Origin of the sequence: Streptococcus sp. HMSC065E03, assembly GCF_001815045.1 — a bacterium.
Lineage (GTDB): Bacteria > Bacillota > Bacilli > Lactobacillales > Streptococcaceae > Streptococcus > Streptococcus parasanguinis_AD.
Map to the genome: position 1 here is coordinate 1 of NZ_KV818841.1, position 40,878 is coordinate 40,878.

The 40,878-nt window shown below is 40.6% G+C and carries 39 protein-coding genes and 1 other RNA gene; 6 read left to right on the top strand and 34 right to left on the bottom strand.

Annotation, left to right across the window (positions count from 1 at the left end; all coding sequences use genetic code 11):
* Positions 1-123 precede the first annotated feature (123 nt).
* From hpf to HMPREF3002_RS00960, 3 genes are all read right to left on the bottom strand, one after another.
* Positions 124-666, bottom strand: coding sequence for a ribosome hibernation-promoting factor, HPF/YfiA family (gene hpf, locus HMPREF3002_RS00950; RefSeq protein WP_021154569.1), 543 nt, complete (start codon positions 664-666; stop codon positions 124-126).
* A gap of 81 nt (positions 667-747) precedes the next feature.
* Positions 748-1,413, bottom strand: coding sequence for a ComF family protein (locus HMPREF3002_RS00955; RefSeq protein WP_070594460.1), 666 nt, complete (start codon positions 1,411-1,413; stop codon positions 748-750).
* Positions 1,410-2,708, bottom strand: a complete 1,299-nt coding sequence (locus tag HMPREF3002_RS00960; protein ID WP_070664860.1) for an ATP-dependent helicase ComFA — start codon at positions 2,706-2,708, stop codon at positions 1,410-1,412. Before HMPREF3002_RS00960 ends, HMPREF3002_RS00955 begins: the two co-directional genes overlap by 4 nt.
* 55 nt (positions 2,709-2,763) lie before the next feature.
* Here HMPREF3002_RS00960 and HMPREF3002_RS00965 point away from each other — a divergent pair, with 55 nt between their 5' ends.
* A complete protein-coding gene (locus tag HMPREF3002_RS00965; protein ID WP_070664862.1) occupies positions 2,764-3,405 on the top strand; it encodes a YigZ family protein in 642 nt (213 codons plus the stop codon).
* 123 nt (positions 3,406-3,528) lie between these two features.
* Positions 3,529-4,452: a cysteine synthase A gene (gene cysK, locus HMPREF3002_RS00970; protein ID WP_003004014.1), complete on the top strand. Its 924-nt coding sequence runs from the start codon at positions 3,529-3,531 to the stop codon at positions 4,450-4,452.
* 50 nt (positions 4,453-4,502) lie between these two features.
* Here cysK and HMPREF3002_RS00975 read toward each other — a convergent pair whose 3' ends face one another.
* The 13 genes from HMPREF3002_RS00975 to HMPREF3002_RS01035 all read right to left on the bottom strand — a co-directional run bounded on the left by HMPREF3002_RS00975 (position 4,503) and on the right by HMPREF3002_RS01035 (position 18,807).
* Positions 4,503-4,868: a S1 RNA-binding domain-containing protein gene (locus HMPREF3002_RS00975; protein ID WP_023920312.1), complete on the bottom strand. Its 366-nt coding sequence runs from the start codon at positions 4,866-4,868 to the stop codon at positions 4,503-4,505.
* Between the two features lies 1 nt (position 4,869).
* The gene (locus HMPREF3002_RS00980) at positions 4,870-6,270 is read right to left on the bottom strand and encodes a bifunctional Cof-type HAD-IIB family hydrolase/peptidylprolyl isomerase (RefSeq protein ID WP_070664864.1); all 1,401 of its coding nucleotides are present in this window, start codon (positions 6,268-6,270) and stop codon (positions 4,870-4,872) included.
* 44 nt (positions 6,271-6,314) lie between these two features.
* Positions 6,315-6,947: a response regulator transcription factor gene (locus HMPREF3002_RS00985; RefSeq protein WP_021154562.1), complete on the bottom strand. Its 633-nt coding sequence runs from the start codon at positions 6,945-6,947 to the stop codon at positions 6,315-6,317.
* Complete coding sequence (locus tag HMPREF3002_RS00990) at positions 6,944-7,960, bottom strand: envelope stress sensor histidine kinase LiaS (protein ID WP_021154561.1); 1,017 nt, start codon at positions 7,958-7,960, stop codon at positions 6,944-6,946. Before HMPREF3002_RS00990 ends, HMPREF3002_RS00985 begins: the two co-directional genes overlap by 4 nt.
* Positions 7,957-8,652 (bottom strand): cell wall-active antibiotics response protein LiaF, encoded by a 696-nt coding sequence (liaF, locus tag HMPREF3002_RS00995; protein WP_021154560.1) that lies wholly within the window; start codon positions 8,650-8,652, stop codon positions 7,957-7,959. The genes HMPREF3002_RS00990 and liaF overlap by 4 nt, the downstream gene beginning before the upstream one ends.
* Before the next feature lie 119 nt (positions 8,653-8,771).
* Positions 8,772-10,640 (bottom strand): Stk1 family PASTA domain-containing Ser/Thr kinase, encoded by a 1,869-nt coding sequence (gene pknB / locus HMPREF3002_RS01000; RefSeq protein ID WP_021154559.1) that lies wholly within the window; start codon positions 10,638-10,640, stop codon positions 8,772-8,774.
* Positions 10,637-11,377: a Stp1/IreP family PP2C-type Ser/Thr phosphatase gene (locus HMPREF3002_RS01005; protein ID WP_021154558.1), complete on the bottom strand. Its 741-nt coding sequence runs from the start codon at positions 11,375-11,377 to the stop codon at positions 10,637-10,639. The genes pknB and HMPREF3002_RS01005 overlap by 4 nt, the downstream gene beginning before the upstream one ends.
* Positions 11,378-11,398: 21 nt before the next feature.
* The gene (rsmB, locus tag HMPREF3002_RS01010) at positions 11,399-12,712 is read right to left on the bottom strand and encodes a 16S rRNA (cytosine(967)-C(5))-methyltransferase RsmB (RefSeq protein ID WP_021154557.1); all 1,314 of its coding nucleotides are present in this window, start codon (positions 12,710-12,712) and stop codon (positions 11,399-11,401) included.
* Positions 12,702-13,637: a methionyl-tRNA formyltransferase gene (fmt, locus tag HMPREF3002_RS01015; RefSeq protein ID WP_070664866.1), complete on the bottom strand. Its 936-nt coding sequence runs from the start codon at positions 13,635-13,637 to the stop codon at positions 12,702-12,704. The genes rsmB and fmt overlap by 11 nt, the downstream gene beginning before the upstream one ends.
* An 11-nt stretch (positions 13,638-13,648) precedes the next feature.
* Positions 13,649-16,033 (bottom strand): primosomal protein N', encoded by a 2,385-nt coding sequence (locus HMPREF3002_RS01020; RefSeq protein ID WP_305366834.1) that lies wholly within the window; start codon positions 16,031-16,033, stop codon positions 13,649-13,651.
* Positions 16,034-16,120: 87 nt separating this feature from the next.
* Positions 16,121-16,435, bottom strand: coding sequence for a DNA-directed RNA polymerase subunit omega (rpoZ, locus tag HMPREF3002_RS01025; protein WP_003010339.1), 315 nt, complete (start codon positions 16,433-16,435; stop codon positions 16,121-16,123).
* A 25-nt stretch (positions 16,436-16,460) separates the two neighbouring features.
* Positions 16,461-17,093 (bottom strand): guanylate kinase, encoded by a 633-nt coding sequence (gmk, locus tag HMPREF3002_RS01030; protein ID WP_049486051.1) that lies wholly within the window; start codon positions 17,091-17,093, stop codon positions 16,461-16,463.
* 106 nt (positions 17,094-17,199) lie between these two features.
* The gene (locus HMPREF3002_RS01035) at positions 17,200-18,807 is read right to left on the bottom strand and encodes a ribonuclease Y (RefSeq protein ID WP_049492366.1); all 1,608 of its coding nucleotides are present in this window, start codon (positions 18,805-18,807) and stop codon (positions 17,200-17,202) included.
* A gap of 234 nt (positions 18,808-19,041) precedes the next feature.
* On the opposite strand from HMPREF3002_RS01035, the gene HMPREF3002_RS01040 reads away from it, so the two are divergent.
* Positions 19,042-19,524, top strand: coding sequence for an S-ribosylhomocysteine lyase (locus HMPREF3002_RS01040; RefSeq protein ID WP_061455957.1), 483 nt, complete (start codon positions 19,042-19,044; stop codon positions 19,522-19,524).
* A gap of 78 nt (positions 19,525-19,602) precedes the next feature.
* Here HMPREF3002_RS01040 and HMPREF3002_RS01045 read toward each other — a convergent pair whose 3' ends face one another.
* The 5 genes from HMPREF3002_RS01045 to HMPREF3002_RS01065 all read right to left on the bottom strand — a co-directional run bounded on the left by HMPREF3002_RS01045 (position 19,603) and on the right by HMPREF3002_RS01065 (position 23,586).
* Complete coding sequence (locus tag HMPREF3002_RS01045) at positions 19,603-21,030, bottom strand: cell division site-positioning protein MapZ family protein (RefSeq protein WP_070659673.1); 1,428 nt, start codon at positions 21,028-21,030, stop codon at positions 19,603-19,605.
* An 11-nt stretch (positions 21,031-21,041) separates the two neighbouring features.
* Complete coding sequence (locus HMPREF3002_RS01050) at positions 21,042-22,199, bottom strand: THUMP domain-containing class I SAM-dependent RNA methyltransferase (RefSeq protein WP_070664871.1); 1,158 nt, start codon at positions 22,197-22,199, stop codon at positions 21,042-21,044.
* Positions 22,200-22,265: 66 nt separating this feature from the next.
* Positions 22,266-22,631, bottom strand: an RNA gene (rnpB, locus tag HMPREF3002_RS01055) — RNase P RNA component class B.
* Between the two features lie 19 nt (positions 22,632-22,650).
* Positions 22,651-22,989: a cell division regulator GpsB gene (gene gpsB, locus HMPREF3002_RS01060; RefSeq protein WP_045760266.1), complete on the bottom strand. Its 339-nt coding sequence runs from the start codon at positions 22,987-22,989 to the stop codon at positions 22,651-22,653.
* Positions 22,990-23,058: 69 nt separating this feature from the next.
* Positions 23,059-23,586: an SLOG family protein gene (locus tag HMPREF3002_RS01065; RefSeq protein ID WP_070664873.1), complete on the bottom strand. Its 528-nt coding sequence runs from the start codon at positions 23,584-23,586 to the stop codon at positions 23,059-23,061.
* A gap of 64 nt (positions 23,587-23,650) precedes the next feature.
* On the opposite strand from HMPREF3002_RS01065, the gene recU reads away from it, so the two are divergent.
* Together recU and pbp1a are read left to right on the top strand one after the other, a co-directional pair.
* Positions 23,651-24,244 carry a Holliday junction resolvase RecU gene (gene recU, locus HMPREF3002_RS01070; RefSeq protein WP_003010355.1) on the top strand — a complete coding sequence of 198 codons (594 nt, stop codon included), beginning with the start codon at positions 23,651-23,653 and terminating at the stop codon, positions 24,242-24,244.
* Positions 24,245-26,359, top strand: coding sequence for a penicillin-binding protein PBP1A (gene pbp1a / locus HMPREF3002_RS01075; RefSeq protein WP_021154545.1), 2,115 nt, complete (start codon positions 24,245-24,247; stop codon positions 26,357-26,359). It begins immediately after the preceding gene.
* A 434-nt stretch (positions 26,360-26,793) separates the two neighbouring features.
* On the opposite strand, the gene pepC is transcribed toward pbp1a, so the two are convergent.
* The 13 genes from pepC to rsmH form a co-directional block, all read right to left on the bottom strand.
* Positions 26,794-28,128: an aminopeptidase C gene (pepC, locus tag HMPREF3002_RS01080; RefSeq protein WP_009732326.1), complete on the bottom strand. Its 1,335-nt coding sequence runs from the start codon at positions 28,126-28,128 to the stop codon at positions 26,794-26,796.
* Between the two features lie 67 nt (positions 28,129-28,195).
* Positions 28,196-28,747, bottom strand: coding sequence for a GNAT family N-acetyltransferase (locus tag HMPREF3002_RS01085; protein WP_031575284.1), 552 nt, complete (start codon positions 28,745-28,747; stop codon positions 28,196-28,198).
* Between the two features lie 209 nt (positions 28,748-28,956).
* Positions 28,957-29,781 (bottom strand): ammonia-dependent NAD(+) synthetase, encoded by an 825-nt coding sequence (gene nadE / locus HMPREF3002_RS01090; RefSeq protein ID WP_049498843.1) that lies wholly within the window; start codon positions 29,779-29,781, stop codon positions 28,957-28,959.
* Positions 29,778-31,238, bottom strand: coding sequence for a nicotinate phosphoribosyltransferase (locus HMPREF3002_RS01095; protein ID WP_009732324.1), 1,461 nt, complete (start codon positions 31,236-31,238; stop codon positions 29,778-29,780). Before HMPREF3002_RS01095 ends, nadE begins: the two co-directional genes overlap by 4 nt.
* Positions 31,239-31,376: 138 nt before the next feature.
* Positions 31,377-32,288, bottom strand: a complete 912-nt coding sequence (trxB, locus tag HMPREF3002_RS01100) for a thioredoxin-disulfide reductase (protein ID WP_003010366.1) — start codon at positions 32,286-32,288, stop codon at positions 31,377-31,379.
* Between the two features lie 58 nt (positions 32,289-32,346).
* Positions 32,347-32,574: a DUF4059 family protein gene (locus HMPREF3002_RS01105; RefSeq protein WP_003003995.1), complete on the bottom strand. Its 228-nt coding sequence runs from the start codon at positions 32,572-32,574 to the stop codon at positions 32,347-32,349.
* Positions 32,575-32,655: 81 nt separating this feature from the next.
* Positions 32,656-33,399: an amino acid ABC transporter ATP-binding protein gene (locus HMPREF3002_RS01110; RefSeq protein ID WP_070664876.1), complete on the bottom strand. Its 744-nt coding sequence runs from the start codon at positions 33,397-33,399 to the stop codon at positions 32,656-32,658.
* Positions 33,399-34,199 (bottom strand): amino acid ABC transporter permease, encoded by an 801-nt coding sequence (locus HMPREF3002_RS01115; RefSeq protein ID WP_024054761.1) that lies wholly within the window; start codon positions 34,197-34,199, stop codon positions 33,399-33,401. Before HMPREF3002_RS01115 ends, HMPREF3002_RS01110 begins: the two co-directional genes overlap by 1 nt.
* A gap of 196 nt (positions 34,200-34,395) precedes the next feature.
* Positions 34,396-35,739, bottom strand: a complete 1,344-nt coding sequence (locus tag HMPREF3002_RS01120) for a DEAD/DEAH box helicase (RefSeq protein WP_070664913.1) — start codon at positions 35,737-35,739, stop codon at positions 34,396-34,398.
* A gap of 134 nt (positions 35,740-35,873) precedes the next feature.
* On the bottom strand, positions 35,874-36,866 hold the full coding sequence (mraY, locus tag HMPREF3002_RS01125) for a phospho-N-acetylmuramoyl-pentapeptide-transferase (RefSeq protein WP_003014926.1): 993 nt from the start codon (positions 36,864-36,866) through the stop codon (positions 35,874-35,876).
* A 1-nt stretch (position 36,867) separates the two neighbouring features.
* Positions 36,868-39,150 carry a penicillin-binding protein PBP2X gene (gene pbp2X / locus HMPREF3002_RS01130; protein ID WP_070664878.1) on the bottom strand — a complete coding sequence of 761 codons (2,283 nt, stop codon included), beginning with the start codon at positions 39,148-39,150 and terminating at the stop codon, positions 36,868-36,870.
* Positions 39,143-39,478, bottom strand: a complete 336-nt coding sequence (gene ftsL / locus HMPREF3002_RS01135; RefSeq protein WP_070664880.1) for a cell division protein FtsL — start codon at positions 39,476-39,478, stop codon at positions 39,143-39,145. The genes pbp2X and ftsL overlap by 8 nt, the downstream gene beginning before the upstream one ends.
* A gap of 11 nt (positions 39,479-39,489) precedes the next feature.
* The gene (gene rsmH, locus HMPREF3002_RS01140) at positions 39,490-40,440 is read right to left on the bottom strand and encodes a 16S rRNA (cytosine(1402)-N(4))-methyltransferase RsmH (RefSeq protein ID WP_003010377.1); all 951 of its coding nucleotides are present in this window, start codon (positions 40,438-40,440) and stop codon (positions 39,490-39,492) included.
* Positions 40,441-40,590: 150 nt separating this feature from the next.
* Between rsmH and HMPREF3002_RS01145 the strand changes: the two genes are divergently transcribed.
* Positions 40,591-40,770: a hypothetical protein gene (locus HMPREF3002_RS01145; RefSeq protein WP_070664882.1), complete on the top strand. Its 180-nt coding sequence runs from the start codon at positions 40,591-40,593 to the stop codon at positions 40,768-40,770.
* Positions 40,771-40,878: the final 108 nt, after the last annotated feature.

Below are 40,878 nucleotides of genomic sequence, written 5' to 3' on the forward strand. Positions count from 1 at the left end.
TTCCAAAAAATTTTATTTTTTTGAAAGTTTTTTTACTTTTTTGGTTTATATAAAAATATCAGGAGCATAAATGCTCCTGATTTCTCTATAATTTAATTGATGTTTTCAATCTCTTTTTGATCTCTATTCTTTTACTTCCAATAGACCGATGTCTCCATCTTCTCTACGGTAGATCACATTTGTTGTGTTGTCTTCTGCATCACGATAAATGAAGAAGTCGTGTGCTAATAGATCCATTTGAAGGATCGCTTCATCTAAATCCATTGGCTCTAGATCAATTGTTTTTGAGCGAACAACTTTTTCTGTGGTTGCTGCTTCTTCTACAACCGCATCGGTAAACAATTTACCTGCACCAGATTTAACACGATTTTTCTTTTCGATTTTTGTTTTATTCTTACGAATTTGACGTTCAATTTTATCTACAACTAGATCAATTGAACCGTACATATCTTGAGAGACATCTTCTGCACGAAGTGTGATAGATCCAAGCGGAATGGTTACTTCTACTTTTGCGGTCTTTTCACGGTAAACTTTTAAGTTTACTCGAGCGTCTAGCTCTTGATCTGCCTGAAAATATTTTTCAATCTTTTCGAGTTTAGAAACGACATAGTCGCGAATGGCTTCTGTTACTTCTAGGTTTTCACCACGGATACTATATTTAATCATATTAGTACCTACTTTCTAAACATTATGTTTTTATTTATATGTATATTATAACGCTTTCATAAAGTTTTTGCAAATCTTTTTTTACCTTGCGATTGAAAATGTCTTTATTTCTTTCACACCTTTTTCAATTAGTAGGCGCTTCATTAATTCGATTGTTTTGCCCGTTGTGTAGATATCATCGATGATTAGATATTTCTGCTTTTCTGAAATTTCTCCTTTTAATTGAAAGTGCTGAGAGGTTTTTAATCTTTCTTCTCTTGTTTTTTTTGATTGGGCTAAAGTGTCTTCTTTTTGGAAGAGACTGTTGTACTTTATCTCTGCAAAATCTAGTATAGTCGATACTTGATTGAATCCTCTCTCCTGCTTTTTTTCATGGCTGATTGGAGTCGGTATTATCGTATAGCTTTTATATTTTTTCAAGGCTTTTTTGATTTCACATGCAAATACCATTCCTAATAAACGATCTCCTTCAAATTTATATCGCTTGAAATAGTCCTTCATTGCTGCATTATATCTATATAATGCTTCATGTTCGACCATATTCCCCTTTTGTATCCAGTATTCGCAATCTTTACATACTTTCTCCTCCTTATCTTTAAAACATCTAGGACAATGGATTTCGCCAATTTGTTCGAAGTCTTCTTTGCATTCTTTACAAATCCATTCTTCTTGTTGATTCATAAAAATAAGGTCTGTGAAATGTTCACCAGTTTTCAACTCTTTAGTACAAAGTAAACATTCTTTCAAAATCCAGCCTCCTGATTCATTTCCTTTATTTCTTTGATCGCTTTCTTCATTTCTCGTGTTATACCATCTGATAGAAAAAGTAGTTTACCTGTTGGTCTTTCTTTACTTCGACCGACCCTTCCTGAAATTTGTACGAGGGCACTTTTAGTAAATAATTTGTGATTACTTTCTAAAACAAAGACATCTACAAACGGAAAGGTCACTCCTCTTTCTAAAATTGTTGTCGAGACTAGCATGGTTATGGCTTTGTTTCTAAACTCTTCTACTATTCGTAGACGATCTGTAGTCTGTGAGGATACAAAACCTACTGTTTCTTTTGGAAAGTATTTTTTTAAGTTCTCAGTGAATTGTTGTCCTAATTCTATTTCAGATACAAAGATTAACAATGGGTAGTGAGTCTGTCTTTGTTTCTTGATCAGTTGCAATAGTTGGTAAGGGATTCTTCCTTTTTCTATTTTTTCTCTAATTTTCGGCACCCATTTTATTTCAGGGACCACTAGTGGGTTCCCATGAAATCTTCTTGGAAGACTATAACGAATGATTTCTTTTTTCTTGACCTTTTTATCTAACTCATCTGTAGAGGTTGCTGTTAAATATAGGGTATTTCCCTCTTTTTTTATTGCATTCTGAGTTGCTTTATATAAGATTGGATTGTCCACATAGGGAAACGCATCTACTTCATCTATAATAAGGAGATCAAAGGCCTGATAAAACTTTAGCAATTGATGGGTTGTAGCGATCACCAAGGGTGTTCTAAAATAGGGTTCCGATTCTCCATGAAGTAAAGAGATGGGGCAGGAAAAATCTTCCTTCATCCTTCCGTACAGTTCGATACAGACATCGATTCTTGGGGTAGCAATACAGACTGCTTTTCCTGCCTTGATCGCTGTTGCTACAACCTGATACATCATTTCCGTTTTTCCAGCTCCTGTCACAGCATGTACCAAGGCATGTTTTCCTGCTTTAACTGCTTGGATAAGTCCTTCAGATACCTCTTGTTGATAGGAAGTCAAGGTCCCTTTCCAGTTTAGCACCTCTTGACCTTCAAAGTCTCGCTGTGCAATAGTATAAAGTTTTTGATCACTCCGGATCCTTCCCAATTGGATACAGGCTCTACAATACAGCACCTCCTCACTCAACTTCCAAAGTTTCTGATCAATCAAACTGCCACATCGAAAGCAATGGTACCTTCCATTCTCTTTTTCTATAGCTGGAAGTTCTTGGGCAATTTCTTTTAGATCATTTGTCATTTGACTCTCTGTTAAGAGTCTTCCATAAGAATCTTCTATCTTCATACTTATTAATTCGCAAAAGTTGGAGAAAATCATTCTTTTTTTGTAAAATAAGAATATGGAATATGTTACATTTAAAGAGAACGGCACTGTTCAAGAAGAAATCAAAAAATCAAAATTCATTTGTCATGTCAAGCGAGTCTCCTCTGAAGAGGAAGCAAGAGATTTTATCAATGCCATCAAAAAGGAACACTATAAGGCTACACATAACTGCTCTGCTTTCATCATTGGAGAACAAAGTGATATCAAACGGACCAGTGATGATGGAGAGCCTAGTGGAACCGCTGGGGTACCGATGTTAGGAGTTTTGGAGAATCATCGCATCACTAATAGTTGTGTCGTGGTTACTCGCTATTTCGGAGGTATTAAATTAGGTGCTGGCGGTCTGATTCGTGCTTATGCTGGAAGTGTGGCACAAGCAGTTCGAGAGATTGGACTGGTAGAAATCAAAGAGCAAGTGGTTCTTGGGATCACACTTTCTTACTCCCAATACCAAGAATTTGCTAATTTCTTAAAAGACCATCAATTGGCGGAACAAGATCCGATGTTTACAGATCAGGTAATGACAACGATTTTTGTGGATAAAGAAAACACAAACTCTATCACAGCAGCTTTAGTCGAATTTTACAATGGCAAAGTCATTATTGAGGATCACGGAATTCGTGAGGTTGAAGTACCCCTACTTTCTGTAGAAAAATAATCAAAGAAGCTATCGGCAACGATAGTTTTTTTTTATCACACCCATAAAATTTCTATATTTTACATTCTTCTCGCAAGAGACTATACTTGTTAGTATCAAGAAAACCTAGAACTGAGGTATATTATGGCTATTTATGAAAATATTACAGAATTGATTGGGAACACTCCGATTGTCAAATTGAATCGTCTTGTTCCTGAAGGAGCTGCAGATGTCTATGTCAAACTCGAAGCCTTCAATCCTGGATCATCTGTCAAAGACCGGATTGCTTTGAGCATGATTGAAAAAGCTGAAGCGGATGGCTTGATCAAACCAGGTGATACCATTGTCGAAGCAACTAGTGGGAACACAGGGATTGGTTTGTCATGGGTTGGCGCAGCTAAAGGCTACAAAGTTGTGATTGTCATGCCTGAAACCATGAGTGTGGAACGTCGTAAAATCATCCAAGCCTATGGAGCTGAACTCGTTTTGACTCCTGGAAGTGAAGGAATGAAAGGCGCTATCGCTAAAGCTGAAGCAATCGCTGCAGAAAGAAATGGCTTCCTTCCTCTTCAATTTGAAAACCCTGCTAACCCAGAGGTACATGAAAGAACAACAGGACAAGAAATCGTTGATGCCTTTGGAAAAGATGGTTTAGATGCTTTTGTCGCAGGTGTTGGTACTGGTGGTACTGTTTCTGGTATTTCTCATACTTTGAAAAAGAATAATCCTGCTGTCAAAGTCTATGCCGTTGAGGCCAATGAATCTGCAGTCCTTTCTGGTGAAAAACCTGGACCACATAAAATCCAAGGGATTTCAGCAGGCTTTATCCCAAATACTTTAGACACTAATGCATATGATGGTGTTCGTCGCGTATCTTCAGAAGAAGCTTTCGAACTTGCACGCGCTATCGGTGGAGCTGAAGGATTCTTAGTCGGAATCTCAAGCGCAGCTGCTATCTATGCTGCTATTGAAGTCGCAAAAGAATTGGGTAGCGGTAAAAAAGTTCTTGCTCTTGCACCAGATAATGGAGAACGTTACCTTTCTACTACCCTTTACGAATTTGAATAATTCTCTATATTAAAAAAACTTCGGTAGGTTTCATCAACCTATCGAAGTTTTTATTTTTTTTCTTGTTTGCTAAAGAATACCTTTCCTTCTTTGACCCAGGTCGGCATCTGTTGAGCTAAGGGTGCAAAACCACTCTTGTGGCGGTCATTTGAAAAACGATGGTGTCGAATACTTCGTTGTGGTGTTTCTTCTAGTGTTCTCAGAGAGAGGCTAGCTTTCTTAGAATATTCATCAACATCGATGACTTGGACAAAGACTTTTTCTCCAATTGAAAGAATATCATGAATATTACTTACATAACCACTTCTAATCTCTGAGATATGAATCAAGCCTGTGACACCCGACTCTAGTTCGACAAAGGCACCATAAGGTTGAATGCCTGTAATGGTCCCTTCTAACTTATCTCCAATTTTCATATTAGTCCTCAATCTCGATGGTTTCAATCACGACATCTTCTACTGGCTTATCCATCATCCCGGTCTCAACAGCCGCGATCTCATCCAACACAGCAAAAGAAGCTTCATCCATCAATTGTCCAAATACGGTATGGCGTTGATCTAGGTGAGGAGTTCCCCCTTCTGTCGTATAGATTTCAGCAATTTTTTCAGGCCAGCCACCGCGGACCAATTCCTTTTTCGAATATGGAAGATGTTGATTTTGTACAATAAAGAATTGGCTGCCATTTGTGTTTGGTCCAGCATTTGCCATTGAAAGGGCTCCGCGAATATTGTACAATTCTTTTGAAAATTCGTCTTCGAAGCTCTCCCCATAGATGGATTCGCCACCCATACCTGTACCTGTTGGATCTCCCCCTTGGATCATAAAATCTTTAATAATCCGATGGAAAATGACACCATCATAATAGCCGGACTTAGCAAGAGCTACAAAGTTTGCAACTGTTTTTGGTGCTTGATCCGGGAACAATTGAATGTTCATCTCACCGTGATTGGTTTTGATCACAGCGACAGGACCGTCAACCGTAGCAAGTTCTAACTGTGGTAATATCAATTCTTTTTCAACCATATTTAACTCCTCTAAGGCATAGAATATGCCATCTTCTTCTAAATTCTTAGTGATATAATCAGCTTTTTCTTGTAACTCTGGAGCAGATTTTCCCATTGCGATACTAATTCCAGCATAATCAAACAGTTCTAGATCATTTAATCCATCCCCAAATACTAAAACATTCTCTGGCTTCAAGCCCAAATGATTTACAAGATGAGAAACTCCTGAAGCTTTTGAAGCTTCAAAGCGAACAACATCTGACGAATGGGGATGCCACGAAACTAGGCGCAAATCCTCTTGCAAAGAAGGGGGCAACTCTAGCTCACTATCCTGTTCATCAAAGGTCCACATTTGGAAAATAGGTTCTTTCAGATGCAGATCTGGATCTACAGGTAAGTTGGGATAAATGATGTCAATAGCATCACTGATCAAGGGTGTCCGATTAGACAGGGCAGCTTGATGACTAGCCACTAACCCATAATCAATCTCGGATTTTTTGGCCCAATCTACAAAAGAAGAAACGATTGCTTCATTGATTGGTGATTGGTAGATCACAGTTCCTTTTGTATCTTCTATATAGGCACCGTTTAAGGTTACCAGAAAATCCGGCTTTAAGTCCATGATTTCAGGAACAACCCCAAAAATCCCTCTGCCGGTTGCAATCCCTGTTCGGATTCCTTTTTCTTTCAACTGATGAAAGACTTCTTTGACAGATTCTGGGATCAATCCAGTTTCTTTTGCACGTAATGTATCATCAATATCAAAAAAGACGATTTTAACTTTTTTGGCTTTATAACGTAATTTTGCGTCCACTTGTCTCCCCCTTATGATCATGCTCTATTATAGCATGTTTCCCTTTAAAAATCTTCTTGATTCACCAGATGGTGTCGGAAGGCATAGACGACTGCTTGCGTCCGATCACTGACTTCTAATTTGGATAAGATGTTGGAGACATGGGTCTTCACTGTTTTTAAAGAAATGAAGAGTTCATCTGCTATTCGTTGATTTTCATATCCTTTCGTCAATAAAGCCAGAATATCTCGTTCTCTAGCTGTCAAATCATCATGCAATTCAGCATGGTTCTTTCGTGACTCAACTTTTTGACTAACTTCTGTCTCAATTGCAAATTCTCCCTTTGCAACCTTTCTGACAGCCTGTAAGATCTCAGTTGCTGACGAGGTCTTTAAAATATATCCTTTTGCACCGGCATCTAAGACAGGGTAAATCTTTTCGTTATCTAAATAAGACGTCAAAATGACAATTTTAGCTTCCGGCCACTCTTTTAGGATGGCTAGAGTCGCATCGATTCCATTTAGCTCTGGCATCACAATATCCATGATGATGACGTCTGGTCTTTCTTTCAGCGCCAACTCCACCCCTTCTTGCCCATTTTTCGCCTCTAAGACTTTCTCAATATCGGTTTGCATGGACAAAAAGCTTTTCAATCCCAATCGGACCATTTCATGATCATCTACTAATAATACTTTCATACAGTTTCCTTTTCATTTTTATCTTTTACAAGGAGGGGAACACGAATATCTACAGCCACTCCCTTTTGAGGACTCGTTCTTATTTTAATGGTCCCCGCCATGTCTTCTACACGTTCTTGAATATTTTTCAACCCATAACTCAATCGTTCCAATTTTTCCTGCTCAAAGCCGATTCCATCATCCACCATCCGTAAATGAAGTTGTTTTCCTTCCTGATGCAAAAAGACATCCATTTGTTGAGCTCTAGCATGTTTCAAGGTATTGCTGACAATTTCTTGGACGATTCGAAATAGATGTTCTTCCATATCTTTTGGAATGCTCACGTCATTATGATGGAAGACAACTGTTAGGTTACTCTTTTCCTTCAATTCTCTAAAAATCATCTCCATACCTTCTACCAAACTTTTTCCTTCCAATTCTGTAGGACGAAGATGTAAGAGCAAGACGCGTAAATCATTTTGGGCTGTCCCTAGAATATCTGACACACCATTTAGTTGCTGCTGGATCTGACTTTTCTCTAACTCAAGGGCCTGTGCTGCCACTCCAGATAAAATCATATTGGCTGCAAACAACTCTTGACTAACCGTGTCATGTAGATCACGCGCAATTCTCTTACGCTCGATTTCCACAATTTCTTCCTCATTTCGCATCACACGATTTTCACTTTTTTGTAAATTTTCTTCTAGTCGAAGCAATTTGCTGTCCAATAAATCTAACTGTTGATTCAATTCTTTGGGGGCAATTTCTTTTCGCTGTGAAGCAGTCAGGATCGCTTCTACCTTTTGTTGTACTGCATGAACCGTTACAAATTGCGTGATTTTAATAATTAAGATAACCAAAGCCGTCAATGCAAGCGTCAGACTAAAAATCAAAAATAGGAATGATTGAAGCAAGGAAAGATCTGAGAGAAGTTTGCCCCACTGAAAACCAACAAAATGGAAAATGGTATGACAAATGACCGCAACCACCATTAGGGAATAGAAATACAATAGGAGATAGTCTAATTTCTTCATGCGCGAAACACCTCAACATCCCCAACAATACCAACTAACACAATTTTTACAGAACGGTGCGATCTCCGATAATGTGCCGTTTCAATATCTATGGTTTCATTCCTCATTTTACGGACAGGAAGATCCAAAAACTTCAGATCTCCATACAAGGTGTTAATTTGTAAATGCAATTCCAAATCAATCGGTAAGATAATTTTTGTATTTCCAAACCCTTTCCGAATGATCACTACATTGTCCCAATTGCAAATGGCTACCTCCTCTAAATGGAGGGTGTCATTCCCAAAAACTCGGATCACATTCAGATCTCGATACCCTCGACTTTGCTTTGAAAAATGTTGTAAATCACCAATCCATCGAGTTTTTTCCTGACGAATTTTCGTATCCTCTTCAACATCAAACACAACTGCTTCATTTTCCTTATACATATAAGGGTAAGCAATCAATAAACCATAAACCACCGCAAATAAAATGGCTGCAATCACAAAAGGATTCAGCATCACGATAAAAAACAAGAGCACACTCAGCGCGATTAATAGAAAATTCGCTTTTTGTTTGCCAAAATAGTAATACAAAAGGAGCAAAAAGAGAACCATCAAGACAACAAATCTGGAAAAATCGATTGATAAAATGGTGATCGCTGCTAATGTTAACAAAACGGCTTCAACGAAAATAAAAATTTGTATTTTCCACATAGTCTACCTCATCTTTTCCTATTTTATCAAATTTTTCCTCATTTGACTTCCGTCTGTGGTTGGATAATAGCAGACAATCAAAAAGACCCAGAAATCCATCTGAGTCTTAGACTGATTTATTAATCTCCACTAGTTGCACTACTGCTTGAACTTTCTGTATCTGATCGTTCACCAGAGGATGAACTAGATGTATCAGAACTTGATGAGGCTTTCGTACTTGAAGAAGCTGTCACTTTAGGCTCATATACAGTCAAAACAATTCGTGTTCGGTTAATATCCACCGTACTCGAAACTTCTGGAGTTTGACTGACAATTTGACCGGCAGAAACAACTACCCCATCAGGGAGATGTTCTGTTTTTCTTAATTCGATATTGGCTTCTTTAATACCATAGATCTCAATCAAATTACTTCTAGCAAAATCATAAGTTGATCCAACATAGTTTGGCATTTCAATTGAAGTCGTTTCTTTCGCTACTTTCAAAACAATCTTAGTTTTTGAATTCAGAGAATATTGCTCTCCTGGAGCTGGAGTTTGTTCAAGAACTGTCCCTGCAGCATAATCGAAGGTCTCAACTTCTTCAATCGTGATCATTTTGCTTGATACTTTATAAGTATTTTTCAAATCTTCTTCTGCTTTTGCCCGTGTTTCACCCACGTAATTTGGCATTTCAAAGCTGTTTGGTCCTTTTGAAACAATCAAATCAATTCGACTTTGTTCTTTCTTTTGGGCCCCTGCATTTGGATTGGTTCGAATGACATAGCCTTCTGCAACCGAATCACTGTACTCTTCTTTCTCTTCACCGACTTGAAGGTCTTGTCCCTCAATAACCGCTCTAGCTTCGGCAATGGTTTTGCCGGAAACATCTGGAACGGTTTTATTGGCTGGGCTCATATACAACAAGAAAGTAAAGGCAGCAAGAACTAGGGCAATGGCAACAAACAAGACCTTGTAGCGCGCCCGCAAGCGTCTTCTTGGCTTTTTACTTGGTGCCATGGTCTGCTGGTCAGATAATGGTCGATTAGGATCTACCGAACTGATTTCACTGCGTACCTCAGAGATTGGAACAGGAGCCGTCTTTGGAGTTGGACTCACTTTTGGAAGAGTCTTTGTATCAGCTTTCGATTGATCTTCAAAAATCAGTTTTTTCTCATTTCTTCTCTCGTAGGACAAGCAACTTGAAAGGTCCACATACATCTCTGCCACTGATTTATAGCGATCCGTCAGTTTTTTAGCTGTCGCTTTGATCACCACATTTTCTAAAGCTTGTGGAACATTCTTATTTTCTTCACGAATAGAGGGGAGTGGCTTTTGAAAATGCTGCAAAGCAATCGTAACCGCACTATCTCCATCATAAGGAATGTGTCCTGTCAACATCTCATAGAAAATGATCCCCATCGCGTAGATGTCACTTTGCACCGTAGCTTTTGAACCGCGCGCCTGCTCAGGGGACAAATAATGAACCGACCCCAACATCGAGTTGGTCTGGGTCAAACTAGTCTCTGCAAAGGCCACTGCAATCCCAAAGTCTGAAACTTTTGCTGTTCCATCTGGTGTCAAGAGGACATTCTGTGGTTTTAAATCTCTATGGATAATGCCACGCGTATGGGCAAGACGCATAGCTAGAAGGATCTGCCCCATCAAACGAACAGCTTCTTCATTTGATAAAGGAGCATTTTCTTTGATATAGCGTTTCAAGTCTAAACCTGCAACATATTCCATTGCAAGGTATTGTTGTCCTTCTTCTTCGCCAATGTCTGTAATCCGAACGATATTTGGATGGTCCAGCTCTGCCATCGCCTTTGCTTCACGCTGAAAACGTGCAACTGCAATGGGATCCGTCTGGTAATTCGTACGCAGTACCTTGACTGCAACTTCTTCCCCATCTAAAATCAAATCACGCGCAAGATAAACATCTGCCATCCCGCCGCGTCCAATTTGTTGGATGATTTTATATCGCCCGGCAAAAATTTTGCCGATTTGAATCATGCTGCGTCCTCCTCAGTAAAGTGGAGCAGTACAACAGTGATATTATCCAAGCCTCCAGCATTATTGGCAAAACGAATCAAGGTTTGAGCTTTTTCTTCCAGTGAAACATCACTCAAGACAATATCTCTGATTTCATCCGGACCAATCATATTAGTTAAACCGTCACTATTGATCAAAATATAATCATCTGCTTCAACCGTCACCAAACCATAATCCGGCTCCAACTCATCTTTTTGGCCAATGGACTGAGTGATGATGTTACGTTGAGGATGATGGGCTGCTTCTTCCTCTGTGATTTGACCTGCTCGCAAAAGAGCATTTACAAGAGAATGATCACTGGTCAACTGCTGATATTCGCCCTGACGAATGAGGCCAATCCGCGAATCTCCAACATGGGCATAAATCACTTGCCCTTCTACAAAAGCCAAGGCTTCCAATGTCGTTCCCATTCCTTTGTGCTCATCATCTTGCCCAGCTAAATGGATCCGACGGTTCACAGCTTCTAAATGTTCTGCAAACCATTCCCGTACTTGATTAACCGTCTCGATCTCAGAAGAAACCCAAGCCGCACCTAGGTCTGTGACTGCCATTTCACTAGCAATATTTCCGGCACGGTGTCCTCCCATACCATCAGCAAGTAAAACCATAGATTTTCCTGCCTTGTTTTTATATTGATTTGCATAGTCTTGGTTATTTGTCCGTCTTTGACCTACATCGGTTAAGATCGTAATATCCATACTGTCAGTTTCCTCCTGATATTATGAGATTCTCTTAAAACGACTGATAAAGAAGCCGTCGCTTCCATATAATTCGGGTGTAATAAGGATACAATCATTTTTAAGAATATCTTTTCTTTCGTGATCCAATGGGACTTGTTCGAAATTTGGATGGTCTTTCAAAAATTGGTCCACTACTTCAAAATTCTCTTTGCCCATAATTGTACACGTACTGTACACTATTATACCACCTTTACGCACACTTTGACAAACACTATCCAGAATGGCCAATTGAATAGCTTGTAAAGATACAAAATCTGCACTCTCTTTATTGTACTTGATATCAGGCTTTCTCCGTATCAAACCAATCCCTGAACAAGGCGCATCCACCAAAATTTTATCGAAAGCATCAGGTCCAAATGTTTCAAAGACTTTTGTCGCATCTAACTTCTTTGTCAAAATTTTGTCCGCAACATGGAGCCGATTAGAATTTTCTTGAATCAATTTGAGCTTATGGTCATAGAGATCCAAGGCTGTGACTTTCCCAGTTGTGAGATAAGAAGCCAGGTGAGTCGTCTTTCCACCTGGCGCCGCACAGGCATCTAAAACCCACTCATCTCCTTGCAAATCCAAAGCCGGTGCCACCAATTGACTGGACTCGTCTTGAATAGTAATGCGCCCTTCTTTGAACAAGGAATGCGCTGCAAAATGTCCCTGTTCTTTCACGAGAGCGGACGGAGCAAGTAGAGAGGAGGTTGCTTCGAGTAGCTGAGCCAACTCTTCTTTTTCGTCTAGATCAATCACACGAATACTGGATTTATTACGCTGATAGAGACTCTTAAAAATAGCGCAAGCACGTTCCTCACCGTATTCTTCGATCAATGCTTTGACCAACCATACAGGTAGGGAATACTCTACCGAATAACGTTTGTTCTTTCGCTTGATCGTATCAATAGCTGGTAGCCCCTCGCGGAGGAGCTTTCTAAGAATAGCATTGACAAACTTCTCACTGCCTTCTTTTCGACGTTTTGCTATCCGAACAGCTTCATTGACGATGGCATGATCGGGAATGCGGTCTAAATAAACAAGTTGATACAAACTCATCATCAAAAGATAATAGAGCCAAGGATCCAATTTCGTCCGGTCTTCAATTACGTGGGCGAGATACCACTCGAGTGTTATCTTCCGTGCTACAGTACCGTATACAACTTCCGTAACAAAGCTTCTATCTTTATCTGAAAGTTGAGAGTGTTCTAGCGCTTGATTTAGGGCAATATTAGAATAAGCCCCCTGTTCAAAAACCTCTTCTAACACTCGAACGATCTGTTCACGCGCATTCATTTGTTTAACTTCCAAAGTGATCTCCTACTTTCAATTGACGGCCAGCGCCATTCAAAAAGTCTGTGATGGACATTTTTGGTTTTCCTGCCGGCTGCACAACTTTGAGGGACAATGCGCCTTCTCCTGCAGCGACCAGCAACTCTTTTTTGGTCAAAGCAATCACTTCTCCTGGATTTCCATTTCCTTCGCATAGCTCTGCTTCATAAACTTTAAAGCGCTGACCATTTAATAACGTATGAGCGACTGGCCAAGGATTCATCCCCCGGATCTGGTTAAAGACTTGGCGATTGGTTTTTGTCCAGTCCAAAACCTCTTCTTCCGGTAAAATATTCGGTGAAAATGTGACCAAACTTGGATCTTGTGGACTTGGCTTGATCTCCCCTGCCAGGTAAGCTGGCAAAGTATCTAGGAGTAAGTCACGTCCAAGGACAGCCAATTTTTCAAACAAAGTTCCCACATTGTCCTCATCTAAAATTGGGAGAGAACGAGCTGCAATCATGTCTCCGGCATCCATTTCCTTGACCATTTCCATAATTGTAACCCCAGCTTCTTCATCACCATTGATCAGGGCATAGTGAATGGGAGCTCCACCTCTATATTTAGGCAATAAAGACGCGTGGACATTCACCGCAAATTGGAAGTTCTCCAACAATTTTGTCGGTAAAAATTGTCCAAAAGCAGCGGTCACAATTCCATCTGCATCTAGTGATAAGAGAGTTTCCATTTCTGGACTACCCGATAATTTCTCCGGCTGAAGAACTGGTAGTTGATGTTCCAAAGCTACCTGCTTCACCGGGGTCATTCGAATCTCTTTTTTGCGACCTACTTTGCGGTCTGGTTGAGTCACAACCGCCAAAATTTCATAGTGCGAATCTGCTAACAATCCCTTTAAAACCGTCGCTGAAAAATCAGGCGTTCCCATAAAAATTAATTTTGTCATTTCTTTCTTCCTTACATAAAACTTTGAGGTTCATTATCAATACTGACACGTAGATCTTGGTTGCCTCTTTCTTGTGTAAATTCTAGGATTTGATTCAAGACCTGTGTCATGCCTTCTTCGAAACGATATTTGACAATGATTTGATAATGATACAAATTATGTGTGCGTGCAATTGGTTTAGGTGTTGGTCCTAAGATTTGGACCTGATCAGATAAGCCAGACCGGAGAATTTCCATGACCTGATGTGACTTCTCCATCACAATTTCCTCACTCTTATGGGATAGGGTTAACCCAACTGTGAAGTAATAAGGTGTATAGCCTAACTGCCGGCGAATCTGCATTTCATAGGCAAAAAAACCTTCATAATCTTGGTCTTTGGCAAATCGAATCGCATAATGATTGGGGTTGTAGCTCTGAATGATAACCTCTCCTTCTTTCTCTGCTCGTCCGGCCCTTCCTGCCACCTGAGTCAAGAGTTGAAAGGTTCTCTCTGAGGATCGATAATCCGGTAAATTTAAAGAAGTATCCGCATTCAAGACACCCACTAACGTCACATTTGGAAAATCCAAGCCCTTCGCAATCATTTGCGTCCCTAACAAAATATCCGCTTCTCCATTCCCAAAAGCATCTAATATCGCTGCGTGGCTCCCTTTTTTTCGAGTGGTATCCACATCCATGCGCAGAATTTTAGCTTCAGGAAAGATCTCTTGTAATTCATCATAAGCTTTTTGCGTTCCTGTCCCGTAATAACGAATGGAAGGACTTTGGCAATTTGGACAGTGTCGAGGAATCGCTTTGCTATAGCCACAATAATGACAGTTCATGGTTTTAGTATCCATGTGGAGGGTCAGTGAGATATCACAATTGGGACAAGTATCCACAGTTCCACACTCGCGACACATGACAAAGCTGGAATAACCACGGCGGTTCAACATCAAGACAACCTGCTCTTTTTTCTGCAAGCGATCAGCAATAGCTTCCACTAGAACCGGAGTGAAATTACCAGCTTCATTTTGGCCAATATAATCACGAAAATCAACAACTTTAACTTCTGGAATTTTGGCTGCCGGATTGGCCCGCTGGGTGAGACGAATTAATTCATAAACCCCTTTTGTTGCACGAGCCCGCGATTCTAGACTTGGAGTAGCAGATCCAAGAAGCAAGACTGCTTGATTGTACTGAGCCCTTAAGACTGCGACTTCCCTTGCGTGGTAGCGTGGATTACTATCTTGTTTGTAGGAAGCCTCGTGCTCCTCATCAATGATGATAGCTCCGATGTTTTTTAAAGGGGCAAAGATGGCTGAGCGCGCTCCAACGACTACCTTAGCCTCCCCACGTTCAACTTTTCGCCATTGATCATACTTCTCACCGTTTGATAAGCCCGAGTGTAGAATAGCTACTTCCTGGCCAAAACGAGAGATAAAGCGATCCGTCATCTGTGGCGTCAAGGAAATCTCAGGAACCAACATAATAGCCGTTTTCCCCTTATTTAGGACTTCCTGAATAATCTGCAGATAAACTTCCGTTTTTCCACTTCCAGTCACTCCTTCTAATAAAAAAGGCTTTGATGTTTTCCCAATTTGAGAAACTACTGTTTCGACAGCTTTTGCTTGCTCTGAATTTAAAAGCAGGGCCTGGGTCTGTTCTTTTCCTTCATAATATGCAGCCGCCCGATTCACTTCTCGTTCTGTAATTTCTAAAACACCCTGATCAATAAAATAAGCCACTACTTCTCGTGAAAAATCCTGATACAATCCTGCTAAGGGTTGCTCCCCTTGCTCTAGTAACAGGCGCTCTTTCAATGCTAGCCTTTTTTTAGCTCTCGCTGATGGTTGAAGTTCTTTTAATCCTTCCTGGTTAACGCGATACCATTTTTCTGTTTTAATTTGTTTCTTATCCTTGGCCTTGTATTCAAGTACCAAATCTCCTTTTCTGACCAACCGCATCACTTGGGCTTGATCGGCTGCATCTAGAGAAGAAAAAGAAACTTCATTTTTTGCACCAAAAAGTTTTATTTTGAGAGTGGGATCTAAAGAAGGTTGAGGATACAAAATCTTATCATAACTCGAATTGAGGAGAGAAGGAAGCATGGTTTTTAAAATCGTGATCTTATAAGAAAAAACACTTTTTCGTAATTGATCCGCCAACCAAAACTGCTCTTGATTTAAGACCGGAGTGTAATCCAAGATCTCCACAATCGCTTTCAATTCCTCGCTTGTGTCTGCCTCTTCTAAAACATCTACCACAATCCCTTGAATGAGGCGATTCCCTTTACCAAAGGGGACATGAACTCGCATACCTGCCTCCACCATATCCTCAAATTCTGATGGGATCTGATAAGAATAGGGTTTATCTGTCTGCATCAATGGGACATCTACGATGACTTTTGCTATCACTTTTTCACCTCCAGCCTCTATCATATGAGCTTTACTTTATCACGGAACCCTTTAAATAGCAAAAAATAAGATTGAGAAGCCCCAACCTTAAATTTTTTCACCATCTTCTTTTTCTTTGGCAATTTGTTCCTTAATTTTGCGCTCTTCTTCTTCTTTGCGAATCCGCTCTGCTTCAATCCGACGACGAAGCGCTTCACGTTTTGCTTCTGGATCCGGGTGAACAACTACGTTTCCAGACTCGATTTCTTCAAGCGCTTGTAATGTTGATTTAACTGATTGGAATTCTTGAGTTGGTACTGCACCACTTTCCAATTCGTGGGCCCGTTTTGCCTCAAGAATGACCAATGAATATTTTGATGGTACTTTGTCAAGCAATGTATCAATAGAAGGTTTTAACATCATATTCCTATACCTAATTTCTAATTATTTATCTCTTCACAATAGTTTGTGTTTTTGGTAACATATCCAGATAATGGCCAATGACACGGTCTACACGGAAATGCTCTGCTTCGATCACACGTTTGACACGCTCAGCAGCAAGAGGAACCTCGTCGTTCACAATGGCGTAGTCATATTCACGCATCATGGCGATTTCTTCTTTTGCTTTTTCAATCCGTTGCGCAATAACTTCTGCACTATCTGTCCCGCGACCCACTAATCGATCTTGCAATTCATCCAAATCAGGCGGAGTTAAGAAAATAAAAACTGCATCTGGAACTTTCTTCTTTACTTGAAGGGCACCCTGAACTTCAATTTCAAGGAATACATCGATTCCCTTGTCCAAGGTTTCATTCACATAGGTTAAAGGAGTCCCATAGTAATTTCCAACGTACTCAGCGTACTCCAACATTTGCCCTTGAAGGATCAAATCTTCAAATTCTTCACGTGTACGGAAAAAATAGTCGACACCATCCACTTCACCTGGACGTTGTGCACGCGTCGTCATCGATACAGAATACTGAAACTGATTGTCCGAATTTTCAAAAATTTCTCGTCTGACCGTTCCTTTTCCAACCCCCGAAGGGCCAGAAAATACGATTAATAAGCCACGATCCGCCATGATTTCTCCTTCAATGTCTTTCTATCTAGTGTAACAAAAATCGGCCTAATTTTCAACTGATTTTTTCATTCAAAAAGCTTGAGATGCTAGATCTCAAGCTTTTTGTTTATTTTGCGTAATCGACTGCACGCAATTCTCGAATCACGGTAACCTTAATGTTTCCAGGATACTCAAGATTAGACTCGATCTTCTCACGAATATCATGAGCCAAGATCGTCACTTTATCATCCTTGATTGCCTCAGGGCTAACCATAATACGGATTTCACGACCCGCTTGAAGGGCGAAACTTGTCTTAACTCCTTCAAAACTATTTGCAATTTCTTCAAGATCTTGCAAGCGTTTGATGTAGCTTTCAAGTGACTCACTTCGTGCTCCAGGTCGAGCTGCACTCAAGGCATCCGCTGCAGCGACAATGACTGCGATGACACTTTCTGGTTCCACGTCACCATGGTGGCTGGCAATAGTATTGACAACCACTGGATGTTCCTTGTACTTCCGTGCCAATTCAGTTCCAATCTCGACGTGACTTCCTTCCACTTCACGGTCAATCGCTTTTCCGATATCATGTAAGAATCCTGCACGTCGTGCCAAGGTAGCATTTTCACCCAACTCGCTAGCAATAATACCAGAAAGTTTGGCAACTTCAATGGAGTGACGCAAAACGTTTTGACCATAAGAAGTACGGAATTGCAACCGTCCCATGATTTTCATCAAATCTGGATGGAGGTTTGGCGCACCAATTTCATAGGCAGCCGCCTCACCGTATTCACGAATACGATTGTCAATTTCCTGACGGTTCTTCTCAACCAGCTCTTCGATACGGGCTGGATGGATCCGACCATCTTTGAGAAGGCTCTCCATTGTCATGCGGGCAATTTCACGACGAATCGGATCAAACCCTGACAAGGTCACCACTTCAGGCGTATCATCAATAATCACATCGACACCTGTCAAGCTCTCAAAGGTACGAATGTTGCGACCTTCACGACCAATAATCCGACCCTTCATACTATCGTCTGGCAAATGAACGGTTGAGTTTGTTTGCTCAGCAACAAAATCACCCGCCATTCGCTGCATAGCTTGCACGAGAATGTCTTTTGCGATTTTATCAGAACGTTCTTTCACTTCCAATTCAGCATCACGAATCCGTGAGGCAATTTCTTTTGAAAGTTGCTCTTCCGTCTGACTCAAAATAATGTCACGCGCTTCTCCTTGACTTAGAGCAGCGACACGTTCCAGTTCTTCTACTTTCTTGTGTTCAAGCTCTTCCAGCTGTTGTTCACGCGCATCAATGTGTTTAGTTCTATCTGTAAGACTTTGCTCTTTGTGTTCAAGAGACTGTTCTTTGCTTGTTAAAATGTCGTCTTTGCGATCAAGATTGCTAGCACGTTCTGCCAAACGGCTTTCTAATTGCTTCAATTCTTGTCGTTCTGACTTAAACTCAGCATCGACCTCTTCACGATATTTTCTGGCTTCTTCCTTTGCCTCCAAAAGTGCTTCTTTTTTAAGTGAACTTGACTCATGCTTTGCCTCTTTTAAAATCAAATCGGCTTCGCGTTCAGCCTGTCCACGTAAATTCGTTGCTTCTTGTTCAGCATTCAAAAGGGTGAGTTCCGCAGCCTCTTTTGAAGCTTTCATTTTAAGAGCAGTTCCCACATATCCAATGACTAAACCAATGACCGCGGCAAAAACACCTGTAATAACAAAATTCATGCTTTTACCCCAAATCTATTTAATTAGTTGAATTAAAAATTCTTTTACATTTTACCATAAATTACTAAAATTAACAATCTAAAAAAACAGGAAAAACCTTTTATATTTTTGCTTAACGCTTATTCTTTTATCGTCTTTTCTTTCATGGAACATCTGTGAGGAATTCATTTATTTCCACTTTGTTGAATCTGCTTTTTTATGCTATAATCAAGAAAAACAAAGAAGGATTTGAGTATGACAAAAGAAGTAATTGTTGAAAGTTTTGAATTGGACCACACGGCGGTGAAGGCTCCCTATGTACGCTTGATTGGGGAAGAAACTGGACCCAAAGGAGACATCATCTCTAACTTCGATATTCGTCTGGTGCAACCCAATGAAAATGCGATTCCAACTGCAGGGCTCCACACGATCGAGCACCTTCTTGCGATGCTTATTCGCAAACGCATCGATGGTATGATTGATTGTTCCCCATTTGGATGTCGCACCGGTTTTCATATGATCATGTGGGGACAGCATTCGAGTACGGAAATTGCTAAAGTGATTAAAGAATCTTTAGAAGAAATTTCATCAGTCAGCACTTGGGAGGATGTCCCAGGCACAACCATTGAGTCTTGTGGAAATTACAAGGACCACAGCCTCTTCTCAGCCAAAGAATGGTGTCGCTTGATTCTAGACCAAGGAATTTCTGACGATCCGTTTGAACGTCATCTTGTTTAAGACTAAAAAAAGGATGAACCTCTGGTTCATCCTTTTTTATTGTCATTTTTTCCCAGAAATGGTATGTCTGATCAAGCATTAATAATCCAGAGCATCTGAATGACCTTTTCCGTTTCCTACGAAATAACCCGTTTTGGCATTGATACTAAAGAGATAGGTTCCATCTGGTTTGAAGAGGTTGTAATAGCCATTACCGTTAATGATATTGACACGCTCTAAAATGTATTGATTGCCAGTGATATGTCCACGTTTACGAGCAATATTCAATACTTTTTCAAGGATCCCATCACCAAATACCCAAGCTGGGTTATTGACATCATTGATAGCTGCTTGGTTATATGGCACACGACTCAAGTTCCGCTGAAGTGGGACACCATCGCTTGGAAGACCGTACCCTGAATAACCTGGACTTGCCGTTCCTGCACCACCTGTAGCAGCATTGACGGCTGGGGCCGTAGGCGTTGCTACTTGAGCCGGGGCTGGAGTTGCATTAGAAGTATCTGTACCTCCTGTTCCAGTTACTGGTGCCGGTGTCGCAACTTGTTGTGAACGTCCTTGCGCAACCGCTTCATTCAATAAGCTATCTAATTTTTCATTGCCTGTCTTTGTTTCTGCAAAGGTCGCATCACTTTTTGCTTTGGCAGTTGCATCAAGAACTCCATCTTTGATGACTGGAGAACTAAATTGAGAATTCACTTTTTGAACAGCAGAAACTTGCTTCACAAGGTCTTCATATTTTGTTTTAGCCGCATTATAATCACTGCTTCCTTCTAATTTGTCCAGCAGTTTCTTCAGATTTTCCAAGTCTCCGAATTTATCATTCTTAAGTCCACTTTTCGATTCGTCTACAAAAAAGGCATCGTAGGCTTTAGTAAACTCTTCCAATTTTTGAGCTTGTGTTTCACTGCTACTTGATTTAGAAGTAGAAGATGACTTGCTAGATGAAGAAGATACAACTGTTGTACCACCAGATGTTCCACGACTGTGCATCCAGTTATAGGTCACAAAAATGGCCGAACCGACAATCGCAAGACCTAATGCAGAGTATAGAACCGCTTTGATTCGTTTACCCGCATTGCTTGGTGTTTCCTCAGGAAGTTCCTCAGCTTCTACAATTGGTTCAGTTGGTGTGGGACCAAATTTAATCTTAGCAGGTAATTCAGTTGAGATAGCATCCATTTCAAGCCTTTGTTCCAAGACCGTTTCCGTTACTACTTCCGGTGCCTCCACTGCTTCAGCTACTTCAGCAACTGTTTCTGTAGCTGCCAACTCTTCAGCTTTAGCCAATTCTTCTTTGGCCAAAATTTTTGTATCGTATTTTTCAGCTTCAATTTCTGCTCGGTGTTGTTTGATGTATTTGTCTAAGACATTATCACCTTCCGTTACACCTGCTTCGATTTCTTCTGCCTTTCGATTGGCCTGCCCAATCGTCATCTCTTTAGCATCTTCAAAATCTAAAATTGATTCTGTTTCTTGCTCTAATGGCTTATTATCCTTCTCTGTCATAAAAATCCTTTCTATGCCTTTATCTGCCGTTTTACTCGTTCCCCAAAATATTGGTAGAGATCAACTTTTAGGGTTCCGTTATAAAGTTTTCGTTTTTTATCTGCTTTACTACCGAATTTAGATTCAAAACCTTCATCACTGGTTAAGATAAATTTACTCCAGGTTTTGAGAGGTGCAAATACGTGCCCCATTTCAGTATACAATTTCGTCACACCCTCATCATCGGATAAGCGTTCTCCATATGGAGGGTTGGAGATAATCACCCCGTTGATCTTATCTGAGTGAAGATCTTGGACTCGCATCTGTTTGAAAGTAATGTCACTGCTAACGCCCACTTTCTGGGCATTTTCTTTGGCAATCTCAACCATCCGTGCATCGATATCGGTTCCCATAATATCCAATTCGATCTCGCGATTGATTTTTCTGCTTGCTTCTTGACGGACTTCATGAATCAAGCGATCATCCATCCAGTTCCATTCTTCAAAAGAAAAGGTCCGACGTAAACCAGGTGCCATATTTCTCGCAATCATCGCCGCCTCAATACAAAACGTTCCAGAACCACATGTCGGGTCAATCAAGGGCTTATCTGGATACCAGTTTGACAGCAGAAGAATTGCCGCTGCCATATTTTCCTTAATAGGGGCTCCCCCTTTTTCAGTCCGATAACCACGTTTGAAGAGGCTACTACCAGTGGTGTCAATCAAGACAGTGGCTTGGTCTTTAAGGATCGATACTTCGATCTTGAACTCTGCCCCATTTTCCATGAGAGGAACACCTTCTGGTCGGGCATAGTGTTTTTGTAACTTTTTAACCACTGCTTTTTTCGAAATGGCCTGAACGCTAGGTTCATTATGGAGTTTTGATTTGACACATTTAGCCTTAGAAATAGGAAAACGTGCTCCTAAAGGCAAATAGTTTTCCCAATCCAAAGCAAAGACACCTTGAAAGAGTTCTTCAAAGGTTTTGGCTGGAAAAGTCCCAACCACAATTTTCACTCGATCAGCCGCGCGCAACCAGAGATTGGTCTCTATGATTGCTCGATGGTCTCCTTGAAATCGAACCCGTCCATTTTCAACCTGGCAATCGTAGCCGAGATCGCGTAGTTCTCGACCAACAACAGCCTCTATACCAGCAGCGGCCGTTGCAATCAATTCAAATTGTTTTTTCATCTTATTCCTATCACTTTAAAAAAGGAGGTTGAGATCTCTCTCCACCTCATCAACCTATATGCAATTTTCTATAAGCCATGTTTTGTTCCAGAAATGACTAGGTACCATTTCTTTCGATAATCATCTGTCTACTGTTTCCAGTCAGAATGCTATGTTCGTTTCCACGCATTCCATGCCCCGACCAAAGTTTGGGTTGCTAGCTTGAGGGGTTTACCGCGTTCCACTTTTTAGGTTTCCCTAAAAACTACGTCACTGTGGCACTTTCAGAGTTACTAGAGCTTATCCTTAGACTTAGCTCCTTCACTCGCCGTAACTTGAATACCAAGTCCCTAGGCTTATGGATTCACCTAGCACAAACACTACAGGCATCACAGCCTGTGCTAGCATGGACTTTCCTCATGAGAGTATTTTCTCACGCGATTATCCAAAAATTGCACAATCTATGGGATTACTAATCGCGATCTACGATCTGTTTCCCAAAAACTTCTTTTTCCAAACGATTGAGACGTTTGAGTATATCAAAGTTCGTCGCTGTTGTCACTTGCGGAAATTCTTGCGTAGCGGTGCTAGCAATCGGAGATGTTTGTGGTGTTTCCTGTGCTTTTTGGGCAAGATCTTCACGAAGGCGGGCGTTTTCTTCACGCAATTCCTTCACCAAAGCAGCATAGGTTTCATAGTCTTTTATGACATCATCCAAAAATTCATTTACTTCATCTTTATTATAACCACGAACTTCTCGTTTGAAATCTTGATCAAAAATATCTTTCGCAGTAAAAATAATACTCGCCATTACTCTCTCCAATCTAGTTCATCATCTCAATTATATAAAAAAATGGTAAGAAAAATCAAGGTATAACACTTAGTTTTCGTAAAAATTTTCAGCAAGTTCATTTAAGTCATCAAAACTTAATTGTTTGACATAAAATGGTTCTTTTTCTACCATCATTTTGTAAAGATATTTTAAATTGGTTTCATTTTCTGGATCATAAAAAACATAAGCTCCATCCGCGTTATCTATCAAAAACTGATTGTATTCTTTTAGTTGACCCGGATTGCTATAGTGAGGATAGGCATATTTCACAAAATCCACCTGTTTGAAGCGTGCTAATAATTCCTGATTGCTTTCATTCCAATTTTTGCCAACATTCTCAAATAGGAAGATCGTCGCCATTTGAAAATCGTAATCTTTTTTTAATGCAAAGGCGACCTCTAGTACCCAAGCCTCAAATCCCAAATTACCAGAAAAGACCAGCCATTTCACTCCTTCTTCAAATAGACGACGAAGATCTCTTTCAATGGCTTTTTTGATAATGGTCAGTCGAGGGTCTTTATTGGAAAAGACTCCCACATCAAAACTCTTATAACCTGCAACAAGTATGGTATTCATTTTTTCCTCATTATTCTAATTTATGATATAATAGAGTGATGTAATTGTACCAATAAGGAGAACTATGGTCAACTATCCACATAAAGTAGCCAAAAAAACCTTGGTCTCTACACAAAGGAAACATCCAGTCGACTTTGCGAATCGTGGGATGACATTTGAAAAAATGATCAATGAAAGCAATCAATACTATCTTTCTCGAGGTCTAGCAGTCATCCATAAAAAACCAACACCGATTCAAATCGTGAAAGTGGATTATCCACGTCGCAGTCGGGCAAAGATTGTTGAAGCCTATTTCAGGCAAGCCTCAACGACGGACTATTCTGGAGTATACAAGGGACGCTATATCGATTTTGAAGCGAAGGAAACACAGCAAAAGCAATCCATGCCGATGAAAAATTTTCATCAACATCAAATCGATCATATGGAGGCAGTTGTTCAGCAAGGCGGTATCTGTTTCGTTCTCTTGCATTTTGCAAAGTTGAGTGAAACCTACTTACTTCCTGCTCCTGCATTAATTCACTATTACAACATCGATCATGGTAGTAAATCCATGCCCCTCTCCTATATTCAGGAGCACGGCTTTCTAGTAGATAAGAATCGTCTTCCAAGCGTTCCTTATCTTGATATTATCGAACAGAAACTTCTAGGCGGTATTTAAATGAATAAACAAACAGTCATTCAATGGTTGAAATATGTTGCCATCGCAGCCATTTCATTTTTCTTACTTTTATTTGTCCTCGGTGGACTGATATTTAGTTACTATGCTATGAAAGCACCAACCTTGTCTGAAAAAGATTTGGTTGCAACAACATCTAGTAAGATCTATGACAACCAAAATAACTTGATCGCGGATTTGGGAGCTGAGAAACGAATCAATGTCACAGCCAATGAAATCCCTACTGATTTGGTCAATGCTATCGTTGCGATTGAAGACCACCGTTTCTTCAATCACCGTGGGGTCGACATCATTCGGATCGGCGGTTCCTTCCTTCACAACTTACGAGGAGGAAGTCAAGGTGGGTCAACCTTGACGCAACAATTGATCAAGTTAACCTATTTCTCCACTTCAGCCTCTGACCGTACCCTCTCTCGTAAGATCCAAGAAGCTTGGTTAGCAACCCAACTAGAAAAGAAAGCAACCAAACAAGAAATCTTGACCTATTACGTCAATAAAGTATTTATGGCGAATGGGAACTACGGAATGCAGACAGCTGCGAAAAGTTATTACGGAAAAGATCTAAAAGATCTTTCGCTCCCTCAATTGGCACTCCTTGCGGGGATGCCCCAAGCACCAAACCAATACGATCCATACTCCCATCCTGAAGCAGCGCAACAGCGCCGAAACTTAGTATTAAAAGAAATGCTCGATATGAAGACCATTTCTAACAAACAATACGAAGCAGCGGTCAATACACCTGTTACAGATGGTCTGCAAAGTCTCAGTTCTTCAAGCAGTTACCCAGCCTATATGGATAATTACCTAAAAGAAGTGATCGAGCAAGTCGAAGAAGAAACGGGCTACAATTTGTTGACAACCGGAATGGATGTCTATACAAACGTGGATACAGAAGCTCAAAAGAAACTATGGGATATCTACAATACAGATGAATATGTCAATTACCCGGATGATGAAATGCAAGTAGCTTCTACCGTTATTGATGTCAATACTGGTAAAGTCATTGCTCAGCTGGGTTCTCGTCACCAATCCAGCAATGTTTCCTTTGGTACAAACCAAGCGGTTGAAACGAACCGTGACTGGGGTTCAACAATGAAACCAATCACAGATTACGCACCAGCTCTTGAACATGAGGAATATACCTCTACAGCAGCTACTACAACAGATGCGCCATACAACTTCCCTCATTCATCAACGCCTGTCTACAACTGGGACCGTTCATACTATGGTAGCATGTCCATTACCTACGCAATTCAACAATCTCGTAACGTGCCTGCGGTGAAGGCCCTGGAAAAAGTTGGTCTTAAACAAGCTAAGAAATTCCTCAATGGATTAGGGATCGATTACCCAGAAATGGTTTACGCCAACGCTATCTCGAGTAACACTAGCGATTCTAGCAACAAATACGGAGCCAGCAGTGAGAAAATGGCAGCTGCCTATGCTGCTTTTGCCAATGGCGGTACCTATTACAAACCATCCTATGTTAGTCGGGTTGTCTTTAGTGATGGCACAACCAAGGAATTTGAGTCCGAAGGAACTCGTGCAATGAAAGCAACAACTGCCTACATGATGACAGATATGATGAAGACAGTTCTCTTGTCTGGTACCGGTACAAATGCTGCCATTTCGGGAATCTACCAAGCTGGTAAGACAGGTACATCAAACTATGCTGATAACGAAATCGGTAAATTGACAAAAAATGCTTATTCAAATATTGTAACACCGGATGAATTGTTTGTAGGCTACACTCCTGAATATGCCATGGCAGTATGGACAGGTTATTCCAATCGCTTTACACCAGTATTGGATAATGGAATACAGGTCGCAACGGATGTCTACCGTCAAATGATGCTCTATCTTGCTAATAATAATAACTCTGGTCATACGGATTGGACGCAACCAAGTGGACTGTATCGAAGTGGTTCTTATCTCTACTTAAACAATGGTAAGAACAACTACAATAACTACTACTATGAGCCAAGTTATTCCACTGATCAGTATTCGTATGAAGAACCATCGTCTAGCTCTTCGAACGAAGAAAATCAATCTAAACCATCTGAGCCTTCTTCGCAAGACTCTAACAATCATAACGAATAATAGAATGGAGAAGTCGGGCTTTTGCCCGGCTTTTTTTAAAACAATGGTTAAAAAACCAGAACGAATAAAATCTGATTTATTTAGTTAGACTTCCCAGCTTTTTTATTTTTGAGTATATAAAAAAAAAAGAGCCTTTCGGCTCTTATTAGAATGTAGACAAACTATTTTAAAGCAAAATAAGTTAAGTGATTCTGCAAAAAACAAAATTGAGTTCCAATATTTAAATCGATTTAAGAAAATACTGAAACTTTCCGCTGTGAGAAAAGTGCTTGAAACGTTATTGTTTCAGGCACTCGGAATTATTGAGACCTTAGACTCAATAATTAGTCATGGAACTTTAAAGAAGTTCGCTGACGTCCGTACTCACCTAAGGAAAGTTTTTAAGATATTTTGTCTTCAATCTGAAAAGAGCCTTTCGGCTCTTTTCTATATCATTATTTTGCTAAAGCTCCCATTGGATCCCACGGTGCTAGGACAATTGGTTCTGCTTCATAGGCTGCTAATTCGTCTGCTGTTAGGAATTCTTTACGAACCACGATTTGATAGGTATATTCATCCATCCAAGCATCAGAAGCCACAAAGTAACCATCTGTACCGACCTTGTCTCCCCATGAATTTTCAACCTTCCATTTACGAGGCTGACCTGCTTCGTCTAAATCAACCCCTGTCAAGACCATAGCGTGTGTCATGAGACTTTCTGCATAGTCCAAGCGACCCGCCTTGTCTTGTGTCAAATGAATGTCCATGCCTGCTTCAAAATCGTAGACATCTGTTGCCAGGATTCCGGCTTTACGGTTGCTGACTTGGCCTACATCTGAACCAAACCAGACAGTTTCTCCTGCTTTCATTTGAGCAATAGCTAATTCTTTCAATCGATCCATTGGAACATTTAGGTAGCGGACTGGACGGCTACCAACCACATTGCCCAGCATATCTACGGTGTAAGATTTTCCATATGGCTTATCTGTAGTTGGGGCATTGATAATGGAGACGTAATCGTCTAATTGAAGGTCTACATATTTTTTGTAGAAGCTTTGTGGAGTTAAGCCACTTTCGGTATGGAATTGGTTGTCCTTATCACGGTATGAAAAGTCAAATTCACGCGGAGGCAATCCTAAAGACATAGCCAAGAAGTTAAAGATTTCTTGCAACAACGCTTGTTTCTTGCTCGCAACTGCCTCACTATCTGCGCCTGAGTGAATCAAGTCACGCAAGATTTGCGCATCTTGACGCAAGAGTTTATTGAGGTAGGTGTTCAATTCCCGGCTATTACTTGAAGAAATCGATTCCGGATAAACTGATTTTGGAACCACTCCGTATTTCTCAAAGAGGGATACCACCATATCCCATTGACCACCATCTTGTTGTGGGGTTTGTAGGAGAAAAGCCACCTTACGGCTGGTCAATTCTTGATCTGCTGTAGCAATCACTTGCTCCAAAAACCAGTTTGATTTTTCATACTTATCCCAAAAGAAAGTATGTGCTTGAGACAATTCAAAATCCTCCAATTGGAAGCTTGAAATCATCTTGTGACGGAAGGTATTTAAAGCCGCAAACATCCAACAACGTCCAGATGCTTTTTGGTTTGTCACCTTATCCTTGGTCAAATCAAGTGAAAAAACTGGTGTATTTTCTACTGCACTCTTGCGCGTTTCAAGCGATGCATGGATCCCATTGTGGGTAACAGCATTTTCAAGAGCCGCATATTTCACATTTGCTTCATAATTAGCATAGAGCTGGTCTGTAAATTCTTTCGTTAATTCTGACATAGCAATCTCCTTTTTTCATTATTTACTATTATAATCCTTTGAGCAGAATCTTCAAGTAAAAATCACCCTATAGAGAGGGATTCTGTTTAGAATAGATGATTTTATCCCCGCAATATCCTTTGCGTTGAATGGCATGAGGGATGGTTTCTACATACTGCATTCCTGCCTTTTCCATGACTTTCCCTGAAGCAGGATTTAAACTGACATAAGTGGCTTTGATTTCTTTAAATCCGACTTTGTTCAATAAGAAATCCAAAACAGCTATGACGGCTTCTGTCATGAATCCCCGCCCCCAGAATTTCTTGCCAAGGATATAACCTAGCTCGCATGATTGACTTTCCTGGTCTTGAGAAACCACACTAATATCTCCAATTACCTGATCCAGTGATGTTTTCAAACAAAGCGCCCATTTATAAGTATCTGGTTTACGATACTGTTCGATCCATCTTTTGATCGATTCTCTGGTTCTCTCAGTAGATGCATGGGCATCCCAAGTGACATATTTCAGGGTTTCAGGATCCGAAGCCCAATTTTCAAACATCGCTGGTGCATCTTCCAAAACGAAAGGCCTCAAGTATAAATGCTCTGTCTCTATGACAAGACTTCCAAGATGATTCATAGATTGTCTCCCTTCATTTTTTCATGCAACTTGAACGTTGCAAGTTGGTTACTTTAATCTAGAAGAAAAGGACGGATGAAATCGCCCTTCTTTTTGATGCTTTTCACAATATTGTATGGTGAGACTACGAAATCGAACTCTGCGAGTTACCGATTTCTGTCTCGTTTTCCTATTTTAAGACTCGGGCTAAAAAGGTCCAGTGGACCTTTTTACTCCCAGAAATGATCAAATACTGTGATTGGCAGGTGGCGTTTGTGTTGGCCTTTGTACCACCATTTTTCAATAGTGGCTTGAGCTTCTGGGCTCACTTGTTTGCCTTCTAGGTAATCATCGATTTCATTATAGGTGACACCCAGCGCTACTTCGTCTGCTATTCCTGGTTTTTCTTCTTCCAAATCTGCAGTTGGGATTTTCTCATAGAGAGCAGGATCAGCTCCCAAGGCTTTAAGCAATTGTTTTCCTTGGCGCTTGTTCAAACGGAAAAGGGGTAAAATATCTGCACCACCATCTCCAAATTTTGTGAAGAAACCTGTAATATTTTCCGCTGCATGGTCCGTCCCAATAACGGCTCCACTCCGCGCACCTGCTAAAACATACTGAGCAATCATGCGACTGCGAGCCTTGATATTGCCTTTGTTAAAATCAGAAACCTCTGTTCCAGTCGCTTCTACTGCTCGTACCATTTCGTCAGCAGACTCCTTGATATTCACAACCAGGCTAACATCCGGCTGGATAAAGGCCAATGCTTTTTGTGCATCTGCTTCATCTGCCTGTACCCCATAAGGAAGACGAACGGCAATAAATTGATAGGAGGCATCTCCTGTTTCTGCGCGCATTTCTTCCATGGCCAATTGAGCTAATCGTCCAGCAAGAGTTGAATCTTGCCCTCCTGAGATCCCTAATACAAATGTTTTCAAGAAGGGATGTTTTTTTAGATATCTTTTTAAGAAATCAACCGAGCGGCGAATCTCTTCCTGAGGATCAATGCTAGGCTTGACACCCAATTGTTGGATAATCTCTTCTTGCAAACTCATTTTGCTTCTCCTTCTCCATTGGCCTTGTTACGCATTTCCTCGATCAGGTCCATCTTATCCTGCCAAATATCTTTGGCCAAGTCAACTGGGTAATGCTGTGGATTGAGGACGCGCTTGTATTCATCCCATAATTGATCGTAATTTTTACGAGCATATTCTTGAATTTCTGATAATGTTGGCAGTTGATAAACCAATTGACCCTCTTTAAAAATATCCACTAAAAGAGGAATCGCCTCAAAGTTTCGGACTGTTTTATTAATGTAGGTATAAGTTGGATGGAACATTTTAAGTTCTGTCAGATGTGAAACATCTACTCCATCATAAGTGATGTAGTCCCCTTCTGACTTACCTTTTTCACGGCTCGTAATCCGCCAGACTTGCTTTTTACCTGGAGTAGAAACTTTCTCTGCATTATTGGAAAGCTTGATAGTATTGATCATCTCTCCTGCTTCGTTTTCAACAGAGACAATTTTGTATACCGCTCCAAGTGCTGGTTGATCGTAAGCTGTAATTAACTTGGTTCCTACACCCCAAACATCAATTTTTGCTTTTTGCATTTTTAAGTTGAGGATGGTATTTTCATCCAAGTCATTAGAAGCGTAGATTTTAGCATTTGTAAACCCAGCCTCATCTAATTGCTGGCGGACCTTTTTAGAAATATAGGCAATATCTCCTGAGTCAATCCGGACGCCTAGGAAATTGATTTTATCTCCCATTTCACGTGCTACCTGAATAGCTGCTGGTACCCCAATACGAAGGGTATCATAGGTATCGACGAGGAAGACACAATCTTTATGGGTTTCCGCATAAGCCCTAAAGGCCTGGTAGTCATTTCCATAAACCTGTACAAGAGAATGGGCATGAGTTCCTAAAACTGGGATTCCAAAGAGTTTTCCTGCACGAACATTACTAGTCCCATTGGCCCCTCCGATGACTGCCGCACGAGTGCCCCAAATGGCCGCATCCATTTCTTGCGCACGACGGGTTCCAAATTCCATCAAAGGCTCATCTTCAATGACTGAACGAATACGAGCAGCTTTTGTGGCTATCAAGGTTTGAAAGTTGACGATATTCAAAAGGGCTGTTTCCACCAATTGACACTGAGCCAGAGGGCCCTCTACCTGAACAATTGGTTCATTCGCAAAGACTAAGTCTCCTTCTTGAGCCGAGCGTACCGTCAATTCCAACTTGAGATCACGGAGATATTCCAAGAAGGCCCCATGATAACCAAGTGACTCTAAATAGGCAATATCACTCTCAGAAAAACTCAAGTTTTCCAAGTATTTCACAATTCTCTCTAAGCCAGCAAATACTGCGTAGCCGTTTTTAAAAGGCTGTTGACGAAAATAGACTTCAAATACGGCATGTTTATTGTGGATACCTTGATTAAAATAGACCTGCATCATATTGATTTGGTATAAATCAGTATGCAAGGTTAAACTGTCATCTGGATACATATGTATACCTCTTTTTTATAGATTTGTTCTATGAATTCCTACCATAAAATTAGTACCATTATAGCACATTTCAGTCCTATTGAATACTGAAAGGAAAGAATGAAAAAAATCTGAGACAGGAAGCTCAGATTTTTTGGATTAAAAGTTTTCTGTGATATATTTATAAACTTCTTGGCCAGCAATCGCACCGTCTCCGACGGCTGTCGTCACTTGACGCAAATCTTTTTGACGAACATCGCCAACTGCAAAAATACCTGGGACTGTGGTTCTCATATGATCATCCGTGACCACCCAGCCATTTTCATCTAAAATACCAAGTTCTGTCGCAAATTCACTGACAGGATCTAAACCGACATAGATAAAGACACCACCGAAGGCTTGCTCTCTAACCTCTCCTGTCTTCACATCTTTTAAAAGGACAGACGTTACTTTTTGTTCACCCTTAATTTCTTCAACAACTGTATTCCAAGCAAAGTGAATTTTATCATTGGCAAAGGCACGATCTTGAAGAACTTTTTGAGCACGCAATTGATCACGACGATGGGCAATGGTCACTGTTTTTGCAAACTGAGTCAAAAAAACAGCTTCTTCTACCGCAGAATCACCTCCACCAACGACCAAGAGATCCTCGTCTCTAAAGAAAGCTCCATCACAAACAGCACAGTAGGAAACCCCTCTACTATTTAGCTCCTCTTCACCAGGGACATTCAATGAACGGTGGTTAGACCCTGTTGCAATCACCACGGTTTTAGCTTCAAATTCCCCATCATCTGTGACAATCTTTTTGGTTGCTCCGTGGTCTTCGATGCGCTCTACCTGTCCAAACAAATGTTCCACACCAAGATTTTCTAAAGGCTCAAACATTTTTTCAGCCAAGTCTGGGCCACTAATATTCGCATAGCCAGGATAGTTTTCAATGTCAGACGTATTGTTCATTTGACCGCCTGGAATTCCTCTCTCAATCAATGCGACCTTTAAATTGCTTCGTGCTGCATAAAGGGCAGCAGTCATCCCTGCAGGACCCGCTCCAATAATCACTGTATCAAACATACTCAACCTCTTTCTGTTTTGTTGTAACCATTATAATTCTAACACGGTCTTTTTGCAATTATCGTGCTTGAAAGATAAACAAAATCCCTATGACCGCAAAGGTTAAAATAGGAATCGTCATGATATCAATTAAGAGGATATCATACAAATGGGCTTGTCGTTGCTTGGCTGTTTTATCTTTCTTCTTAAGGGCACGGTAGCCAATCCAAATACAAGAAGCGATCCCAACTAAAATCGTTGTCGTCACTAAACTTTGTAAATATAAGGACAATAATTTATTTAACATCACGACTCCAAATATTTTTACATTTTCAGAAAACAAACCCAGCTAGCATCGCCAGCTGAGTCTTACCTCTCCTCTATTATATCAAACATAGGTCCGTTTGTAACTAGCAAAGAATTCTTTTGTCCGTTCTTCTTTTGGATGTTGCATGATTTCCTCTGGTGTTCCAGATTCAATAATCCGTCCTTTATCCAAAAATAAGACCTTATCTGCTACTTGCGCTACAAAAGACATATCATGACTGACCAGTACCATGGTTTGTCCTGATTTTGCTGCATTGGCAATGGATTTTTCAACTTCTCCAACCAATTCTGGATCCAAGGCTGAAGTCGGTTCATCCAACAAAAGAACTTCTGGTTTCATAGCCAAGGCACGGGCCAAAGCCACCCGTTGTTTTTGTCCACCTGAGAGGTGACGAGGATAGTGATTTTCACGATCCGATAAACCGACTTTTGCCAGTTCTTCTCGAGCAATTTTCGTTGCTTCTTGATCGGATAAGCCCTTCACAACAACGAGCCCTTCTTTCACATTTTCAAGGGCTGTTTTTCTACCAAACAAATTAAACTGTTGGAACACCATGGCCAATTTTCTTCTTAAGGTTAAGATTTGATCTTGAGTAATGTGCTCAAAATCAACTTCGAAATCATCAATCTTAATTCTACCACTATCTGGTGCTTCCAAATAGTTTAAACTGCGTAAGAAGGTTGATTTACCAGCTCCCGAAGACCCGATTAGGGCCACGACTTCCCCTTTTTGAATTTCTAAACTTAGATTATTTAAAACCTTTTGACCTGAAAATGTCTTTGATAATTCTGAAATATAAATCATTAGATCCGGACCTCCTGATCTGGTAAATCAATTGCTACGGGAGTCTCAATATCCAGTCGACGTTCAATGTGACGGCCTAGTATTTCAATGAGAATGTTCACAATCCAGTAAACAATCGATACCGTGATAAAGCGTTCAAAGTACTTCAAATCGCTCCCCCCAATAATCCGTGCTTGGGCAAAAATTTCAACCACACTGGCACTAAAGGCTAGCGAAGTCCCCTTGGTCAATCCGATGAGAGAGTTGATTAAAGTAGGAGTTGCAACGACTGCTGCATTGGGAATAATAATCCGGCGATAAACTTGACGGTTGGTCATCCCAAGACTACGCGCTGCCTCAATTTCACCAGGATCCACTGATAAAATGGCTGCCCGGATGGTCTCACTCGCATAAGCCGCCTCATTAAAGGCAAGAGCAACAATTGCAAACAGCTCAGCCGGAATGGCATTAATATTAAAAGCTGTTCCATAAGACTGATTGATCGCTTTTAAAATAAGAGGAATCCCATAATAGGTCAACATCAACTGAACCAACAAAGGAGTCCCCCGTAAAAAACTGACAAAAACAGCTTGAATCGGGTAAAGAATTCGTACACGATTAATTTTGACCAGAGCAAAAATCATGGCAAAAATAATCCCAAAAAATGCACCTCCTAGGGCTAATAAAATCGTCACAGGCAATTTCCCTATGACTGCCGGAAATGCATCCAATACGGCTCTCAAACTAAACAGCTTACTATCTGGAACGTGTTTTAAAAAGTCAGCATACCAGTTGGCAGCTAAAAGATTAGTTGTAAACATTTTTGTTACTTCCTTTCTCGAACATAAACATTCTATCACATTCACTATCGGAATTCCAAAAATTGCTACAGAAATAGAAAAATGATAGACTACTCAAATTTAGTCTATCATAATTTTAGACAAGTTCCTAATAGTTTTTCTTTATGGAGTTCATAAAGAAAATCTATGTTTTCTTCTGAACATTTGAAAGAAGGGGTTAGAAAGTTTGACGTTTGGCCTTTCGTTCTGCCCGACCACGCGCACGGTTTTCAGCTCGCTTAGCTTTTCTCCTCTTTTCATCAACTGCCCATTTGATTTTTTTCTTGTAGCCTGGTTTGATTTTTTTCTTTTTCTTCTTCACCAGACCAATCATTTCAATGTCGAGTTTCTCTTGCTTTTTCTCACGATTCGCTCGTCTGTCCCGATCATAAGTATCTTCAATAACCCCATTTTTCAACACTTTCGGTACGAAACGAATGCCCATTTTTTCTAGTTCACGGATATCTGAATCATCACTCGGTTGATAAAGAGTAATAGCGACACCCGGTAGACCATTGCGTCCTGTCCGACCGACACGGTGAACGAAGAATGAAAGATCTTGTGGAATAGCATCATTGATGACATGACTCACCCCTTCGATATCAATTCCACGCGCCGCCAAATCTGTGGCCACAATATACTCAAAATCAAGATTTTTAACCTGATTCATGATCCGTTTCCGTTCACGTGGTTGGATATCTCCGTGAATCTTCGCCACTTTTAATCCTTGAGCCACTAAATAGGCATGGAGATCATCTGCTCTCGTTTTGGTATTAACGAAAATCATAGCCAAATAAGGTTGCAAGGTCTTGGTCAATTGGTAAATTTGCTCATTTTTATCCCGACCCTTGGTCGAAACCAGCCAATTATCGATGGTATCTGAAATCACCGTCTTGGTCTTAATCTGCTCCATGACTGGGTTTGAGAGATATTTTTTCAAGAAAGGTTGTAATTTCTGCGGAATGGTGGCTGAAAAAACTAAAAATTGCAGTTGTTGCGGAAGTCTTGAAGCAATCTTATCCACGGTTGACAAGAATCCCATGTCCAGTGTCATGTCCGCCTCATCTACCACAAAAGTATGGGCTTTATGAATAGCCAGATCACCAGATGCAACCAGGTCATAAATTCGGCCTGGAGTTCCAATCACGATATGTGGTTGTTTGACCTGGAGTTTTTCAATCTGACGGCTTTTATCCGTTCCTCCAACATAATTCACAATCCGAATCTCTTTTTCAGAATGACTAGCGATTTGACGAGCAGCTTGGTAAATTTGCGTTGCCAACTCCCGACTAGGAGCCGTGATGACCGCTTCAACTTGTTGGCTGTCTTCGTTTAACGTTTGAAAAATCGGTAAGAGAAAAGTATGGGTTTTCCCAGAACCTGTCTTTGATTCTCCCACTAAATCATTTCCAGCTAGGACAATCGGAATTAGCTTTTCCTGTACTTCGGTTGCTTCTCTAAAATTGATTTCTTTCAGCGCCTCTTGAATATAGGGCTTAAAATTAAACTCTGTAAATTTCATTTTCTCAGTTCCTTTCATGATCTCTATTATTATATCAGAAAAGCTGTCTTCTTGCTTCTCTTATGAGTCATTTTTCCTAACCAGCGAATTCTCTCTGAGTCAGTAAAAAAACGATGGGCAAGCCCACCGTCGTTTTATAGGTAGAGAAGGACTAGAGTCACGACACTTGTTACCAAGGCAATGGACCACATAAAGGCATCCACTTTCCATTCTGACCAGTTTTGGCCATTTCCAGAAAGACCACCCAGTTCTAAATGATGGTGGAAAGGAGTCATTCGGAAAATCCGACGTCCTTCTCCGTAGCGTTTCTTGGTCCATTTGAAATAGGTCACTTGTAGCATCACAGAACCTGTTTCAATGACATAGACCAGACCAATCAGGAGCAGCGTCCACTCGACATGCAGAGCCATTGACAAGGCTGCAAGCATCCCTCCAAGAGCTAGACTACCGACATCTCCCATAAAGATTTTAGCTGGCTTGTGGTTGAAGACAAAAAATCCAAGCAAGGCCCCAATCATACTCAAAGTCACAAAGAGAATGTCCCATTTTCCTTGCATATAGGCAATAAAGGAATAAGCACTCAGGCTAATAGCAACGGAGATGCTGGCTAATCCATCAATCCCATCTGTCAAATTGACCGCGTTTGAAAAACCAACCAACCAAAATAAAGCAAAGAGAATGTAGAAATGGCCCAAGTAAAGATCGTAACCAAAGACATTTAAAAGGCTTCCTGCACCGTGGCGTTCAGAAAAAATATAGAAGATGATTCCACCAACAAGTTGAAGGGCCAATTTTTGTTTTGGATTGAGACCTTCATTAATCTTACGAAAAACTTTTAAAAAGTCATCCAAAAATCCAACAATTCCATATAGAATCAAGATAAATAGAATAAGTTGAACAGGGCGCGTGAAATTTCCAGTCAATACGGTAACGACAAAACTAACTAGAACGGCTGTAATGAGAAATACAACTCCACCCATTGTCGGAGTGCCAGCTTTCGCTTTGTGTTGTTTCACATCTTCGTGCATTTGTTGCCCGGAAATATGAGCACGATGGTAAAATCGAATAAAGGCTGGAATAGCAGCCACTGTTAATAGAAACGATACAAGGATCGTAGCAATATACATCTTAGTCTCCTAATGTTAACGTAATCTTTTTAGTTTTATTAAGTGAGGTGTTCATTTTGACACTTTGTTTGGTTACTTTCTTTCCACTACCTTTATAGGTAATCTCAATTCCAGTCCATTCTCCAAAGATGTCCGCATTTTTCTTTGTCCAACCGTACATATCTGGAACCGCATCAAAGTCTTCTGTCAATAACAATACTTGCTGATTGGCTTTGACTTTAGAGCCTACATCCACAGACATCTTGCGGATATTTTTCCCGGTTCCTAGGACAATTGGTTGCACCAAATTGCGACGCAATTCCTCTGAATAAGCACCTGGGCTCAGATTTTGTTTCAGATTCAACTCCTTAGAGAGAGTTTCTACTGAAGGGATTTTGTAGGTCGTTTCTTTGGTCACATCATCCAAAGTTGGTGCCTCTGATGTTAGATGCAATTCGTCTTTTAAAGCAACTGCATCTTCCAAAATAGGATTGACCAGCTCTTCCCAGCTGGTGAATGAGAATTTCACTTCTGGTTGTTGGACCGTCACATACATGATGAATTCAGGATCTTCTGCAGGTGTCATGGCTACAACCGAGTAGATATAATCATTTTCTCCTTGCAAGTATCCTTGATCTGTCGCCATTTGGGCAGTCCCTGATTTCACCGCAACGTTTTGACCGGGTACCTGAATGATGGGTCCATCACTGTACAAGGTTCCATACTCTGGATCTGTTCCGACGGTGATCATATAGTTCCGTGTCTGTTGTGCAGCTGATCCTGAAACTGGTTTTCCAACAACTTCTTTTTTTGATTTGCGGGCTGTGTCTGATTTTTTATCGTAAATAGCACTAATAAACTTCGGCTCCAACATTTGTCCATCATTAGCGATGGCACTAAAGGCCCGTAACATTTGAGTTTGACTGACGGAAATCCCTTGACCAAAAGAAGACATGGCTTGACTGACATAGTTATCCCCTGGAAGACCCCCGTAAGCTTCATTTCCCATTCCAAAACGGGTCGGAAGACCGAATTTAAAGCGGGTTAAGTAGTCCATCCAGACAGCATTTCCCATCTTTTGCTCCAAGCGGGTCATCCCCACGTTACTTGAGTAAGCAAAGCCTTGTGCGATATTCATATAGCGACCTTCAGACAGTCCCATATTGACATCCCAGTCACGGATCGTCGCATCTTTTACTTGTAGTTCGTTACTGTAGTATACTTCATTATAGGCTGGGAAGGTTCCATGATCAATCGCCGAAGCTAATAACATGACCTTCATGGTTGAACCTGGTTCATATTGATCTTGATACAGGATGGTATTCCAGGTTTTCAAGTTTTTCAGATCCAGCCCTTGTTTGGTATCCGCATTATAGGTTGGACGTTGCGTTGTCGCCAGGATTTCTCCAGTTTTTGCACTCACAAGAGTCGCACTAACATACTTTCCTTTTACTTTTTCTTGGAAAACATCCATTCGCGTCTCAAGGTAGGTTTGTAATTCTGCTGAAATGGTCGTATAGACATCTTTTCCATCTTCTGTTTTGACAGAAACCTTATCTGAACCAGGAACGATATTGCCGTTTCGGTCTTTGTCATAGGTGATAACCCCATTTTGACCAGCGAGAATGCGATCGAGGGATTTCTCCATCCCTGATTGCCCCTTCAGGGTTTTATTCCCCTCTTTATCTTCTTGAAGAGAGGCCTGACCTATAAATTGAGAAGCAAAAACTCCATTTTTATAGCTTCGATTTGGACTAGTTGTAAAGGCAACCCCTTCAATCTTCGCCGCTTCCATGGCCTCACGGATGACCGTCATATTGCTATAAGTTATACCGTTTCCGTTCGACCCAAAAGAAACCTGTTTCAATTTCTTTTGCGACAACTGTTGAATGACGTAATCCTCATCCATCCCTAAGTACTGCTTAAAGATTTCTGCAACTTTTTTAAATTGGCTCTCTTCTACATAGAGGATTTTCCCGGTTGCTGATTTGTACTTTTTATCAATAATGGCATAAACATTATAGGTCGTCGCATCTTCAGCAATTACTGCTCCATTTCGGTCATAGATCGTTCCACGTTTTGCAGGAACAATAACCGTCTGCTCATGGACTTTTTTTGCTTGATCCGATAAGGTCACACCGAATTTTTTGTCAGTCCCAATAATCATTGCAAAATTAATCAGAAAGAGAAAAAAGAGGAAAATCGCCAGTACACTGAGATTTTTCCCAACTTGTTTTCGATTCTGATCCGGCAAGCGACGTTTCTTTATCGAATACCTGATTAAAAATTTTTTAAATTTATTCATCACTACTTGCACTCACTGTTTTTCGATTTTCTTTTTGCAGCTTCATTCCTTGGGAGCTAGCCAACTTTGATAAACGATCATAACGTGTTAATTCATTGACCTCTTGACGAACATCTGCCAATTCCGTCTTTTTGGCTTCTAGTTCCGTATTCAAATCAGTCAATTCACTTTGAACTTGTAAAATCCGTGTCTGCATAAAGACGATACTAATGGCTAAAATCACAGCTGTTAGGACAATCGACCCATAAAAAGCCTTTTCTACTCTAGAGAAACGGCGAAAGCGGTCTTGCAGTACCTGTGTTCTTGTTCTCTCATCTCTTGCTGCCATATCAATTCCTCTTACTTGTGTATTTTTCGAGCAACCCGTAATTTTGCTGAATGAGATCGATTATTTTCCTCAAGCTCTTCTTCACTTGGCAAAATAGGTTTCCGGTTGACTAACTCCATCTTTGGTTTCAAATCATCTGGAATAAAGGGAAGTCCTTTTGGAACCTCAACCGTCGAAGCTTCTTTAAACAATTGTTTGGTCAATCGATCCTCTAACGAATGAAAGGTAATCACAGAAATACGACCATCGAGGGCCAACAAATCCATAGCTTGCTGAATCGATTCATCCGCCGCTCCCAGTTCATCATTGACTTCGATACGAATGGCTTGGAAGATCTGTTTAGCAGGATGACCCTTTTTCTTGAGCTCCTTAGCTGGTTTAGCAGATTTAATAATCTCTGCTAATTCAGTCGTCGTTTCAATCGGTTTAATTGCTCGTGCTTGCTCAATTTTCCGCGCAATTTGCTTGGAAAATTTGTCCTCTCCATATTTGAAAAAAATGCGAACTAGATCATGGTAATCGTAGCTATTGACGACCTCATAGGCTGTTAAGGAAGCTTCTTGATTCATCCGCATGTCCAACGGCGCATCTTTCTTGTAAGAAAATCCACGTTCCCGTTCATCTAACTGAGGACTAGAGACACCTAGGTCATAACAGATTCCATCAATTTCAGTCACACCCAATTCGTTTAGACGTTCCTTCAAATGACGAAAGTTATCCTTAATGAAGGTCACCATGCCTTTCTCAATGAAAGGTGCCAAACGAATCTTAGCATTCTCAATCGCATGCTGATCTTGGTCAAAGGCATAGAGATGGCCTGATTCATTTAATTTTGTTAACAAATATTCGCTGTGGCCTGCCCCACCCAATGTGGCGTCTACATAGATCCCATCTGGCTTAACATCCAGCATATCGATCGTTTCATGAAGCAAAACCGTTACATGATGAAATTCTTTACTCATATCTTTACTATTTTACCACAAATGGGACCAAGATGCACTCCTGAAAGAAAATTCACTAACTAATCCTATCTGACCTTTTCGAATCCTACAAAATACCTAGGAAGGCTTGATTTCACTTGTTTCCTCTAGGATTTATGATACAATATTCTTATGAAAATAAGAAAACAGATTCTCATCCCACTTTTATTGGTCGATGCTATCGCTCTCTACTTTTTTCTAACCACTATTGAGGCTTGGATTTTTTGGCTTGCTGCCCTGATCCTAGTCGGATCACTTTGGTGGCTTAAAAAAGCTATTCACGGACAAAAAACAGAGATGGAAGAAAAGTAATTTCTTCCATCTCTGTTTTTCTTTTGTTTCCTCCAAGAAATTCCTTAAAAGAAGTAACCGAGCTCTGAAATAGTAAAGAGAGTGGGACAGAAATCGGTCATTCGTTAG

Coding starts and splice junctions, on each gene's coding strand:
- HMPREF3002_RS00975 (WP_023920312.1), bottom strand. CDS start 4,868: ATGAAAATTGGAGATAAGTTAGAAGGGACCATTACAGGCATTCAACCT.
- pbp2X (WP_070664878.1), bottom strand. CDS start 39,150: ATGAATAAATTTAAAAAATTTTTAATCAGGTATTCGATAAAGAAACGT.
- HMPREF3002_RS01050 (WP_070664871.1), bottom strand. CDS start 22,199: ATGAAAAAACAATTTGAATTGATTGCAACGGCCGCTGCTGGTATAGAG.
- HMPREF3002_RS01040 (WP_061455957.1), top strand. CDS start 19,042: ATGACAAAAGAAGTAATTGTTGAAAGTTTTGAATTGGACCACACGGCG.
- hpf (WP_021154569.1), bottom strand. CDS start 666: ATGATTAAATATAGTATCCGTGGTGAAAACCTAGAAGTAACAGAAGCC.
- HMPREF3002_RS01145 (WP_070664882.1), top strand. CDS start 40,591: ATGAAAATAAGAAAACAGATTCTCATCCCACTTTTATTGGTCGATGCT.
- mraY (WP_003014926.1), bottom strand. CDS start 36,866: ATGTATATTGCTACGATCCTTGTATCGTTTCTATTAACAGTGGCTGCT.
- fmt (WP_070664866.1), bottom strand. CDS start 13,637: ATGACAAAATTAATTTTTATGGGAACGCCTGATTTTTCAGCGACGGTT.
- HMPREF3002_RS01095 (WP_009732324.1), bottom strand. CDS start 31,238: ATGTATCCAGATGACAGTTTAACCTTGCATACTGATTTATACCAAATC.
- HMPREF3002_RS00960 (WP_070664860.1), bottom strand. CDS start 2,708: ATGAAGATAGAAGATTCTTATGGAAGACTCTTAACAGAGAGTCAAATG.
- HMPREF3002_RS01065 (WP_070664873.1), bottom strand. CDS start 23,586: ATGAATACCATACTTGTTGCAGGTTATAAGAGTTTTGATGTGGGAGTC.
- HMPREF3002_RS00990 (WP_021154561.1), bottom strand. CDS start 7,960: ATGAAGAAATTAGACTATCTCCTATTGTATTTCTATTCCCTAATGGTG.
- liaF (WP_021154560.1), bottom strand. CDS start 8,652: ATGTGGAAAATACAAATTTTTATTTTCGTTGAAGCCGTTTTGTTAACA.
- HMPREF3002_RS00965 (WP_070664862.1), top strand. CDS start 2,764: ATGGAATATGTTACATTTAAAGAGAACGGCACTGTTCAAGAAGAAATC.
- HMPREF3002_RS01035 (WP_049492366.1), bottom strand. CDS start 18,807: ATGAATTTTGTTATTACAGGTGTTTTTGCCGCGGTCATTGGTTTAGTC.
- rsmH (WP_003010377.1), bottom strand. CDS start 40,440: ATGAGTAAAGAATTTCATCATGTAACGGTTTTGCTTCATGAAACGATC.
- trxB (WP_003010366.1), bottom strand. CDS start 32,288: ATGTTTGATACAGTGATTATTGGAGCGGGTCCTGCAGGGATGACTGCT.
- cysK (WP_003004014.1), top strand. CDS start 3,529: ATGGCTATTTATGAAAATATTACAGAATTGATTGGGAACACTCCGATT.
- gmk (WP_049486051.1), bottom strand. CDS start 17,093: ATGGCGGATCGTGGCTTATTAATCGTATTTTCTGGCCCTTCGGGGGTT.
- HMPREF3002_RS01005 (WP_021154558.1), bottom strand. CDS start 11,377: ATGGATATTACGATCTTAACCGATGTAGGTCAAAGACGGACAAATAAC.
- ftsL (WP_070664880.1), bottom strand. CDS start 39,478: ATGGCAGCAAGAGATGAGAGAACAAGAACACAGGTACTGCAAGACCGC.
- rpoZ (WP_003010339.1), bottom strand. CDS start 16,435: ATGATGTTAAAACCTTCTATTGATACATTGCTTGACAAAGTACCATCA.
- HMPREF3002_RS01045 (WP_070659673.1), bottom strand. CDS start 21,030: ATGACAGAGAAGGATAATAAGCCATTAGAGCAAGAAACAGAATCAATT.
- nadE (WP_049498843.1), bottom strand. CDS start 29,781: ATGAGTTTGCAAGAAGAGATTATCCAACAATTGGGTGTCAAGCCTAGC.
- pepC (WP_009732326.1), bottom strand. CDS start 28,128: ATGTCAGAATTAACGAAAGAATTTACAGACCAGCTCTATGCTAATTAT.
- recU (WP_003010355.1), top strand. CDS start 23,651: ATGGTCAACTATCCACATAAAGTAGCCAAAAAAACCTTGGTCTCTACA.
- HMPREF3002_RS00985 (WP_021154562.1), bottom strand. CDS start 6,947: ATGAAAGTATTATTAGTAGATGATCATGAAATGGTCCGATTGGGATTG.
- gpsB (WP_045760266.1), bottom strand. CDS start 22,989: ATGGCGAGTATTATTTTTACTGCGAAAGATATTTTTGATCAAGATTTC.
- HMPREF3002_RS01110 (WP_070664876.1), bottom strand. CDS start 33,399: ATGATTTATATTTCAGAATTATCAAAGACATTTTCAGGTCAAAAGGTT.
- HMPREF3002_RS01120 (WP_070664913.1), bottom strand. CDS start 35,739: ATGAAATTTACAGAGTTTAATTTTAAGCCCTATATTCAAGAGGCGCTG.
- pknB (WP_021154559.1), bottom strand. CDS start 10,640: ATGATTCAAATCGGCAAAATTTTTGCCGGGCGATATAAAATCATCCAA.
- HMPREF3002_RS01115 (WP_024054761.1), bottom strand. CDS start 34,199: ATGTTTACAACTAATCTTTTAGCTGCCAACTGGTATGCTGACTTTTTA.
- HMPREF3002_RS01105 (WP_003003995.1), bottom strand. CDS start 32,574: ATGTTAAATAAATTATTGTCCTTATATTTACAAAGTTTAGTGACGACA.
- pbp1a (WP_021154545.1), top strand. CDS start 24,245: ATGAATAAACAAACAGTCATTCAATGGTTGAAATATGTTGCCATCGCA.
- HMPREF3002_RS01085 (WP_031575284.1), bottom strand. CDS start 28,747: ATGAATCATCTTGGAAGTCTTGTCATAGAGACAGAGCATTTATACTTG.